This is a genomic window from Kribbella catacumbae DSM 19601, from assembly GCF_000372465.1.
Lineage (GTDB): Bacteria > Actinomycetota > Actinomycetes > Propionibacteriales > Kribbellaceae > Kribbella > Kribbella catacumbae.
Genome location: NZ_AQUZ01000011.1, coordinates 115,344 through 173,014, shown reverse-complemented (window position 1 = coordinate 173,014; position 57,671 = coordinate 115,344). Strand labels below are relative to the sequence as shown.

Sequence of the window (57,671 nt, the reverse complement as noted above, 5' to 3'; positions counted from 1 at the left end):
CTGGGGCTACCACTCGCTCGGCTACACAGCGGGCGCCGACTTCCCCTACCTGGTCTACCGCGACCAGTTGGGGCTCCCGGTGACCGAGTGCCAGGCCCGTGCGGGTGTCCGCTGGCTCCGGCTGGCGACCGACCTGCCGAACGCAGTACTGGACATCAAGGCCGGGAAGCTGAAGGTCGGGCCGTACCTGAAGACCTTCCGCGGGGTGCAGGCGGAGGCGGTGTTCAGCCTCAAGGACCCGCTGCCTGGCCTGTACGAGGTGGCGCTGCTGCCCTACCTGTTCTTCAAGCGGGGGTTGTGATGTTCGAGTCGACGCATGCCTTCGCCTTCTTCGACTACTTCCGCGTTCCGTACGACCTCAGCGGCGATGCGCTGGAGACTCGGCTAGGGACGATCACGGCAGGCACCTCCGGCCGCCAGCTCACTTGGGTCCGAGCTGCCGGCGGACGACCGGCGCGCAGCGACTACAGGGCCGGTCGCTACCAACTGGCCGGCTTCTCGATCGTCTGCCACCTCTACACCGGTACTGCGTTGTCCCCGGTCGACGACAGCTGGCGCAAGGTCGAGCCCATCCTCGACAGCCACGGCACCGAGGTCGGGGCCGTGTGGGAAGACCAGCAGGGCAACGTGTTCCTGCCGCTCGACCCCGGCGAGGCGATGACCTTCCTCTGGTCAGAGCGCTACAAGACAGTCGGTAGTGCCAACATCAAGCGCCTGCTCCGCAAGGGCATGGTCCAGGGGTACTACGTCGTCCGCCCGCTGCTCCCCCGGCCACTGCAGCTACGGATGCGCCGGACGCTCGCAAGGCACCAGAACACACCGTCCTTCCCAGCCTGGCCGATCGAACACAGCCTGCACACGTTCTATGACTGGCTGTTCGACCTGACCACCCGCCTGGCCGGTACGCCGGTGCCGTGGATCGACCTGTGGCCGGACGGGCGGTCCTGGGCGATGGTGCTCACCCATGACGTCGAGACGGCCTTCGGGCGCGACGAAATGGAGCTGCTGCGGGCACCGGAGCGCGATAGGGGCTACCGGTCTTCCTGGAACTTCGTGGCCGAGCGGTATGAGGTCTCGGACGAGACGGTCGCCAAGGTGACCGCCGACGGGTGCGAGGTCGGAGTACACGGCCTGCGGCATGACGGGCGGGACGTGGCGTCCAAGCGGCTGCTGGGCCAGCGGCTGCCGGCGATGCGCAAGCATGCGGACAGGTGGGGTGCGGTCGGGTTCCGCTCCCCCGCGACCCAGCGGTCCTGGGAGCTGATGCCGACGATGGGCTTCGACTACGACTCGTCGTACACGGACACGGACCCCTATGAGCCACAGCCCGGTGGCTGCTGCACCTACCTGCCGTTCTTCAACGAGGACCTGGTCGAGCTGCCGATCACGCTGCCGCAGGACCACACGCTATTCGAGATCCTGCAGCATGAGGACGGTGAGTTGTGGGTCAGCAAGGCTCGCGAGATCCGGGACCGGCGCGGGATGGTGCTGGTGCTCGCGCATCCGGACTACGCCGTCGACCCGCGACTGGCCAAAGGGTGGCAGCAACTGCTGGACGAGTTCCAGGGCGATGAGACGGCCTGGCAGGCACTGCCGCGAGAGGTGGCGTCGTGGTGGCGTGACCGAGCCTCCACTGAGCTACGGCAGAGCCCTGACGGTTGGACGTTAACGGGACCCGCTGCGGGCCGCGGTCAGGTTAAACACGCAGTACTTGCCGACCAGGAGGCCTAGGTATGCACGTTGCGGTCATTGTTGAGAACGTCGCGCTGGGAGTCGACACCCGGCTGCGCAAGCAGGTGGACGACCTCCTGGCTGCCGGTGTAGAGCTGTCGGTCATCACCATGCGCGACGACGACAACGACCGCTACCGCGACGTACCGGGACTGACGATCTACGAGTACCCCGCGCCCAAGCAGCCGTCAGGGCCGGTGGGGTATGTCGGCGAGTATCTGCAGTCCTTCGCCTGGGCCAGCTGGTACCTGTTGCGGTTGCGGCTGCGCGGACGGATCGACGTACTGCAGATCTGCCAGCCACCGGACATCTACTTCCCGCTGGCCTGGGTACTGCGCTGGGCCGGTACCCGGATCCTGGTCGACCAGCGGGACCTGATGCCCGAACTGCTCGGCAACCGGTACGACGAACCGCCCAAGCTCATGCTCAAGGCGCTGCACTGGCTCGAACGGCGTAGTCAGCGAGTCGCCCACCACAGCCTCACGGTGAACTCCTACCTGAAGAACCGGATGGTGGAAGCCGGAGCACCTCCCCGTTCATTCGCCCCCTTTTCACCCTCCCGGCTTGTTCGCCGTCGACCGGGGAGGTCCAAAGAGGGTGAAAAGGGGGCGAATGAACGGGGAGGTGCCGTCTCCCTTGTCTACAACGGCCCAGTGCTAGCCCGTACTTCGCTCGCGGTGCCCGAGCCGAGCCTGCACGGCGAGCACCGCTACCTGGTCGCGTGGTGCGGCAAGATGGGCCGCCAGGACCGGGTCGACCTGGTGGTGAAGGTGGCGGAGTACGTGGTCCGCGACCTCGGCCGGGAGGACTGTGGCTTCGTCATCCTCGGCGACGGCGAGTGCCTCGACGAGCTCCGCCAGCTGACGATCGAGCTGGGACTGGAGCGCTGGATCACCTTCCCTGGCTGGATTCCCGAGAAGGAGCTGTTCAGCTACCTGGCGACGGCGGACCTCGGCATCGACTGCAGCCTCCAGGTGGAGGTGTCGCCGGTGAAGGTGATGGAGTACATGGCTCAGGGGCTTCCGGTGGTCTGTTTCGACCTGCAGGAGAGCAGGCTGCTCGCCGACGGCGCCGGGGTGTTCACGCCCGCCGGCGACGTCCCCACGATCGCCTCCGAGGTGGTCGCCCTGCTGGACGACCCGACCACCCGCAAGCAGCTCGGCGACACCGGCCGGCGGTTGATCACCGAGCAGCTGGCCTGGGAGCGGCAGACGCCCATCTACCTGAAGGCGATCGGCTGCGACCCGTCAGCCGTTGCCGCCGCAACCGCGGAGCCAGGAGCAAACGGCTGACGGTGAGGCCCAGGTCCTGTTCAGCCAGGGCCGCTCCCGCATCGTCTTCTGCACCAGGGCGATGTAGTCGTCGGCAGGCTTCGTACGCCAGGCGCCCGCGAACCAGGCACCGATACAACCGTCCAGCCGCTTGGCGGGATCGACCGGGTTGTCCTTGCCGGTCAGCCACCAGGCCCAGCCCTCGAGGCAGCCACGGATGTAGGCGCCGTAGTAGTCGAGCGCGAAGGCCGTCGAGTCGCGGTTGAACGGGAAGGTCCCGTTCTGGTTGCCGGACATCCGGCCCCAGGCCGGATCGTGCCACGACATCACGCCGATGATCGAGAACGTCTTCGGGCACAGGTCCTGGCCGTAGTCGCGCTGGTAGTCGTAGCCGGCGAGCTTGATCTCGTTGCAGTACACGCGCGAGGCCGCAGTCGGCCCTGGGAACAGGTCACCGCAGCCGCGCTTCTCCACGCAGGCGCCGGACGGGTAGAGGTCCTTCTGGTACCAGGTGGACTCGGTCAGCGCGACGGCCCGGACCAGGTTGTCGGCGAGACCCCACTTGCAGGCTGCCCACTGGATGTTCTCGTCCGTAGTACCGGTGTGGTGTCCGGTGACCCGGGCCAGCAGCAGGCTGTCCCAGCGAGCGTCGTACGCTTCCGCGGGGGTTGCCCGCGGCCGGGCTGCCAGCGAGGTGCGCACTGCTTCTACGGCCGGCATCGTCTCGTTGGGCGTGCGGTTGCCCGGGCGCGGCTCCCACTTCGACCGGTGCACCCGGTCCTTGCACTCGGCCTCGCTCGGTAGCTGGGCCCAGGACCCTGTCGGCATGGTCTGCCAGTAGCCCTCGGCCGGCGGCGGATTGTCCCCCGGGCTGTGCAACCCCGGCAACGCGACGTAGACACCCGCCAGGGTCGTCAGTGCAACCAGGCCCCGCAGTACGCGCCTATGCAACCGGCTCTGCAGACGCATCCGGTCAGTGTCCGACATGCGAGGACTTGGCAACCGGGCCGTCACCGACCGGGTCGCCGTCGGCCCGCTCCTCCTCCTGACGGCTTCGTGGCTCGAAGGACGCCGGCACTGTCTTGCGCTTGAACCGCCGCGACCGCGGGCTGTTCGTCACGCAGCCGATGAGATTTCCACCGACCCCGTTGAGTGCCGAGACTGCCTCCGCGGCTGTCGCACGTGAGCCCCGCTGGCCGTCCACGACCAGCAGGGTGAAGTCGGTCCGCCCGGCCAGCACGGCCGATTCGGTCGCGCCGATCGCGGTCGGCGCGTCGACGATGACGAACGAGTGCTTGGAGAGTGCCTGCAGCAACAGTTCGAGGTCCTCGACGTTGAACCAGGCGCCCATCCGCGGCGTACCGCCCGGCAGCACCCGCAGGTTGACGAACTCGGTCGACTGCACCGACCGCTCCAGCTTGCTCGAGTCAGCCAGTACGTCGGTCAGCCCCGGCGTCAGCGGGAGCCCAAACAGTAGGTGCAGATCGGGGTGCCTCAGGTCGCCTCCGATCAGCACGACCTCCTTGCCGGTGGCAGCCATCGCGATCGCCAGGTGCGCGGCGACAGTGGTCTTGCCGGCCACCGGCGACGGGCTGGTGACCAGCAGCGAGGCGCCCTTGCCCCTCGTCGTCAGGGTGGTCAGATGCGCCGCCAGGTAGCCGAAGACCTCGCGTGAAGGTGTCGACGGTCCGACCTGTGGCGCCAGCGGGAAGTACTGCTTGATGGCTGGGACCTGGGCGAGCACGGGCAGTCCGGTCTGCCGGGTGACGTCGGCGGCTCCTCTGAGCCGGCCGCGGACGCGGTCCCAGACGAAGGCGAAACCGATGCCGAGCATCACGCCGAGCACCAGGCCGAGGCCGATGATCAGCGGGAGGTTCGCCTCCTTCGGGTCGGTCGGCACGGTCGCCGGGGAGATCACCTCGGCGAGTTTCGTCGTCCGGCCCTTGTTGCGGTAGTCGATGTAGGCCTCGGTGAACGCGGCCGCACCGGCCAGCGCCTGCGAGCGGTTCGCCGAGGTGTACTTGAACTGCAGCACGTGGGCGTCGACCGGCACGGAGACCGAGAGCGCCTCGGTCGCCTCGGTGACGCCGATGCCCATCGCCTTGGCCGCTGCGACCGAGACGAGACCGGAGTTCGCCACCTCGCGCTCGGTGCCCATGTCGGGCGCCACCGAGCCACCACCACGAGCGGCGTCCGGGTAGACGACCACCTGGGCGGCACCGACGTACACCTTCGGACGGGCCATCACAGTGGCTCCGGCGGCGGCCGCCGTCAGCAGCGTGACCAGGATTATCACCCACAGATAGCTGCGAACGATCCCCCGTGATGTCGCGCTGCCATGACTGAACCGGCTCATCTGGGCACTCCCGTAGTGTCTTCTGACCTCATCATCGCCCCCCGTTGACGCTCTCCGACAGTCTTCTGTAGTACTTGTCGCTCAGCTGTGTCCGGCGGATCCTTACCGACGGCAGCCAGCGCGAGCAGCGCGAAGAGCAGGTCCGCGGTGCCCCGATAGGTCAGATGCGGGTCGAAGTTCATCAGGACGACGATGACCACGACCGCGGTGAAAGCGGCGACGGCCGCTACGGCGCTCCAGTCCACCAGGTTCTGGCAGCGGGCCCACAACTCCTTCAGGGAGACCCTGACGAACCAGCAGAACGCTGCGAAAAGGGGGATCCCACCACCCCACAGCAACCAGGTGTAACCGCTCTCGATCCAGACGTAGCCAGTGCCCTGGGTCAGTACCTCCACCCGGGCTGACGGCCGGACGCCGAAAAGAATGTTCGACCCCTGGAACAGGTCCGGCCAGAAGTAGGTCTCCAGGTTGTACCAGCGCACGATCCAGCTGTTCGGCAGACCGCTGGCCGACTGGAAACCCTCCAGCCGGTGGGTGACCGCGGGCCAGGCGGCGATCACCGCGATGGACAGCCCGACCGGCGCGTAGCTCAGCAGGTCGAGCCGGCGCAGCGCCAGCGCGATGCAGACCACCGCGACTATCAGGCCGAGCACGCTGGAGAACTCACCCGCGGCGAAGGTGCCGATCACGCAGACCAGGCAGGCCGTCACCAGGATCGCGATCTGCCGGCGACCCTTCCACAGCATCGCCACCGCGATCGCCAGGTTGAAGATCAGCACGTCAGCAGTTGCTGCTGGCAACGAAAGCGTCGAGCTGCCGCGCGGGATCTCCAGCTGCTCCTCGAACCCGAACGGCGTCCAGTACGTCATCAGCAGCGGGCGGATACCGGGCACGTCGAGGGTCTGCAGGATGCCGAGCCCGCCGAGGATGAAGGCCGAGCCGATCGACGCCCACAGGCAGCACCAGACCTGCCGCTGGGTGTGCACGGTCGCGCGGACGATGCCGTAGACGCCGAGGAACTTCCAGAGCACCAGCGCATAGGAGATGTCGTCGGCCGAGATCTCCTTGGCCTGCAGGAACATCCAGGCCAGCGGCAGGATCGAGCTGCTGATCGCGATGGCGACCAGCGACGCCTCGATCCGGCCGATCCGCAACCGCAACGGAGTACCGGGGCGGTACTGGACGAAGAACCTCAGCGCCAGGATGCCGGCCAGGAAGACGGCCAGCGCCTCGTTCGGACGCAGTACGGGCACTAGGCGGCCGCGGTCGATGCCGGCCACCAGCGGAGTCAGCGCGATGATCAAGTACGCCGCCACGACGGGCTTGCGCCAGACCAGTACGGACAGTGCGATCACTGCGGCCACCGCGAGCGCCAGCGTCGCCGACACTGCCACCAAAGCGCCGGTCAGAACCGGGAGACAGACACCGGCCACCACTAGGGCGGCCAGGTCCAAGCGCAGCCGACGAGGCCGCTCAGTCGCCTGACCGGTTCCGAACACCGCACTTGGAGCAGCGACCGTCATCCGGTCTCCTGACTGGCAGTACGCCGACCCCGGAGTCCCGCGGTCAACCAGGCGAGCTCCGGCGAGCGCAGTACCAGCTGGGTGACGCCGAACGTGAGCACACCGACGGCGGCGCCGGCAACCAACGCTAGCGCCTGCCCCGGCCTGCCGCCGAGGTTCGAGCTGATCAGGTGCGCACTGAAGTACGCCGGTACCGCCATCACGACCGAGCCGACCGCGATCCGGCCGAGGGAGGCCCACAGCTCCCGCCGCGGCCAGCCCCGGCTCATCTGCAGGAACAGGTGCGCCCCGCCGATGACCGCGGCCACGGCGTACGCGGCACCGATTGCCGGGAGCAACAAGCTCGGCCGGGCGAAGGCCGCCAAGCCGCACAGGGTGAGGCAGATGCCCGCCTGCAGGGCCATCGACACCAGTGGCGTCCTGGTGTCACCGCGCGCGTACGCCGCCTGGGTGGTCACGTAGAACGTCGTCTCACCGACCAGACCGAGCGCTAGCGCGGCAAGCCCGGCAGCGATCATCCGCACGCCGTCGGGCGAAGCCATCTGCCCGGCCGCGATGGTGTGCGCGATCGGATCGGCCAGTACGACGAAGCCGACCGCCGCGGGGATCGCCATGAACAAGGCCAGCCCCAACCCCTGGATGAACGTGCCCGTGAATTCGTCCGTCGAGTCACTCTGGTGTAGTCGCGACAGCCTCGGCAGCAGCGCCAAGGCCACTGGGGTCGCAGCCAGCGCGATCGGCAGATAGTAGAAGTTCAACGCCATCTGTATGGCGACAGTACCGCCTGCGACCCGGTTCGAGACCAGCAACAACGCCAGGAGCTGTAGGGCGAGCAGACCCGCCTGGCTGACCGAGCGCAGCGCCTTCCGGATCGTTACGAGCACTTCGGGATCGCGCCAGCCGGCCCGTGGACGCAGGAGGATGCCTGACCGGCGGGCTCCCCACCACTGGATCGCTGCGTGCAAGGCGACCGCACCTGTCGACCCGAGGCCGAGCAGGAGTACCTCCCCGGTCGACTGCGAGCCCAGCTCTTTGCCGGTTCCGTAGGTCATGCCGACGAGAACCAGGACGAGGATGATGCCCAGGTTCTCGACCAGCGGGGCGGCGGCAGCTAGGGCGAAGCGGCGATGCGCGTACATGACGGCGGTCGCCGAGCCCACTACGGCGTACAGGAAGACCTGCGGGATGGTCAGCAGGATCAACAGCCTGGTGACGCCGATCTGGCCGCTGTCCTGGAGTTCCGAGCCGCTGAGGCCGACACCGCCGAGGGAGGTCACGCGCAGAAGCTCAGGAAGCAGTACTACGGCCACGGGCGCGAGCATGGCCAGCAGCACGAGAGCGATGCCGAGGAATCCCCCGCTGACTCTCGCAACGTCCTTCGGGCGGTGCTTGTCGATGTGCTGGACGAGTGCTGGGACTAGCAACGACACGAACAACGAACCGGCCAGGAACCCGTAGTAGATGAGGTTCGGCAGTGAGTTGGTCAGCTGGTAGGTGTTGCCGAGAAAGGTCGGGCCGAGGACGGCCCCGATCACGACCACCCGGACCACGCCGGTACCACGGCTCAGAGCCGTCCATGCACCGACAGTGACCGAGTCGCGTGCAGTACCGCTGCCGCTGGTCAGATCACGCAGCAGTTCGTCGTCGGAACCGGCCACCGGCTCCGACGACGCAAGCTGCTTGCTTTGATCGGCTGTGGTCAACGCGCTCCCCCGAGAACGGCCGGAATGGTCTTCAGGATGATCAGCAGGTCCATCCGGACACTTCGGTTGGCGACGTACTCGAGGTCGTAGCGCAGGCCCTCGGTCATCGTCAGCCTGTTGCGGCCACTCACCTGCCACAGACCGGTCAGGCCGGGCTTGACCTCGAACCGGTCCGCCGCCCAGTCCGGGAAGAGTTCGGCCTCGAACGGCAGGACCGGCCGCGGCCCGACCAGCGACATCTCGCCGCGCAGTACGTTCAGCAGCTGTGGCAACTCGTCGATGCTGGTCTTGCGGAGGAACCTGCCCGCGCTGGTGATCCGCGGATCCCGGTGCAGCTTGTAGAGGCCGTCGACCTTCTCGACCTGGCCAGCCGCCATCCTCGCGATGTACTCCTGGTGCACCGCCGGATCGGCGTCGGTCCGCATGGTGCGGAACTTGAACATGACGAACTCACGCTGATCGGCACCGAGCCGCACCTGGCGGAACAGGCCGGGACCTGGGCTGGTCAGCCGGATCCACAGATAGATGGCCAGCAGCACCGGCGCAGCCAGCACCATCCCGGTGAGGGCAAGCATCAGGTCGAGTGACCTTTTCGCCAGCCCCACCGGAATGATGCGGCTCACTCCGCGGACGGGAATAGGCCGGGTTACGGGGGTTGCCCGGCTACCGCGGAGGAGACTCATCCCGCTACCTCCATCGTGACACCCGCCCCAAGCTCCGGGTAGTTGCTCATCGGTCCAGCTCCGTCAGTACGGCGTTCAGGGCCTCGGCGGCCCGGCGCGCGTCGTCCTGCCTCAGATGCGGGAACATCGGCAGCGACAGTTGACGGTGGGCAGCTGTCTCGGTCACCGGCAGTGGCCCATCGGCGTACTGCGCGTAGGGCCCCATCAGGTGGCAGGGAACCGGGTAGTGGATCCCGGTGCCGATTCCCCGCTCTTTGAGCAGCTCACGGACTCGATCGCGCTGGTCGACCTGGACGACGGCCAGGTGATGGACTCCGACGCCGTCGGCCAGTTCCTCGACCAGCTTGGCCCGCTCCGGGTCGATCAGTTCCCGGTACGTCGCCATCAGCTCGCGCCGCTTCTTGTTCCACTCGTCGAGGTGCCGCAGCTTCGCGGACAGCACCACCGCCTGGACCCCGTCCAGCCGGCTGTTCATCCCCAGTACTCCGTGCGAGTGGTGGCCGTCGGCGCTCTGCATCCGGCCGTGGTCGCGGATCGACAGCATCAGCTTGTTGAGCGCGGCATCCGAGGTGACCACCGCGCCCGCGTCACCGAAGGCGCCGAGGTTCTTGCCCGGGTAGAAGCTGAAGCAGCCGACCGCGCCGAAGGATCCGGCCCGGCGACCCGCCCAGGTCGCGCCCTGGGCCTGCGCGGCGTCCTCGATCAGGATCAGGCCGAGGCTCTCGCACATCTGCGAGATCGCCGTCATGTCCGGTAGCTGACCGTAGAGATGAACCACGGCGACTGCCTTGGTGGCCGGGGTGACCGCGGCCTTGAGCGTCTCGGGTGTGAGCAGCAAGGTGCTGTCATCGACATCGGCGAACCGCGGTACCGCGCCGGCCAGGACAACGGCCTCGGCCGTGGCGACGAAGGTGTTCGCGGGCACGATCACCTCGTCGCCGGGACCGATGCCCAGGGCACGCATCGCCAGGTGCAGCGCATCGGTGCCGTTGGCAACACCGACGGCGAAGTCCGTACCGCAGTACTCCGCCCACTCCTGCTCGAAGCGAGTGACCGCCGTACCGCCGACGTACTGGCCGTTGCGCAGCAGCTCGTCCCAGCCGAGGCGCACCTCGGCCGCGACGTCCTCGGTCGCGCCTGAGATGTCCAGGAAGGGTACGGGTTCGGAAGGCCGCACCGGAACGTCCCGGCCGGCCGTGACACTGGTGCTCACCGCAGGTCACCTACCGGGTTCTGGTGGGTGATGCTCTCCAGCACGATCTTGGGCTGCTCGGATCCGCGGATCTCCTCGATCAGCACCTCGCGACCCTCGATGGCCGACAGCTGCGCGGCCTCGAGTACCTCGACCACGGCCAGCCCGTTCGCCCCACCCGTCAGTGGGGTCATCCCGCTGATCACGCAGTCGGTGAAGTGCTCGTCCTCGACCAGCAGCGGCTCGTTCATCACCAGGTGCGGAGACACCACATCGCCGTACCGGTAGGACATCGGCGGCTGGGTCAGGTCCTCGCCGAGCTGGGGCGCCTGCGAGACACCCTTGTCGTGGATCTTGATCCGCTCCTCCGACGCGAGGTCGTTGAAGATCACCATCTTCTGGCTGCCGACCATGGTGACCCGGCGGACCTTGCACGGGTCGAGCCAGCTGACGTGGACGTTGGCGGTCACGTCCGGGTCCTTGTAGTGCAGCCGCAGGTAGCCGACGTCCTCGAGCCTGGAGTTCGCGTGGTGCGACGACCAGCACTGAACGCTGACCGGCGTCGCGCCGAGCACGTAGTTCAGGATCGACACGTCGTGCGGTGCCAGGTCGAACAACACGTTGCAGTCGTGCTGATACAGACCGAGGTTGAGCCGGGCGGTGTCCAGGTAGTAGAGGTCGCCGAGTTCCTTCTTCTGGACCATCTCGCGCAGCTGCCAGACCGCCGAGTGGTACTCGAAGGTGTGGCCGACCATCAGGACGACGTCCTTCGCCTTCGCCGCCTCGATCATGTCCCGGGCGTCCGCGGCGGTGGTCGCCAGTGGCTTCTCCACCATCACGTGCCGGCCGGCCGCGATCGCCTTCAGTGCCAGCGGTTTGTGCGTGCTCGGCGGCGTCGCGATGATCACCGCGTCGACGTGCGGCAGCGCCTCGTCCAGATCCTTGTACGCCTCCAGCGCCGGGTAGTTGCGGGACAACTGCAACGCACGGTCCGGATTCGGGTCGATCACCGCAATCGTGGCGACCGACTCCAGCGAGTGCAGAACCCTGATGTGTTTCGATCCCCAATAACCGCAGCCAACCACGCCGACGCGCAGACCAGTAGCATTCGTCATTGCCGGAAAACCCCCATAGTGAGACCACCCCTGACCCTGACAATCAGCGGTGACCTCAGCCCCCGCTGACCCCCTGACCGACCCCCCGGTCAGCAAATGTCGATTGAACCGACAACGAAACAATAGGCCGACTTTTAGACCACGTACAGGTCTACGTCGGCTCACCTGATGTGAACTCGTTGGGTAACCGGACGACTCCAGAAAATCACAGTTAGGCGGGCAGCCGCAAGGGCCAACGGGCCTTCCCTTTGGGTGGGATTCGAACTGTTCACCACGACTTCGGCCAGTTCGCCTTTACCTACCGGGCGTTTCTCATCGGCAACCCTGGGCGGCTAGGAGTCACAGGCCGGTCACGAAATATTCGACACGCCGGCGTCTCGTTGCCGATCGAACCTGGGCAATTGTTGCGCAGGTGGTATTTCCCGGGACAATTCCAACGGAATTGCGAGCGGAATTAGCCGGTTTATTGGCGGGGTGCGTCAGCGCTTCCGGAGGATCTCGCGGATCTTGGTCAGCGCCTCGGCGTACGCCGTCTCGCCGCCGCGCCGGGTCGGCTGGTAGTAGTCGACCTTGTCGACGACGTCCGGCGCGTACTGCTGAGCCACCACGCCGCGCGGGTCGTTGTGCGAGTACTGGTACGACGAGCCGTGGCCGATCTTCTTCGCGCCCGCATAGTGCGCGTCGCGCAGATGCGGCGGGACCGGTCCGACCTTGCCGGCTCTGACATCGGCGATCGCGGCGTCGATCGCCATGATCACCGCGTTGGACTTCGGCGCGAGCGCGAGCGCGACGACGGCCTGGGCGAGGTTGATCCTGGCCTCGGGCATGCCGATCAGTTGCACCGCGTCGGCGGCCGCGACGGCGACGCCCAGCGCGGCCGGGTCCCCCATCCCGACGTCCTCGCTGGCCGAGATGACCAGCCGGCGGGCGATGAAGCGCGGATCCTCACCGGCCTCGATCATCCGGGCCAGATAATGCATCGCGGCGTCGACGTCCGACCCGCGAATCGACTTGATCAGCGCGGACGCGACATCGTAGTGCTGGTCGCCGGCCCGGTCGTACCGAACGGCCGCCCGGTCGACAGCGGTCTCCAGCGTCTTGAGGTCGATCACGGCGAGCTCGGCGGAAGGATCCTTGGCCCGCGCGCCACCCGCGGCGGCCTCGAGGTACGTGAGGGCCCGGCGGGCGTCGCCACCGGCCATCCGGAGCAGATGGTCCTTCGCATCGTCGTCGAGCCGGTACTGGTCGTTCAGCCCGCGCTCGTCGGTCAGTGCCCGCTCGAGCAGTACGGCGATGTCGTCGTCGGTCAGCGACTCGAGGGTGAGCAGCAGCGAGCGGGACAGGAGCGGCGAGATCACGGAGAAGAACGGGTTCTCGGTGGTCGCCGCGACGAGGGTCACCCAGCGGTTCTCCACGCCGGGCAGGAGCGCGTCCTGCTGAGCTTTGGTGAAGCGGTGCACCTCGTCGATGAAGAGGACGGTCTCGACGGTGTTCCCGGGGCGGGCGAGGTCGCGGCGGGCGCCGTCGATGACCTGCCGGACGTCTTTCACGCCCGCGGTGACAGCGGACAGCTCGACGAACCTGCGATTGGTCGCATGCGACACGACAGCCGCGATCGTCGTCTTCCCGGTGCCCGGCGGGCCCCAGAGCAGGAGCGACATCGGCTGGTCCCCCTCGACCAGCCGCCGCAACGGCGACCCAGGAGCCAGCAGATGCTGCTGCCCGACCAGCTCATCCAGACTCCGCGGCCGCATCCGCACCGCCAACGGCGCCGAAGCATGCCCGGCATCAGCCAAACTCCCACCCCCACGACTGGGAACAGGACCACCCGGCAGCTCAAACAACCCATCACTCACACGACGACCCTAACCGCCCCCACCGACACCCCACCTCCCCGCGCCCTCTCCCCGCTCAGCCCGGACCGGGCGCAGCCCGAGAACGGGCTACCTCGGCGCACGAAGCGCGGGCTCAACCTCGCCTCGCGGGGTTAACCCCCTGCTGGACCAGCGGGCGAACCCCACTACGAGGGGTCCACCCCTCCCCGCGGGGTTCGCCCCTCCCCACGGGGTTCGCCCCTCCCCGCGGGGTTCGCCCCTCCCCACGGGGTCCACCCCTCCCCACGGGGTTCGCCCCTCCCCAGGGGGTTCGCTCCCTGTTAGACCAGGGGGCCAACCCCGTTTAGAGGGGTTAAGCCCGCCAAGGCGGGGCTTAGTCCTTGGGGTTTGGGGTCGTGGGGTCGTCGGGGTCGGGCTCGCGGAGTTCCTCGGGGAGGTTGTCCTCGTCGAGGTCGCGGAGTTCTTCGGGGAGGTCGTCCTGGTCGAAGGTTTCGGTGGGGATTTCTTCGGACTGGGCGACTGACTCGGGCTTGATGGCGTTGCGGAGGCGGCCGAGGATTCGGTCGGCTTCGGTGCCGAAGGGGTTGTCGTTGACCAGGTACGTCCAGGTCGCCGTCGGGCGCGGTACGCCGGAGGCCTCCTCGTCCAGGCCGTCGGCCGTGATCTCGGCTTCCGTGAACGTCTCGGCCGCTGCCTTCCACGCGTCCGCGATCAGCGTGTCGAAGGACGCGATCGCCGACTTGTTGAACTCGTCGATCGGCTTCAGGTGCACGATCCCGCCGGCCAGCGAGCGCAGGTGGATGCCCTCGCGCAGGTCGGCCAGGTAGGCGAGGTGATCGGTCCACTTGCGGTCCAGGTGGTGCAGCGCGATCTTCCGTGCCGCCGTCTTGACCGTGTCCTCGTCGAGCTCCTCGACCAGTTCGTCGTACCGCTCCTTGGCCCGCTCGGCCAGTTCCCCGGCGGCCAGGTCCTCGGTCAGGACCTTCTCGCGGGTGTCGAGCAGGATGGCCCGCTGCTGCCCGGTCAGCCGGTGGTAGGACCAGGTCGTCCGGTGCAGCTCGGCGTTGGCGCCGTCGGCCACCCGCTGGGCGTGCTCCAGCATCGCGATCGCCTTGCGGTCGGTCAGCCGCCCCTCCGAGTCCGGCGACGGCCGCAGGCCCGACGTCACGGAGTACCGGGTGACCAGCTCGTCCGCGAGGCTTGCGAAGAACAGTGTGCCGCCCGGGTCGCCCTGGCGCCCGGCGCGGCCGCGCAGCTGGTCGTCCAGCCGCCGGGACGCGTGCAGACCGGTACCGATGACGTACAGCCCGCCCAGCTCGACCGCGCGGTCCTTGTCGTGTGACTCGTCCCGCCCACCGAGCCGGATGTCGGTACCACGGCCGGCCATCTGCGTGGACACGGTCACCGTTTCCGGCACACCCGCCTCGGCCACGATGGCGGCTTCCTCGGCGTCGTTCTTGGCGTTCAGTACGACGTGTGGCACCTCGGCCGCCTCGAGCAGGTCGCTCAGCTGCTCGGACTCCTCCACGCTGTGCGTGCCGATCAGGATCGGCCGCCCGGTCTCGTGGACTTCGCCGATGTGCTCGACCAGCGCCTTGTTCTTCTGCTCCACGGTCAGGTAGAGCCGGTCCTGCTCGTCGACGCGGATGTTCGGCGTGTTCGGCGGGACGACCGCCACCTCGACGTCGTAGAACTCCTGGAGCTGCTCGCCGACGACGACCGCAGTACCGGTCATGCCGCACAGTGTCGGGTAGCTGCTGACCAGCGCCTGCACGGTGATGCTGTCCAGCACCTCACCGGAGTCGCTGACCGGGACGGCCTCCTTGGCCTCGACCGCGGCCTGCAGACCGTCGGGCCAGCGCTGCAGCTTGGCGATCCGGCCGCGGTTGTTGTTGATCAGGCTGACCTTGCCGTCGCGGACCAGGTAGTCGACGTCCTTGCGCAGCAGTACTTCGGCGTGCAGCGCGACGTTGATCTGGGTCAGCCGGTCGAGGTTCTCGTCCTCGTACAGGTTGATGCCGCCGAGGTGCTCCTCGACCTTGTCCGTGCCCTTGTCGGTCAGGGCGACCGTCCGGCCGTCACCGTCGATCTCGTAGTCGAGCCCGGCGCGCAGCGTGCGGGTCAGCGCGACCACGTCGTCGTCGAGCTCCTCGGTCCGGGTCGCGCCGGCCAGGACCAGCGGCACCCGGGCCTCGTCGATGAGCACCGAGTCGGCCTCGTCGACGAGCGCCACGTCGGGCTTGACGGTGACTCGGTCGGCGGGGTCGTCGACCAGCCGGTCACGCAGTACGTCGAAGCCGAGCTCGCTGACCGGGGCGTAGCAGACGTCGGCCTGGTACGCCTCGCGGCGCTCCTCCGGCGTCGACGCCTGGCCGATGTGGCTGACGGTGACGCCGAGCAGCTTGTAGACCGGGCCCATCCACTCCGAGTCGCGCTGGGCCAGGTAGTCGTTGACGGCCATCACCTGGACGCGCCGGCCGCCGATCGCGTACCCGGCGGCGGCGAAGGCACCGGCCAGCGTCTTGCCCTCACCGGTCGCCATCTCGACGATCCGGCCCTGCAGCAGCGCGAGGGCACCGACGATCTGGCCGTCGAAGGCCCGCTCGCCGATCGCCCGCAGACCGGCCTCCCGGGCCAGTGCGAGGAACTCGATCTGGTCGCCCTCGTCGAGCCCACCGGTCGTCCGCATCTCGGTGACGACGTCGGTGAGTTCGGGGTCGGTGAGTTCCTTGAGCGACTCCTCGGCCTCGCCGACCGCAGTGGTCAGCTTCTCGTACGGGCCGAGGTCGATCGAGCCGGGGCGCTGCAGCAGCCGGCGAAAGCGCGAGGTCAGTTTCATGGCCATGATCTCCGCAACGTACAGCGTGCGGAGGTCGTTCCGCTCATCGGGTTGGGCGTGTCAGGGCTTCCACTCGTACCCGGTGGTGATGGCGGCCGCATGGAGGCCGACCTTCTGGAGGATGGGGCGGGAGTCCTCGGAGGCGTCGACGCGGAGGAACTCGTAGCCGCGGTCCTTCGCGATCTTCGCCCGATGGACCAGGATCGCGCTGTACAGCCCCTGTCGCCGCCACTCCGGCAGTGTGCCGCCGCCCCACAGGCTGGCGAACCCGGTCTCCGGGTGGAACCGGATCCACGCCGCCGTCAGCGCCGGCCCGTCCGGCCCCTTCGAAGCGTCCTCGATCAGCGTGACCACCAGCCTGTCCGGGAACATCCGGTGCTCGGCAGCGAGCCGCTCCTCGATCCGCTCCAGCCCGTTGTGCCACAGCGAGTCCATCAGGACCGCGATCCGATGGAAGTCGGCCGGATCCTCCACGTCCCGCATCCGCACCTTCGACGGCAGCGCACCCGGCCGGGCCAGGATCGCGTCCACCTCGCCGAGGATCAGCGTCTCCGGCTTCTGCGCGACGAACCCGGCCCGGATCAGCCGCTCGCCGAGGTCCGCCGGTTCGTCGTACGCATAGGTCTTCCACTCGAACTCCAGCCCGCGTTCGCGGAAGAACTCGACCTGCCCGGCGATCACCGCGTCCGGGTCGTCGCCGAGCCCGCGCGGCGTCTCGACGAACCCGCCGCCACCCTCGCCTTCGAAGTACGAGCGGTGCACGAGCCCGTCCAGCTCCTGCTTCCAGCCCGGGATGGTGTCGGCATCCGGCAACCGGATCCGGCGGTGAAACACGTCGAGAAGCTCATCAGGTGTCATCACCGGCCATCTTCTCCCGATCGGCGCCAACCGTCATCACCTTTTGTGCGTCTAACAAACAGAGCCCCCCAACAGTCACGGAAAGGGAAGAGCGTCATGAGTAGGTTCAGCGTCATCGTTCGTCATCCCGTCCGCGGCACGCTCGCTGCCGTGGCGGTCGCAACCCTTGCAACCGGCGCCGCGGTCGCCGTACCGGCACAGGCGCGGCCCCAGGCCGCCGAGCGGACCACCAGCTGCGCGACAGCGTGGGGCTCGTTGCCCGAGGCAAGCAATAGGTGGAGCGTGGCCGCGGTCAAGAACGTCCGCACCGGCCGGCACGGCTGCTACGACCGCCTCGTCGTCGACCTGGCAGGCAAGCGAACGACCGGCTACAAGATCAGCTACGTCAAGGTCGCCACCATGGACGGCTCCGGCGCGCCGATCCGTACCCGTGGCGGCGCAGTCATCCAGATCATCGTCCACGCACCGGCGTACGACGCGGCCGGGCGGCCGACGTACCGGATGAAGAACCAGCGGGAGCTGTCCAGCGTCGCCGGCTACGACACCTTCCGTCAGGTGGCCTGGGGCGGCAGCTTCGAAGGCCAGACGACTCTGGCGCTCGGCGTCCGGGCTCGGCTGCCGTTCCGGGCCTTCACCCTGACCGGCCCGGGCACCAACACCACCCGACTCGTCGTCGACGTGGCGCACCACTGGTAGTAGAGCCTCAGCTGGACCTGTCGCCGGTCGGCGCCAGGTCCAGCTGAATGTCTACTGTCCAAGTAGTAATACAAGCTCTCGCGGTGGGGTTCGGCGTGCCATCATCTTTCGCATGAGCGCAGAGACCAGACTGGTGGCTCGACGCCACGTCGACCTCATGCGCATCGCCAGCGCCTGCTGTTGATCTTCCGGCTGTCACGCCCTTCCCCTTCCGCGTAAGGCTTTCTGCCTGCGCTTCATCCTTGCGTTCTCCGAGGAGTCTCATGCGTCAACGATCAATCCGTCGTGCCCTCGCCTTTGCGGTCACCCCCGCGCTCGCCTTCTCCGCCGTCCTCGCCGTGCCGAGTGCGTCAGCAACCCGGCAACCCGTCGACGTCGCGCTGGAGTGGTACGACGTCACCGCGAACACCATCACCGCTGCCGGTGCGCCGACCCAGGTGACCAACAACCGCACCTGGGCGATCGGCTGGATTGCCGCCACTCGCGCCCTGCTTCGCACACCGGCCATCCCGCGACCGCAGGACTATCGCGAGGCCGCGGTCGCCGGTGCGGTCCACGAAACCCTGACCACACTCGTACCGGCCCGGAAGACGGAGGTCGACCAGGCACTGACCACGACCCTCGCCAGGATCACTGACGGACCGGCCGAAGCCGCAGGCGTCGCTGCGGGACGACAGCAGGCCAAGGCAGTACTGGCAGCCCGTGCCGACGACGGGTTGGAGCCGACCTCGGTCAATGCACCATTCACCCCGCCCGCGGCAAGTCCCGGGGTCTGGCAGCCGACTCCACCAGCCTTCAGCCCGGCGACGCAGTACGGGAATCGCCTGGCCAAGCCGTTCCTGCTGCGCAGTGCCGACGAGTTCCGCCTCGGACCGCCGCCTGCTCTCGGCTCGGACCGCTACCAACGCGATCTGGCCGAGGTGCGCGCAGACGGCGCGGTCGACAGCACGACCAGGACGCACGCTCAGACCGATACGGCGACCTTCTGGCTCGGTTCGTCGTACGTGCTCTACACGGCTCCGCTGCGGTTGGCGCTGGCGGAGTCCGCACGGAAGCCGCTCGCCGACCGAGTGAAGCTGGTCGCTTTGTTCCATGTTGCTTCAGTGGACACGCAGATCGCGACGTCGGACGCGAAGTACGCCTACCTGCTCTGGCGCCCGGTCACCGCCATCCGCACGACTAGCGACGCGAAGTGGACGCCTCTGCACACCACACCTGCGCACCCGGACTACCCGAGCGGCCACACCACGTACGCCGGTTCGGCCGAGCAGGTGCTGACCTCACTCGTCGGAGCGCACACAAGCAGGCCGTACACGATCCCCAGCCCGACCGCGCCAGGCGTCACCCGCACCTACACGAACTGGCACCAACTCACCGCGGAGAACGTCGACGCCCGGGTCTGGTCCGGCATCCACACGCGCACTGCCGACACAGCCGGGGTCACCCTCGGCCGTCAGGTAGCCGCCAACGCTCTCCGCGACGCGGATCGCTTGTTCCGCTGATCCTCTAGAGCACGCGGTTCAGTAGGTCGAAGAAGGCGTTGCCCAGCAGGAGTTCGTAAGGCGCCGTGAGGAGCTTTGCGAGCTGGGCAACGTCTGTCGGCGTCCATGACCAGGCGTTGATGCCGCCGGCGATGAACAGTGGGGCTTTGCCGTCCCAGGTGGCGATGTGGGCGTCGAGGGCGGCCTTGTACTCCGCGGCCTTGCCGGGTGGTGAGAAGTTGCCGATGACGGGGATGCCGCCCCGGCGTACCAGGAGGTCGCCTGCCTCCCAGGACTGGATGATGCCGCGGACGGGAGTGTGGTCGGCGTACCCGCGGCCGATCTCCTCCGGGAACGGGACCCACTTGTCGTTCTCGCGATGGTTGTACGCGTAGACGAGATCCATCCCCGTACTGCGCATGTAGCGGCCGGACAGCTTTAGGTAGGCGTCGACCTGGTCGGCCGGCCAGGCTCCGGGGTAGGTGTAACCCGCTCCGGACGGTCCGCAGATCAGTAGGTCGTTCTTGGTCGCTGTGCGTTGGTAGTGGCTCAGCAGGGCCGGACCGACATCGGCGAGCAGCGGGCTGACGGTCCAGTTGACCGGCGCCTCGCCGCGTCGCGGGTCGTCCCACAGGTCGCGCATGTGCCGCTGGCAGTACTGCACGTTGTCGCCCTCGCCGAAGGTCAGGGTGAGATAGACCTTGTTCTTCGGCTGGACCTTCGTGAACCTCGGCACCCGGTCGGAGATCGGCGCCGTCACTCCGGAGTGCACGGTGCCGTTCATGTAGAAGTCGGCCGGCAGTACTTCGGAACCGCCCTGCGCGGCAAGGTCGACGCCGCTCCACTCCCCCGCGACGTCGTTCGAGAACCAGCCCGCGTACGGCGTCGTCGGTCCCACCTGGTCGAAGTGTTCCCTGAGCAGCTCACCAGTCGGCCCGTTGGGCGGCAGCCAGCTCACCAGCGCCTTGGTCGCGACCACGTAGTCGCGAAAGTACGGGAACGGCTCCACCCGGGTCGGCGCGGTGTCGGTGACCGTGACGAGGTACTGGTTCCACATCTCCACCGTCACGACGAGCGAGGTGGTCCCGGCCGGCGGCGTGATCTTGTAGATGAAGTAGCCGCCCCCGTCGCTGAAGCGGTTCCCTTCACCTCCGATCGAGGAGTTCAGCCCGTCGAACAGGTACGGCTCCTCGGCCGGTGTCCCGGGGAGGAAGTTCGCGATCTCGACTCCGTTGGCCTTGACCGACACCGAGGCCACCGACGGACCCCAGCCGTCGTCACCGAAGGAGTCCTGGAAGCGGACGTACACCGCCTCCTTGCCGAGTCCCGGCGAGACATCGAGCGGGTAGCTGGCGCGGTTCGACGAGTCGCGGATCTGCCGGGTCTCGCGCGCGATCTCCTTCCAGGTAAGCCCTTCCGCCTGCACCACCATCGTCGGCGGCAGGCCGGCCAGCAGTTGCCGGGTGCAACGCGGGAAGAGATTCTCCAGCTGCCAGCGGTAGGTCTTCACCCGGTCGTCGTCGAACTTGCCGCGCAGGTCCTGGACGATGCGCAGCCCGTGCGCTTTGGCCTGTGCGGCGTCCGCCACCACCGCGTTCTCCAGCCCGGCCAACGTGGTGGCGACGTTGAGCGAGTCGGGCACCGCTGGGTCGTGGATGATCGCGCCGCGGATCCGATGCCGGTACTTCGCCAGCAGCGCCAGCGGATCGGCGTACCGGGTGGTTGGCAGGTGGGTGTCGGCGAGCCAGCGGGCGTCGACGCCTTGCGGGCCGCCATCGGCGTACAGGAAGTAGAGCTCGGGGCGACTGCGATTGACGATGCCCTGCAACGTGGTGAGCAGGGTCTGGTCGCCGCCGCTGAGTTTGCTGACATCGCCGTAGTGCAGGTGGTTCGGTCTTCCGAAGGCAGGCAGCAGCCTGCCTGTCGCCTTGTCTGTCGCGGCCGCGGGCAGTCCGGGTAGCAACCCGAAACCACCCGCCGTCAGTACGCCGCTGCCTGCCAGGAACGTCCGTCTCGACACCATCGTGACCACTCTCCAGTCGCTGACATCGCTGTCAAGTCACGGGGAGATTAACCAGCATCGCGCTGCGTGTCGATACCTCGGACAACGTTGTCCGGAAATTGCTTGGAATCGTTTCCGTTCACCAGGCTTCGGAGAGCACCCGGCTGGCCTCGGCCAAGCTCAGCCCGGCCCGGCGCGCTGCCCGGGCAAGCATCGTCGCGGCCGCCCGGGTCTCCTCGTCGTCCACCTGGCTACGGGAAGCGAGCACGAAGGTGCCGTTCCGCCCGCGGGTCTCGACCAGCCGGTCGGCTTCGAGTTCCTTGTACGCCCGGGCAACAGTGTTGACCGCCAGGCCGAGATCGCCGGCCAGCTGGCGCACGGTCGGCAACCGCGTCCCCTGCGCCAGCTCGCCACGGCGGATCAACTGCTCCACCTGCTGTTTCACCTGCTCGTACGGCGGCCGGGATGCGGCCGGATCCACCGAGATGATCATCCAGCGAGGCTAGGGCATGTCGAAGTCGGATTGGGTGTAGCCCTTCTGCTCGACCAGGACGAGCCAGTTGCCGGAGTTGTCCCTCAGCACCGCCTCAACGCCGTACGGGCGGTCGGCCGGCTCCTGGATGTACTCGACGCCCTTGGCAACCAGCTCGGCGAAGGTCTTGTGGCAGTCGTCGGTGTTGATGCCGAAGCCGTGCATCGCCCCCTTCGCCATGATCCGCCGGATCGCTTCGGCCGACTCCGGGTCCAGCGGCGGGCCGGGCAGCATCAGCGCCAGCTGGAGTTCGGGGTGGTCGGCCTGGTGCACGGTGCACCAGCGGAACTCCGGGCTCAGGGTGAGGTCCTCACCGAGGACGAAGCCCAGCTTGTCGGTGTAGAAGGCTTTTGCCTCGTCGATGTCGTTCACGTAGACGGTCACCAGGCTGACGTTCTTGATCACGATTCCTCCTCGTCGAAACTGTCGGTACGACGGTAAGGCGGGCCCGGCTGTGGCGGCTTCGCCGGAATTGCGGAGTTCAGGCCGAGCATGAAGACGAAGCAGCCGGGGATGCGCGCGCCGGTCTGGGTTCGCTGGTACTCCGACGGGCTCATCCCGACCAGCTCGGTGAACCGCCGGGAGAACGACCCCAGACTGCTGTAACCAACCAGTTGGCAGACCTCGGTGACCGTCAGGTTGGTCGCGCGCAGCAGATCGGTGGCCCGCTCGATCCGGCGCCGGGCGACGTACTGCATCGGCGTCTCGCCGTACTCCGCGGCGAAACAGCGCAGGAAGTGGTACTTCGAAACGCCGGCCGCCGCGGCCAACGCGGTCAGGTCGAGCTGCTCCGCAAAGGTGCGGTCAGCAAGGTCTCGCGCTCGCCGCAGATGCGGCAGCAGGTCGATCGCGACGCGGCCTCCGACTTCACCCACGGCTACACCCTACGAGCTTTCTGGCTTTCGGCAGGAGCCAAATCTCTGGCCAGCTCGGAGACTGTTCGGCGACAGCAGCAGGCGCACGACTGGTGGAGGTACGGATTCGGTGGACCGGCGGCGCGTCGCCCTGGTACGGCGTACCGGTGGCTGATCGGACTGGGTATGTGACGGCATCGCAGCCGGGGGCGGTCCACAAGCCTCGGGCTCTGGAGGTGGACTACCGGGCCTTCGATCGCGACGGCCGGGAGGTCTTCAGCGATATCGAGTACGGCTAGACTCAAGAGCCGTCCGGACACCTGAGTGGTGTCCGGCCGGCTTTGTCGTTGGGTCAGCCGAGGCCGCCGCCCACCTTGGTGAGGGCGTCGAACTGGGTCCGGGTGAGCTTGCTGGTGTCACCGCTGAGCATCTTCGAGCGGGTGCAGATGATGCCGCCCGGGACGGAGCCGGTCAGGTACCGGATCGCGTTCTTGAACGAGTCGCAACGGCGACCGTCCTCGGCACCGGCCGGGTAGCCGATCGCGGCGTTCACCTTGCCCATGTTGAGCTGGTCAGCGAACGGGTTGATGTTGCGGGCAACCGTCCAGTACCAGCGGGCGATCGGTGCGCTCCACTGCAGAGACCGGGCCAGTTCGGGGTTGCCGAGCAGGTCGATACCGAAGTACCGGCCGGCTGGTCCGTAGTTGAAGTCGCCGGTCAATTGGATGTAGCCGCGGCCGCCGTACGGTCGCGTGTCGCCGATCTCGCGGATGTTGTACTCCAGCCGCGACTCGTGCACCAGCGTGGCCAGGAAGGCGGCTTTGCGGTACGGCGTATTGATGTTGGCGTCTCGCATTGCCTGGTTGAGCGACGGGAGCCCGGTCTGGACGAGTGACGGGTTGGCGATCCGGCTGCCGAACATCGCCTGGACGTCGGCCAGAGTGATGTCGGGGCCTGGCGGGTTGACGCCGCATTCGGCGACACCGGGGAGCTTGTCTTCGGGGATCGCGACGTACGCGACGGTGACGTAGCCGCCGAGGGCCGGGACGTGCGCCCACCATCTGCTGGAGCCGCCGTCGACGGTGACGAGGTCGCCGTACTTCTGGCAGTCCACGTCGATGGAGGCCGGACCGGGCAGGGTCCGGACGACGGGTGAGGACAGGAAGGCGTCGGCGCGGACGTTCACGCCGGTGCCGTAGGTCTGGAACACGGCGGCGTGCGCCGGGGTGGCGGCCACCAGGCCGCCGCCGATCAGCGCGGCCAGAGCTAGGAAGGCGGTGAGGAATCTTCGCTTGAGCATGACAACTCCCGGGGCGGGGCAGCGGAGCATTGGGCACGGTGCCGTGTATAAGGCGTGAAAAGTTCACGATCGCTTGTCACGACGATGTCACTTTCCACCCAAAGGCTGCGGGACTCAAGCCTTTCCATCCAGCTCGCAGTGCCGTGGTAGTTAGCTGCCACGGCACTGCTGCTAGCGCTGCCCGGTTATCGGCTCAGGTCAGCCGACCGTGCCGGGAGCCCGGTCGAGTGCCTCGAACTGGGCCTTGGTGAGCCTGCTGGTGTCACCGCTGAGCGCCGCCGGCCGGGTGCAGATGATGCCGGACGGGACCGAGCCGGTGAGGTAGCGCAGGGCGTTCTTGAACGAGTCGCAGCGACGCTGGTCCTCGGCGCCGGCCGGGTAGCCGATCGCGGCGTTGACCTTGCCCATGTTGAGGGCGTCGGCCATCGGGTTGATGTTGCGGGCAACCGTCCAGTACCAGCGGGCGATCGGGGCGCTCCACTGGAGTGAGCGAGCTAGCTCTGGGTTGCCGAGCAGGTCGATACCGAAGTACCGGCCGGCTGGTCCGTAGTTGAAATCGCCGGTGAGCTGGATGTAGCCGCGGCCGCCGTACAGTCGCGTGTCGCCGATCTCGCGGATGTTGTACTCCAGGCGCGATTCGTGCACGAGGGTGGCGAGGAAGGCGGCCTTGCGGCGGGCGGTGGTGATGTTCGCGTCGCGCATCGCCTGGTTGAGCGACGGCAGGCCGGTGTTGACGAGCGACGGGTTGGCGATCCGGCTGCCGAACATCGCCTGGACGTCGGCGAGGGTGACATCAGCGGCCGGCGGGTCCGGATTCGGCGGACAGTCCGGTACGCCGGGGAGCTTGGTGGCGGTCGTGTCGATGTAGCCGACCGTCGCGTAGCCGCCGTGAGCGGGCAGATGAGCCCACCAGGTGGTCGCGGCCCGGCCAGGCACGGTGACCGAGTCGCCGGAACGCTGACAGTCGACCTCGACCGACGTCGGCCCGGCGAGCACCTTGATCACGGAGGCGGACAGGTAGGCGTCCGAGCGGATGTTGAGGTTGGTGGCGGTGGTCCGGAAAGTGGCGGCATGAGCCGGAGTGGCGGCAACCAAGCTCACCGCGGCGACACCGGCCAAAGCCAGCGCAGCACTGAGAACACGCTTGAACATGAGAACTCCCGGGGCGGAGGAGGAGCAGAAGGTGCGTGACCAATTACCTACAAGCGGTCACTACCTCGTCACTTTCCCACCAGCAGGCAGTCGTTGCTCAAGTACACAACCCACCCACCGCGTTCATTCGCCCCCTTTTCACCCTGTGGCGGCAGTCAGGCGACAAATCCGCGGTCAGGAAGGGTGAAAAGGGGGCGAATGAACGGAGGGTTCCTTGGCTATGCCTTGGGCTCCGGCTTGGCGTCTACGCCGGCTTCCTTGCGTTGGGCCGGGGTGATCGGGGCCGGGGCCGCGGTCAGCGGGTCGAAGCCGCCGCCGGACTTCGGGAAGGCGATCACGTCGCGGATCGACTCCGTGCCGGCCAGCAGCGCGGTGATCCGGTCCCAGCCGAACGCGATCCCGCCGTGCGGCGGCGCGCCGAACTTGAACGCGTCGAGCAGGAAGCCGAACTTCTCGGTCGCCTCCTCGTCGCTCAGCCCCATCACCTTGAACACGCGCTTCTGCACGTCCTCGCGGTGGATACGGATCGACCCACCACCGATCTCGTTGCCGTTGCAGACGATGTCGTACGCGTAGGCCAGCGCCGACCCCGGATCCGTGTCGAATGTCTCCAGCGAGTCCGGCTTCGGCGACGTGAACGCGTGGTGCACCGCGGTCCACGCACCCGACCCGACCGCGACATCACCAGCAGCAGTGGCTTCATCAGCCGGCTCGAACAGCGGCGCGTCGACCACCCACACGAACGACCAGGTCGACTCGTCGATCAGCCCACCGCGCCGGCCGATCTCCAGCCGCGCCGCACCCAGCAGCGCCCGCGACGACTTCACCGCGCCGGCCGCGAAGAAGATGCAGTCGCCCGGCTTCGCACCGACGTGGTCGGCCAGCCCGGCGCGCTCCTCCTCGGACAGGTTCTTGGCGACCGGACCGCCGAGCTCGCCGTCCTGCCCGACCAGCACGTACGCCAGCCCACGCGCACCACGCTGCTTGGCCCAGTCCTGCCACGCGTCCAGCTGCTTGCGCGGCTGGTCAGCGCCACCCGGCATCACGACGGCGCCGACGTACTGCGCCTGGAACACCCGGAACGGCGTGCTCTTGAAGTACTCCGTGCACTCCACCAGCTCTAGGCCCATCCGCAGATCGGGCTTGTCGCTGCCGAACCGCGCCATCGCCTCGGCGTACGTCATCCGCTGGATCGGCGTCTGCACCTCATGCCCGGCGAGCTTCCACAGCTCGGCCAGGATCTCCTCGGACAGCGCGATGATGTCGTCCTGGTCGACGAAGCTCATCTCGATGTCGAGCTGGGTGAACTCCGGCTGCCGATCGGCGCGGAAGTCCTCGTCGCGGTAGCAACGGGCGATCTGGAAGTACCGCTCCATCCCGGCGACCATCAGCAACTGCTTGAACAGCTGCGGCGACTGCGGCAGCGCGTACCACGATCCCGGCTGCAGGCGAGCCGGTACCAGGAAGTCGCGAGCACCTTCCGGCGTCGACTTGGTCAGCGTCGGCGTCTCGATCTCCACGAAGTCGTGCTTGTCCAGCACGTTGCGAGCGGCCTTGTTGACCCTGCTGCGCAGGCGAAGCGCCGACCCCGGGCCCTGACGACGCAGGTCGAGGTACCGGTACTTGAGCCGGACCTCCTCGTTCACCGGCGTCGCGTGGTGCTCCTCAACCGGGAACGGCAGCGGCGCGGCCTCGCTGAGGACCTCGATCTCCTCGGTGATGATCTCGACCTCACCGGTCGGCAGATCTGCGTTCGCGTTGCCCTCGGGGCGTGCCGCGACGGTGCCGACGATCTTCAGGCAGTACTCCGAGCGCAGCCCGTGCGCGGCGTCCTCGTCCCGGATGACGACCTGGACGGTGCCGCTGGAGTCGCGCAGGTCGATGAACGCCACGCCGCCGTGATCGCGCCGCCGCGCCACCCAGCCCGCCAACGTGACGGTCTGTCCGGTGTGCTCGGCCCGCAACGAGCCGGCGGAATGGGTACGGATCACGAGTTCTCCTGAGGGGTTTCGATGCTTGGTCGTACGTCCTGCGCGGGCGGTGCCCAGGTGGCCGGATCGGCCGGGACCTGCTCGCCGCTCCTGATGTCCTTCACTGTGTCTCCGGAGGCACCGTCCGCTGTGCCGCTGAACCACACGAACGGAATGCCACGCCGATCGGCGAACTTGATCTGCTTGCCGAACTTCGCCGCCGCCGGAGCCACCTCGACCGGGATCCCCCGGCCCCGCAGCGCGGCCGCCGTCCGCATCGCATCGGCGCGCTCGTCTTCGTTGTTCAAGGCAACCAGTACGGCGGTCGGCGTACTGCGGGAGCCCTTGACCAGCCCTTGGCTGAACAACCGGGTGATCAACCGCGACACCCCGATGGAGATGCCGACGCCCGGGTACGTCGTCTTGCCGTCGCTGGCCAGCGAGTCGTAGCGGCCGCCCGAGCAGATCGAGCCGTAGGACTCGTGGCCGATCAGCTGCGTCTCGTAAACGGTGCCGGTGTAATAGTCCAGGCCGCGAGCGATCTTCAGATCCGCGACCAGCAGGCCGGGGGCGTGCTCGTTGGCGGCGTTCATGATCTCGGCCAGTCGCTCAAGGCCCTGGTCGAGGACCTCGTGCTGGACGCCGAGCGCCCGCACCTGCTCGACGAACGACGCGTCGGTGCTGGAGATCTCCGCCAGCCGCAGTACCTGCTTGGCTGTCTCGGCCGACAGCGCCGGGCCGTCCTCAGCGGTCAGCAGCTGGGTGACCTTGTCCGGGCCGATCTTGTCCAGCTTGTCGACGATCCGCAGTACGGAGGCGACGTCCTCGATGCCGAGACCGCGGTAGAACCCCTCGGGGATCTGCCGGTTGTTGACCTGGATCCGGAACGGCGGAATCGGCAGCTTGCTGAACGCGTCGGCGATGACCAGTGGCAGCTCGACCTCGTAGTGGAACGGCAGCGTGCCGTCGCCGACGATGTCGATGTCGGCCTGGGCGAACTCGCGGTACCGGCCCTCCTGCGGACGCTCGCCCCGCCAGACCTTCTGGATCTGGTAGCGGCGGAACGGGAACGCGAGCTTGCCGGCGTTCTCCAGTACGTAGCGCGCGAACGGCACGGTCAGGTCGAAGTGCAGACCGAGGTCCGACTTCTCGTCCGCCGCGGCGCCCAGCCGGCGTACGGCGTAGATCTCCTTGTCCGCGTCCTCGCCCTGGTTCGACAGCCGCTCGATCGGCTCGACGGCGCGCGTCTCGATCGAGGCGAAGCCGTGCAGCTCGAACGTCTCCCGGATCACGTCGAGGAAGTGCTGCTCGACGATCCGGTCCGACGGGAGGAACTCGGGGAACCCACTGATAGGGCTGATTCTGCTCATAGGGCCTTGCTCATTTTTCTATGTCTCCAGGTCCTGCAAGTAAGGGTTGGTCGCCTTTTCCCGGCCGATCGTGGTCTGGCCACCATGACCCGGCAGGACGACGATCTCGTCGCGCATCGGCAGGATCTTGGTGGCCAACGTATGCAGCATGGCCGGATGGTCGCCGCCGGGCAGATCCGTCCGGCCGATCGACCCGGCGAACAACACGTCACCGGAGAACAGCACAGCGGGCACGTCCTCCGGCCCGAGGTACGGCGTGGTGAAGGTGACCGAGCCGCGGGTGTGCCCCGGCGTGTGGTCGACGCTGAACTGCAGGCCCGCTAGCTCGAGCCGCTGGCCGTCCTTCAGCTCCTGGACGTCGTCCGGCTCCGCGAACGAGTGGTCACCGCCGAGCAGCATCCGCGCACTCTCCGCGCTGATACCGGCCATCGGGTCGGCCAGCAGGTGCCGGTCGTCGGGGTGGATCCAGGCGGTGCTGTCATACGTGCCGCAGACCGGCAGGACGGAGAACATGTGGTCGATGTGTCCGTGCGTGAGCAGGACGGCGACGGGCTTCAGTTTGTTCTCCCGGACCACCTGCTCGACCCCGCCGGTGGCGTCCATTCCGGGGTCGATGACGATGCATTCCGCGCCCTGGCCGGTGGCGACGACGTAGCAGTTCGTACCCCACGGACCCGCAGGGAACCCGGCGATGAGCACGGCAGACCTTCCTGGAACGGTTCGGGACCAGTCAAGGCTACCGGGCACGCAGTACGAGGAACTAACTGGATTGTCCCCGCTCGATTGTTCTCTGCCCGATTGTGATGGCAACCCCGTTGCGTAGCGGCCGGGAGTTTGTGATTGTTCAGTGATACGCGTGGGGACAGTTCCCGACGCGCCCAGGTAGGCCCTGTTTGCCCAGATGAACCGGGGACTGACCAGAATGGGCACGAGCGCAGTACATACCGCCGGAAGGGGCGAGTTGTGGCCGAGGAAAGCTGGGGCCGGGTAGCCGACGACGGAACGGTCTTCGTACGGACCAAGGACGGGGAGAGAGCGGTCGGTCAGTGGCCGGACGCCAACCCTGAGGAGGCGCTCGCCTTCTACACCCGCCGGTACGACGCCCTGGCGTTCGAGGTGGATCTGCTGGAGAAGCGGGTCCAGGCGGGCACCGTCTCGCCCGACGACGCCCGGGCCGCGGTGAAGAAGGTGACCAGCGCGATCGACGAGGCGCAGGCCGTCGGCGATCTGGAAGGGTTGCGGACCCGGCTGGAGGCGCTGACTCCGCTGGTCGCTCAGCAGCGCGAGAAGAAGAAGGCCGAGCGCGCCGCGAAGGTCGAGGAAGCCCGCGAGGCGAAGACCAAGATCGCGACCGAGGCCGAGACGATCGCCGCCGGCACCGACTGGCGGCACGGCGTCACCCGGCTCCGCGAGCTGCTGGACGAGTGGAAGGCACTCCCCCGGCTCGACAAGTCCAGCGACGACGAGCTGTGGCATCGCTTCTCCTCCGCCCGTACGACGTACACCCGGCATCGCAAGCAGCACTTCGCCGAGCTGTCCTCCAAGCGTGACGAGGCCGCTGTCGTGAAGGAGCGGCTCGCGGCCGAGGCCGAAGGGCTGTCGGCGAACACGGATTGGGGCCCGACGTCCGGCCGCTTCCGCGACCTGATGCGGCAGTGGAAGGCGGCCGGCCCGGCGCCGCGCGAGGTCGACGACAAGCTGTGGGCGCGATTCCGGAGTGCCCAGGACGCGTTCTTCGGCGCGCGCGACGCAGTACAGGCCGAGGAGAACGAGGAGCAGGTCACCAACCTGGCCGCCAAGGAAGCGTTGCTGGTCGAGATCGAAGCGATCCTGCCGGTCAACGACGCCAAGGCCGCCCGCGACCAGCTCCGCGACCTGCTGGACCGCTGGGACGCGATCGGCAAGGTCCCGCGCGACTCGATGCGCACCATCGACGGCCGCCTGCGCGCCGTCGAGCAAGCGGTCAAGTCGGCGGAGGACGAGGTCTGGAACCGCAGCAACCCCGAGGCCCGCGCCCGCGCCGAAGCCACGGTCAAGCAGCTCCAGTCCCTGATCGCCGACCTCGAAAAGCAAGCCGCCAAACACGAGGCCCAAGGCAACACCCGCAAGGCCACCGAAGCCCGAGAAGCCATCGCCGCCCGCCGAGAATGGCTAACCCAGGCCCAAAACGCCCTAACCGACTTCAGCTAACCGCGAGCCGTCGAGACGCCCTTCCAGCCACCACCGGAAGGGCGTCTCCCTTTGCCCCCGCGGATGGCCTGGGCTGCGTCGGCGCTGGGTGGTGGATCGGCTGGTGATCTGGAGCTGCCGGTGGGTTGCCTGTGGACAACGCAAAGCACAGGCTGAGGGCTTTCGGACATCCTGTGCCGATGTCCTTCCCACCGTTCTCCTGCGGGCTACCCTTCACCGGCCGCCAAGCGGGCAACAAACTCAAGTGGCTACTTGCTTCCGGCGAGATCCGCCAGTTGCTGAACGGCGTGTATGTCGCCGTCGAGACGCCTGACACGCTTGAACTCCGAGCGTCCGCCGCTGCCCTCGTGATCCCGGCCGGTGCTGTTGCGTGTGGTGAAACTGCTGCCTGGCTCCATGGCATCGACACGACTGCGCTCGGCCCGAGCACCGTCCGTGTGCAGTGGACGCGGGAGGCGACCGAGGTCGTGGAGCTTTGCGGTCTGCGGGTGATCAGCCCGATCGCCACCGGCGTGGAGTTGGCGATGCAACTACCTCGCCCCTTCGCGCTGTCGGCCGTCGACGCGTTGCTGCGGTCAGGCAAGGCCGACCGCTGGGCGATCCGAGCAGCATCCGCAGAGCACGAAGGTCGTCCCGGTATTCGCCAGGCCAGCGAGATCCTCCAGTATGCCGATCGGCGGGCCGAGTCTCCCGGGGAGTCGTGGCTTCGGCTTCGGCTGATCGACGCGGGGTTTGGTCAGCCCCAGTTGCAGTTCCGCGTGAAGGGTCCGAGTCGCGACTACCGCATCGATGCCGCCTACCCCACCCCGATCGACGATCGCCGCCTAGGCCTGGAGTACGACTCCGATCTTTGGCATACCCGCGACCGCGACCAAGCGCGCGACGAAACCCGCCGTACCGAACTAGCCGCTCTCGGCTGGCACATCATCCCCGTACGCCGTACAGACCTCTGGGGCTCCTACCCCGCCCTAGAGCTAGCGGTAGGCGCCTTCCTCTGCATCTGGCCCAGCCTCCCCCGTCGTTGGTGACCCATCCCTGTGATCATTCGCCTGCTTTTGACCACCTGTGGATAACGTTCAGCGCTGATGCGGCCTTATCGTCAATGCTGCGGGGATGCTTCCCACGACATGCCCGCTGTACTACGACGGCCGGCCGTTCACGCGCAAGTTCGCCAACGACCACGGCTGGTCCGACAGGAAACTCGCTAGCCTGGTCCGCGACGGCCAGATCCGCCGCCTGGTCAAGAGCGTGTACGTCGATGCCCTGGTCCCGGACACCATCGAGCTTCGAGCCGCGGCGGTGGCTCTGATCGCGCCGTGCGACGTGGTCGTCTGCCGGGAGACGGCCGCCTGGATCTACGGCGTCGACGCGTTGGCACTGCGGGATCGCGAAAGGCTGCCTGCCATCGACTGCGTACAACCCCCGAAACGCAGGGCGTCTCGCCTGACTATTTCCTCCGGACACAGTCAGAACCTGTTGCCTGGCGACATCGTCGAGATCGCGAGCCTACGGATCACGAGTCCGGTAGCCACAGCAATCCACCTGGCCCGGCATCTTGCTCGCCCGTTCGCGTTGTCAGCAATCGATTCGATGCTCCACACCCAGTTCGTGGATGTCCTGGATCTGCGGGCCGCCACAACCAGATATCCGCACCATCCGGGAATCGTGCAGGCACGCGAGGTCCTCCGGTACGCCGAGCCGCTGACCGAGTCGCCGGGTGAGTCATGGCTACGACTACGGCTGCTGGACGCGGGGTTCGGCAGACCGGTTGCACAGATTCCTGTCAAGGGACGACACCGCGACTTCAGGATCGATATGGGGTACCCGGATCCGATGGAGGACGGACGTCGGCTGGGCCTGGAGTACGACAGCGACCAGTGGCACTCGCGTCCGGGCGATGAGGACCGCGATGAGGACCGGCGAAAGGAGCTGGCCGAGGTCGGCTGGCACATCCTGTCGGTCAGACGACCGGATGTGTGGGGCCGCTATCCCGCTCTGGAGCTGGCCGTCGGTGAACTCCTCGGGACGCAGCCACGGCTCCCTCGCCGATGGTGAGCGCGCCCCATCCGTTGTGTTCATTCGCCCCCTTTTCACCCTCGATGGCCGCCAACGGTCACCAGGTCGCTGCACAGGAGGGTGAAAACGGGGCGAATGAACGGAGGGAGGTGGGGCTAGGTGCGGTAGCCGGCGTGGATGTGGTCGTGGTGGGTGCGGTCGGAGAAGTAGGTGGGGCCGGGGAGTTGGTAGGGGCCGCCTACGTTGTGGGAGCCGGAGGTGGCGGTGGCTCGCATGTAGTTGGTGATGAGGCTGCGAGGGGTGGCGGGGTCGACTACGGCGCGGCCGTTGATCTGCCAGGTGTCGAAGGCTCGGCCTAGTGGGTGGTCGCTGGGGCGGGAGGTGCCGAATACGTTCAGGGGGTGGCCGGAGCGGATGACGCTGATGCCGAGTTGGTAGTCCTCGGCGAGGGTCAGCATCGCGGTCAGGACAGTGTCTTGGATGGTTCCTGAGCGGATATCGGCTGCTGAGGCGGGCGGGAGGATGATGCGGTCGCTGGCGAGCACCTGACTGGCCGCGGCGGAGAGCCGTGTGGTCGCTACGCCAGGTCGTGCGGGGTGCATGGATGTCACGCGCCACGCCTGGCCGGATCTTGAGAGTCGTACGTCGACCGTGGTGCCGCCGGTCACCACCTTGCCGTCGACGATGGAGTGCTGACGACAAGGCACTAGAACGCTCGCCGTGTCGGCCAGCAGTCCGCCGTACTGCGCGTCGATCACCTCGACCACCGTGTTAGGGCGACGCAGCAACTTCTCGACAGCTTCGACGGCCGCGAGTTTTGCGCGCGGCTCGATCTCACCGCGTCCCGGTCTCCACGAATGGAGCGTCGGCAAAACCGTTCGCGGCGGAGTGGAAGCCGGCGGAGTGGAAGCGGGCGGCCTGGAAGCGGGCGGCCTGGAAGCCGACGGCACGGGCTTCGATGGCATGGGCGTCGGCCCGACCGAGGTGGGAGTACTAGGCGCAGGGTTGCTGCTGCATCCCGTCAGGACGCCCGCGCCGAGGACCAGCAGGCCGCGGCGGGTGAGCTGCGGCCTGCTGGGTCTGGGCCCGCTACTGGGTGACTCGGTAGACGTCGAAGACGCCCTCTACGGATCGGACGGCCTTGAGTACGTGGCCGAGGTGTGTCGGATCGCCCATCTCGAAGGTGAAGCGGGACTTGGCGATCCGGTCGCGGGTCGTCGTCAGCGCGGCCGACAGGATGTTCACGTGGTAGTCCGAGAGGACCCGCGTGATGTCGGAGAGCAGACGGGCCCGGTCCAGCGCCTCGACCTGGATCGCGACCAGGAAGACGGACTGCGCGGTGGGCGCCCACTCGACCTCGACGATGCGTTCCGGCTGGGTCTGCAGGTTCTCCACGTTGGCGCAGTCGGCCCGGTGCACCGAGACACCCGCACCGCGGGTCACCCAGCCGATGATCTCGTCGCCCGGCACCGGCGTACAGCAGCGGGCCAGCTTCGAGAGCACGTCGGTCGTGCCCTTGACGATGACACCGGCGTCACCACGAGCGGCCCGCTTGCGACGCTCGCGAGTGGCCGGCAACCGCAGGCCCTCGGCGAGATCCTCCGCCGCACCCTCTTCGCCGCCATACGTCTCGATCAGCCGCCGTACTACGGCTTGCGCGCTCACGTGGCTTTCGCCGACCGCGGCGTACAGGCCGGTCACGTCGGGGTAGCGCAGCGAGTTGGCGACCGCGGTCAGCGTCTCGTGCGAGAGCAGGCGCTGCAGTGGCAGGCCTTCCTTGCGGAACTGTTTGGCGATCGCGTCCTTGCCGTGCTCGATCGCCTCGTCGCGGCGCTCCTTGGAGAACCAGTGCTTGATCTTGTTGCGCGCTCGGGGGCTCTTGACGAACATCAGCCAGTCGCGCGACGGCCCCGCACCCTGCGCCTTCGACGTGAAGACCTCGACCACGTCGCCGTTCTCGAGTGTGCTCTCCAGGGGCACCAGCCGCCCGTTCACCCGGGCGCCGATACATCGGTGCCCGACCTCGGTGTGGATGGCATAGGCGAAGTCGACCGGCGACGACCCGGTCGGCAGCGACATCACGTCACCGCGCGGGGTGAAGACGTAGACCTCGGAGTTGTTGATCTCGAACCGCAGCGAGTCGAGGAACTCCGACGGGTCGGAGGTCTCCCGCTGCCAGTCGACCAACTGCCGGACCCAGGGCATCTCGTTCGGTGCGCCGATCTCGGTGGTCGGCGGCGCGCCCACCTCGGGAGCCGGCGCGTTCGGGTCCTCCTTGTACTTCCAGTGCGCGGCGATGCCGTACTCCGCGCGCCGGTGCATCGAGAAGGATCGGATCTGCAGCTCGACCGGCTTGCCCTGCGGGCCGATCACCGTGGTGTGCAGCGACTGGTACATGTTGAACTTCGGCATCGCGATGTAGTCCTTGAACCGGCCGGGCACCGGGTTCCAGCGTGCGTGAAGGACTCCAAGAGCGGCGTAACAGTCGCGGACCGACTCGACCAGCACGCGGATGCCGACCAGGTCGTAGATGTCGCCGAACTCGCGGCCGCGGACGATCATCTTCTGGTAGATCGAGTAGTAGTGCTTGGGCCGGCCGGTGACGGTCGCCTTCACCTTGGCGGCGCGCAGGTCCTCGTGCACCTGGTCGATCACCGAGGCGAGGTACTCGTCGCGGGACGGCGCGCGCTCGGCGACCAGCCGGACGATCTCGTCGTACACCTTCGGGTGCAGGGTCGAGAAGGACAGGTCCTCGAGCTCCCACTTGATCGTGTTCATACCCAGCCGGTGCGCCAGCGGGGCGTAGATCTCGAGCGTCTCGCGGGCGATCCGTTCCTGCTTCTCCTGTCGCAGGAAGCCCAGTGTGCGCATGTTGTGCAGCCGGTCGGCGAGCTTGATCACCAGCACCCGGATGTCCTTGGCCATCGCGACGACCATCTTGCGGATCGTCTCGGCCTGCGCGGACTCGCCGTACTTGACCTTGTCCAGCTTGGTGACGCCGTCGACCAGCATCGCGATCTCTTCGCTGAAGTCCTTGGTCAGCTCGTCGATCGTGTAGTCGGTGTCCTCGACGGTGTCGTGCAGCAGCGCCGCACACAGCGTCGGTGCGGTCATGCCGAGCTCGGCCAGGATCGTCGCCACCGCGAGCGGGTGGGTGATGTAGGCGTCACCGCTCTTGCGCAGCTGGCCGGTGTGGTGCTTCTCGGCCGTCCGGTAGGCGCGCTCGATGATCGCCAGGTCGGCCTTGGGGTGAGTCGCGCGGACCACCCGGAAGAGCGGCTCGAGCATCGGCGCCCGGTTCGGGTGCCGGGTGCCGCCGAGGCGGGCCAGCCGGGCACGAACCCGGGCCGGCGCGATCCTGGGCGGTTGCGCCGAGGGTGGCGCGACAGGGGCTGGAGACGGCGAAGGACTGGCCGCCGGGCGGCCCGCAGGCGCGCGCGGAGGCTGCGGCGGTACCACATCCGGCACCGCTGAAGTCATCGCCGGGTCTTCGCCCACGTCGTGTCCCTCCGCCGACAGACCTCCAGTCTAGGGGGAAGGGGCCAACGCGGTGGACACGGGCTGTGGACAACACGCCGGGAGCATGTAGCCGGTTGACTTCAGACAGTGACGAGAGCGTCGACGCGCTCCCCCGCCAGCCGCTCCCGGCCGGGCAGGAACGACAGCTCGAGCAGCACCGTGGTACCGACCACCTCGGCACCGCAGCGGCGTACCAGGCGCAGGCAGGCCTCGACCGTGCCGCCGGTGGCGAGTACGTCGTCGATCACCAGCACCCGGTCCCCCGGCTCGAAGGCGTCCTGGTGGACCTCGATGGTCGCCTCGCCGTACTCCAGCGCGTAGGACTCCTCGTACGTCGCCGCCGGCAGCTTGCCCTTCTTGCGGACCGGGACGAATCCCGCGCCCAGGGCGAGGGCGACCGGAGCGGCCAGGATGAAGCCACGGGCTTCGATCCCGACCACCTTGTCGACGGATGTGTTGCCGTCGGCATCCCGGCCGGAGGCGGCCAGCGCCTCGACCACCTGAGCGAAGCCGCCGTGGTCCGCCAGCAGCGGGGTGATGTCCTTGAACATCACCCCCGCCTGCGGGTAGTCCGGGATGTCGCGGATGCCGTCCTTCAGTACGTCTTCCAGCGAACGCATCAGCAACCTTCCGCCGGAGTTGTCACTTGCCGCGCTTCGAGCGTGGCTTGCGAGCCGGCTGCGGCCGCCCAGCACCGCTCGTCGACTTGACTGGCCGGTTGGACGCTACCGGCGTACCGGCGGTGGCGCTGCCGGCCTTGGGGCGATCCTGCTTGCGAGCCGGCTGAGCCCCGCCACCAGCGGCGCCGGCAGTCGCGGCGGCCGGGACCGGCACACCGGCCGAGGCTGCCTGGCTGCGCTTGGCCAGCACCCGGCGGCGCAGTGCCTGCATACCGGGCTCGCGCTCCTTGAACATGGCCAGCAGCGCCGGGGCGATGAAGACCGAGGAGTACGCGCCGACGGCGATACCGACGAACAGTGCCAGCGACAGGTCCTTCAGCGGGCCGGTGCCCAGGACGACGGTGCCGACGACCAGGATCGAGCCGACCGGCATCAGGGCGATCAGCGTGGTGTTGACCGACCGGACGATGGTCTGGTTCACGGCCAGGTTGGTCGCGTCGCTGTAGGTGTAGCGGTTCGAGCCGGTGATGCCGCGGGTGTTCTCCCGGATCTTGTCGAACACCACGACCGTGTCGTAGAGCGAGTAACCGAGGATGGTCAGTACCCCGATGACGGTGGCCGGAGTGACGTCGAAGCCGATCAGCGCGTAGATACCGACCGTGATCAGGACGTCGTGGACCAGCGCGATGATCGCGGCCATGGAGGCCTTGGGCTCTCGGAAGTAGGCCCAGATCACGCCGAACACGGCGACCAGGAAGACGATCAGCGCGAGGATCGCCTTGTTTGCGATCTGGGAGCCCCAGGAGGCGCCGATCTGCGAGTTGCTCACCTGGGCCGGCGCGACGCCGACCTCCTTGGCGATCGCCTCGCGCACCTTGGCGATGTCGTCCTGGCCCAGCGGCTTGGTCTGGACCCGGACCTGGTCCTGGCCGATCGTGGTGACGACCGGGTCACCGAGATCCTTGGCGTTGGTCGCCTTCACGGCCTCGGTGACGTCGGTGACCGTGTTGTCGGTGACCCGGACCTTCGCCTGGTACTCGACGCCACCCTTGAACTCGATACCGAGCGCCAGTCCCTTGACGAACAGCGCGCCGAGCGAGATGACCACCAGCACGATCGAGACGGCGAACCAGATCTTGCGCTTACCGATGAAGTCGTAGGAGACCTCGCCGCGGTGCAGCTGCGCACCGATGTTTCCGAGCTTCGACATCAGGCCTCGCCTCCCACGGGCTTGCGGGTCGACTTCGCCGCCGGGCGGGCCGACGGTTTCATCTGGCCGGGCAGCCGTTCGACGCCGAGATGCTCGGGATCGAGGCCGGACAGCTTGTGGCCGTGACCGAAGAAGTCGGTCCGGGCCAGCAGCGTCACCAGCGGCTTGGTGAACACGAAGACGACCAGCAGGTCGATCAGCGTGGTCAGGCCGAGGGTGAACGCGAAGCCCTTCACACTGCCGACCGCGAGGACGTACAGCACCAAGGCGGCGAGCAGCGAGATCGAGTCGGCCGCGATGATGGTGTGCTTGGCGCGGGCCCAGCCGGTCTCCACCGAGGAGCGCAGGCTGCGGCCCTCGCGGACCTCGTCCCGCAGCCGCTCGAAGTAGATGACGAACGAGTCCGCGGTGATACCGATCGCGACGATCAGGCCCGCTATACCGGCCAATGTCAGCGTGAAGCCCATTGTCTTGCCGAGCAGGACGACGGCGGCGTAGGTGAGCGCCCCGGCGACTGCCAGCGACATCACCACGACCAGGCCGAGGCCGCGGTAGTACAGGAACGAGAAGATGATCACCAGGCCGAGGCCGATCAGGCCCGCGGTGATCCCGGCCGACAGCTGGTCACCACCGAGCTGCGGGGAGATCGTGTTGACCTCGGAGACGTCGAACGAGACCGGCAGCGCGCCGTACTTCAGCACGTTGGCCAGGTCGCGCGCCTCGCTCTCGCTGAACGAACCGGTGATCTCGGCCTGGCCACCCGGGATGGGCTGGCTCACGCTCGGGCTCGAGATGGTCTCGCCGTCCAGCACGATCGCGAACAGGTTCGAGCCCTGCGGGCGCTGCGAGATCGCCGTGGTGGCCTTGAGGAACTTGTCGCCACCCTCGCCGGTGAACTTCAGGTTGACCTGCCACTGGAAGCCGCCCTGCGGGATGCCCGCGGTGGCGTCGGACAGATCGGTGCCCAAGAGGATCGCGGGACCGAGCAGGTACTTCGTGGCCTTGTCGCGGCTGCAGGAGAACAGCGGCTTGCCCGGATCGTCGGTCGAGGCGGGCTTGTCGCAGGTGAAGGCCGCGAACTGCGCCTGGATGGCCGCGTCCGGCTGGTAGCTCAGCGGGTCGCCGTTGGTGGCCGGCGGCGTGGACGGCGTCGTCCCCGGGGTCGACGGCACGGGAGTGCTCGGCTTGAGCGTCGGGGTCGGGGTCGGGGTCGGGGTCGGGGTCGGGGCGACGGCGGTACCGAGCACGCTGGACCAGGCCCGGCCCTTCGGCGTGGCCGACGTAGACGGCTTGATCGTGGAGCTGGGCTTCGGCGTCGTGCTCGGCTTCGGCGTGGTCGACGGCTTGCCGGTCGGGGTCGCAGACGGCGGCGTGGTCGGCACCGGGGCGCCGGCCTGCATGTCGTACACCACCCGGAAGTACAGCAGGGCGGTCTGACCGACCTGCTTGACCAGGGCGTCCTGGTTGGCGCCCGGCACGGCCACGGTGATGTGATCGGAACCGGAGGTGGCGATCTCCGCCTCACCGACACCGGCGCCGTTCACCCGCTGGGAGATGATGTTCTTCGCCTCGGACAACTGCTCCGCGGTCACATTGCCGCCGCCGGCCAGGGACTTGGCCGTCAGCGTGATGGTGGTGCCACCGCGCAGGTCCAGGCCGAGCTTGGGCCCCCAGGTCTTGGCCAGCGCCATGATCCCGAACAGCAGGACCAGGACGACTCCCAAGACGATCAGGTTCCTCCCGGGGCGGGATGTCGTCGTCGTTGCCACGTCAGATTCTTCCTTGCGCTACTGGGCGCGCGCGAGCATCACTGGGATGCTCGCGCGCCGCACGCCGTCGGGACGGTTGATCAGTTCTCGGTGTGCGTGGGGGGGAGCTTGGACTTGTCCTGCACCTTGTCCTTGTCGGCACCGGCGTCCGGCACCTCCACAGCGTCCTTCTCGTCCTTGACGTCGGCATCGGCCGGCTCCTCGACGGTCTCGTCGACGGCCTCATCCGCCGGCTCGTCGACGGCGTCCTCGGTCTCCTCCGGGACGACCCGGCCGATCGCGGCCTTCACGAACTGGACCAGTACGCCGTCGGAGATCTCCAGCGTCACGTACTCGTCGTCGACCTCTTCGACGATGCCGACCACGCCGCTGGTGGTGATCACCTTCGTACCAGGCTGCAGCGCGGCGACCGTGTCGGCCTGCTTCTGACGCTGCTTGCGCTGGGTGCGGCTCATGAACCAGATCATCCCGACGATCAGGATCAGCGGGAGCAGAAGGGTGATGCCCCCTCCGCCGGAGGAAGCCATCGGTGCGGCGATCAAAACCATCGGGACTCAGAATCCTTCGTCGAGAGTACGGGGTGCCCGGCACGCTCTGCTCAAGCGCGCAGGTCGCAGCGGGATGGTCCGAGGTCGGACCACCGGGGAGTCTAACCCTGGGCGGCAACAAGTACCGCATGACACGGGGTCACGTTTGCGTTACTCGTTCCCTTATTCGTCGTCGGTGTCGAAAAGCGTGTCCGCGAAGGTCGCGCCCTTCGGGACCGCCAGGCCGAGATGCCGCCAGGCCGCCGGAGTGGCGACGCGGCCACGCGGCGTCCGGGCCAGGTAGCCCGACCGGACCAGGAACGGTTCGGCCACTTCCTCCACCGTCTCACGTTCCTCGCCGACCGCAACCGCCAGCGTCGAAAGTCCCACCGGTCCGCCACCGAACCGGCGGCAGAGCGCGTCCAGTACCGACCGGTCCAGCCGGTCGAGGCCCATCCGGTCCACCTCGTACAGCTCGAGGGCGGCCTTCGACAGCGCGATCGTGACGATTCCGTCGGCTCGTACCTCTGCGTAGTCGCGGACCCGGCGCAGCAGCCGGTTCGCGATTCGGGGTGTGCCGCGGGACCGGGAGGCTATCTCGGCGGCTGCCTCTGGGGTGATGTCGACCTCCAGCAACGCGGCCGATCGGTTGACGATCTTCTCCAGCTCGGCGGCGTCGTAGAACTCCAGGTGCCCGGTGAAGCCGAACCTGTCTCGCAGCGGGCCGGGCAGCAGGCCGGCCCGGGTGGTCGCGCCGACCAGGGTGAACGGCGGGATCTCCAGCGGGATCGCGGTCGCACCAGGGCCCTTGCCGACGATCACGTCGACCCGGAAGTCCTCCATCGCCATGTAGAGCAGCTCTTCGGCCGGCCTGGACATCCGGTGGATCTCGTCGAGGAACAGTACTTCGCCCTCGTTCAGCCCGGACAAGATCGCGGCCAGGTCGCCGGCGTGCTGGATCGCCGGGCCGCTGGTGATGCGCAGCGGCGCCGACAGCTCGGCGGCGATGATCATCGCCAGCGTGGTCTTGCCCAGCCCGGGCGGACCGGACAGCAGCACGTGGTCGGGCGCCCGGTTGCGGCCGCGCGCGGCATGGAGGACCAGCTCCAGCTGCTCGCTGACCCGGCGCTGGCCGCCGAACTCGGCGAGCGTTCGAGGCCGCAGCGCGGACTCGATCTTGCGCTCGTCGAGATCCATCGAATCCGCGGAGACCAATGGCCTGACGTTGTCTTCCATCGCCGGTTACGCCTTCGAGAGCGCGCGGAGCGCGGCCCTGAGCAGATCGGGCACCGACGGCTCGGCGTCGTCCGCGGCCAGGGGTGACACGGCGATCACCGCGTCGTCGGCGTCGCGCGCCGACCAGCCGAGGCCGACCAGACCGGCGTGCACCTGCTCGCGCCAGGCGCCGCTCGCGCTCAACGGGCGTCCGGCGACCGTTCGCGACGGTGCACCGATCTTGTCCTTGAGCTCCAGCACCAGCCGCTGCGCAACCTTCTTGCCGACGCCGGGGATCTTCACCAGCATCACAAGGTCCTCTGCGGCAACGGCCTGCCTGAGCTGATCCGGGCTCAGTACTGCGAGCGCTGCCTGCGCCAGCTTCGGGCCAACGCCGGAGGCGGTCTGCAGCAGCTCGAACAGTTCCTTCTCGTCCGCGTCGGTGAACCCGTACAGCGTCAGCGAGTCTTCGCGCACCACCATCGACGTGGCCAGCTTGAACTCCTGCCCGGGGCGCAGCGTCGCGAGCGTGCCTGGATGGCAGTAGAGCTGCAGCCCGACTCCGCCGACCTCGATCACGCAACTGTCCAGCCCGATCGCAGCCACCGGGCCACGCACAAACGCGATCATCGCTTCCCTCCCGTAGTCATCGCCGGCCCTTCGGAGCAGTGACCTCCTGGGCGGCGACCGCGGCTTTCAGTCTTGCTACCTGTAGGCGGGACTGCGCCTTGGCGAGGGCCTCCAGGTTGGCCCGGCTCTCGGACGCCTCTTGCAGCCGGCTTGCCACGCCGCCTCGCCAGATGTGGCAGATCGCCAGCGCCAGCGCGTCCGCGGCATCGGCCGGTGTCGGCCGCTCGTCCAGCTTCAGGATCCGGGTGACCATCGTGGTCACCTGCTCCTTGCCCGCCCGGCCGGAGCCGGTGACGGCGGCTTTCACCTCGCTCGGCGTGTGCAGCGCAACCGGCAACCCACGCCGGGCCGCGACCACCATGGCCACCCCGGACGCCTGCGCCGTGCCCATCACCGTCCGAACGTTCTGCTGGGCGAACACCCGCTCCACTGCGACCGCGTCGGGCCGGTGCTCGATGATCCACTCCTCGAGCTCCGCCTCGATCCGGACCAGCCGTCTCGCGACGTCCAGATCGGCCGGCGTCCGGATCACCCCGACCGCGACCAGCGCCGGCGGCCGGCCGGCGGTGCCCTCGACGACGCCGAGGCCACACCGGGTCAGTCCCGGGTCGACACCGAGCACGCGCACTGGATCACCTCCGAACGTTTGTTCGACAACCCTAGACGCCCAGCCGGAGGCCGCGAAATCGACTCGCCGGGGCCTGTGGATGACCTCAGAAGTAGTCGAGCATGTACGGCGTCGCGCCCCCGAAGGCCGTCTCGATCGCCCCGTCGGCGTCGGCGGAACCCCACGCCAGCCCGGCCTTGCGCAGCGAAGCAAGCGGCGTACCGGCGTACAGGGCGGAGAGGGCGCGGGAGCCGAGGCGTAGCGAGTCGCGGGTGGCAGTGGAGGGAGTCAGCGAGCCGGAGCCGTTGGAGACGGACAGGTGCCAGCGCCCGGTGTTGGTGGCGAGCTCAGAGTCGTCGAGTTCCAGGTCGACCTCCAGGGAGGCCCCCGGCGCGAAACCCCGGGCAGCGATGGCTGCTGGCGCGTCCAGGACTCGGAGCATCCAGCGCTCGATCTCTGCGTGCTTACCGGCTTCCTTGGCGACCAGAAGGTGCGCGGGGTCGTCGGGAGACATGTAGGCGTCCACATCCGTCGCGATGGACGACCCGGAGCCGACGACCGACCAGAGAGCACGCGCGGTGGCCTCGGAGCCCGCCACCAGTTCCTCGACGCGCAGCCTGCCGCTCGCCCAGCCGTAGACGACGAAGCCGTCCTCAGCCAGGTAGCAGAAGCTGTTGTCCTCCCCCAGCCACTCGGCCACCTTGGCCTCCGGCCACACCAGCGGCCCACTGATCCGCCCGGCCGCGTGCAACTGCTCCACAACCTCAAGGAACCGGCCCGCGTCAGCAGCACCTGCACGGCGGACCTCAACCTCCTTGCCACCCAGCGATCGCAGCTCGGCGGCAGGGAAGGTGTACCGGTAGCGGCCGCCACCGAACTCGTACCCCAGATGCCGGTAGATCACAGTCGTCGCCGGATAGAGACCCGACAACGGATACCCCTGCTCGACGCTCCGGGCGAGCACACCGCGCATCAGCTTGCTGCCGACGCCCCGCCCCCTGTACTCCGGTGCGACGACAACCCCGGCGACCCCGGACATGGCCACCTTGCGACCACCCCACCACTGCTGAAACGGCCAGAACCGTGCAGCGGCGACCAACTCGTCACCATCCGCCACCCCGACCATCCGGCCGTCGGCGATAAAGACCTCCGCGTCCGCAACCCACCCCTCCCGACTGCCGGCATCCAGCAACCCGAAAGACCTGGACCGCACCCGCAACACGTCATCCAGGTGCTCACTCCGGACATCTACCAACCGCAAGTCATCAGCCACGCCCAGACCCTACGACGCCGCCTCAGACACCAGCGGTTCGCCCATTGGTCTGCCAGTGGGCGAACCCGCACTGGAGGGGCGAAGACCACCGATCGGCCGCATTTTCCCCACCCGACCAGGGGCGATCGACCTTGGGCACGGGCAGGTGTCGTTCGTCAGGACAGCGTTGTCCGGCGGGATTGGGTGGCTGGCCGGTGCACATGGTGGCCGAGGGTGGTGGTCAAAAGAGGGCGAATGATCAGGTGGGTGTCGGCCACCCGCCCTCGGGCGCCTACCGACTAACCACTCCCGGGTCAAAGCCGACCCCATGGATCGGTCAGGAGAGCCGCATTACTTCTTGTCGGTGACCCAGAGGTTGATGGTTCCTTGTACGACGACTGTGCCGTCGGTGCGGGTTGCCTTGACGTGAACCGGTACGTCGGGGCCGGTGGTCCAGGCGGCTGGGTCGGTTTCGGCTGAGCAGGTGAGGTCGGAGGTGGACTTGGCCAGGTAGGCGACCTCCATCCCCTTCGGCAACCAGCGCTTGCCACTGGGGACAGTCGCCTCGGCAAGTGCGCCCATTGCGGCTTCCAGGCCGTTGCAGACCGCGATGGCATGCACGGTGCCGATGTGGTTCTGTACCGCGCGCCGCTTCGGCAGTACGAGGGACGCGAAGTTCGGGCTCACCTGGACGAACCGCGGCCGGACCGAGCGGAAGTACGGCGCCTTCCAGGCGAAGGCCACCGAGAACATCCGCGAGCCGCCCGGTACGCCGCGCAGCTTCTCCCACATCCCGAGCACCTGATTCGTCATGAGGAGGATGTTACTCGGGAGTCACTTAGCCGTCGAGTGGGCCGCCGCGCGACGATTTAGACGATTCAATTCAGCCCGGTTAAACTGCGGGCAACAACCTGGCAGGTTCACCGCGGACGCTTCACGAGGGGCGATGGCTACTCCCAGCATCAAGGAGGTCGCGCACCGCGCCGGAGTCTCGGTCGGTACGGTCAGCAACGTTCTCAACCGGCCGTCGATCGTCGCGCCCGCCACCCGCAAGCGGGTGCAGGACAGCATCAAGGCGCTCGGCTTCGTCCGCAACGAGGCGGCCCGCCATCTGCGCGCCGGCCGCAGCCGGACTGTCGGCCTGGTGGTGCTCGACGTCGCCAACCCGTTCTTCACCGACCTCGCCGAGGGCGCCGAAGCGCTCGCCTACGAGAACGACACCGTGGTGATGGTCTGCAACAGCAAGACCGATCCGGTCCGGGAAGGCCATCACCTCGACCAGCTCGAGCAGCAACGCGTGTACGGCGTACTGATCACCCCGTTCGACAGCGCCGACCCACAACTGCGCGCACTCGTGGCTCGCGGTACGCCGGTCGTCCTGGTCGACCGGGCCGCGGACCGCGGGATGTGCTCGGTCTCGGTGGACGACCAGCTCGGTGGACGGCTGGCGGGAACGCATCTGATCGAGTCCGGCCATCGGCGGATCGCCTTCATCGGCGGGCCGCTCAGCATGCAGCAGGTCGCGGATCGCCAGGCCGGCATCACGACCGTCGTGGAGGCCGCGGACCATGTCCACCTGCAGATCTTCGAGGTCGACGTGATGGGTGTCCAGCACGGGCGCGCGGTCGGCGAGCAGATCGCCGCCTTGCCACGGGCCACCCGGCCCACGGCGGCGTTCTGCGCGAACGACCTGCTGGCGTTGGGATTCCTGCAGGCCATGGCCGCGACCCGGCTACGAGTTCCCCAGGACATGGCGATCGTCGGGTACGACGACATCGGGTTCGCCGCGGCGGCCGCAGTACCGCTGTCGTCGGTGCGGCAGCCGGCCGGACTGCTTGGCCGGACCGCGATGGAGCTCCTCCAGGAGGAGGTCGAGGCCGGCGATCGGCACAGACACCGGCAGGTCATCTTCCAGCCGGATCTGATGGTCCGCCAGTCCAGCGACCTCACCCGCCGCTGACACCCGCCACCAGGAAGGCCTCCCGCGCATGCTCTACGAGAACGCCCTGGCGTCCGCCGCCGACCTGGACGGTTTCCGGCTGGAGGGCGACGGCGCCGTCTCCTTCCCGCTCGGCCGGCTGCGACTGGAGAGCAAGCCGCAGGACGATCCGGAGAAGGATCCCAACGTAGTGCTGTGGTGCCCCGAGGATTTCGGGCCGAACATCGCCGTCGAGTGGGACTTCTGGCCGATCCGCGAACCAGGCCTGTGCATCCTGTTCTTCCACGCCAAAGGACGCGAGGGCGAAGACCTGTTCGACCTCGCACCCCGCACCGGGGCGTACGAGCAGTACCACCACGGCGACCTGGACGCCTACCACGTCTCGTACTTCCGCCGCCGGTGGCCGACCGAGCGCGCCCTGCACACCTGCAACCTGCGCAAGAGCTACGGCTTCCATCTCGTCGCCCAAGGACCGGACCCGCTGCCCGCCGTACTCGACGCGCAAGGCCCGTACTCGTTGCGGCTGTCGATCCAGGACGGTGAGATCACCTTCGCGATCGACGGCCTGGTCTCGTTCAGCTGGCGTGACGAGCAGCCGCTCGGCGGCGGCAAGCTCGGCTTCCGGCAGATGGCGCCGATGATCGGCGACTACGCGAACCTGCGCGTTTCGCGACTTTGAGGCCGGCTCGTCCGCGGCGCGAAGCTGCGGATTTCGCGCCGTTGAGCGCGCTTTCGGGCAACCGCTTGCCGGGTCGGCCCGCCGGCTCCCCGTCTGCCGCCTGACCGAACCCTGACCGAACCCTGACAAACGCTTTCCACAGCGTTGACATTGAGACGATTCAACCATATGGTCACATCACTTTTCACCCGTAACACCTCCGGAACAAGGCAGGGACTCTCGTGAAACACTGCCCCACCATCTCGCCGCACCGCCCAGCCGAGGGCCGGCGATGAGTACGCCCGGCTGGTCGATCCGCCTGTACGACGCGGCCGACGAGGTGCTCTGGGCGATCAAGCTGAACGCCCTATGGATTCTCTTCACGCTCCTGGGCGGCGTCGCTCTCGGTATCGGCCCGGCCACGCTGACGGCGTACAAACTGGCTAGACGCAGGTCTTTCGGTGAATCGTTTCACGCTCTGCCCGCCTTCCGGGCCGGCTTCCGCCGCGAATTCGCCCGCGGAACGCTCCTGGTGCTGCCGATGCTGGCGGCGGCCGTCGTCCTGGCCGGCAACTACCTGTACTTCGCTTCGCTCGGAGCGAAAGCGTCGATCCCCCGGCTGGCCTGTTTCGCGGCAGTCGCCGTGCTGGCCGTGATCGCCGCGTATCTACTGCCGATGGCCGTGCACTACGACCTCCGGCCGCGCGATTTGTTGCCCAAGGCATCGCTGGTCGCGATCTCCCGACCCGCTTCGTCCGTCGTCCTGCTGTTCGTCCTCGTCACGATCGCCTACCTGTCCAGCACCTTCCCGGTCTTCGGGCTGGTGCTGGCGGTCGGCGGCTGGATCCAACTCAACACATGGCTCTGCCTGCGCTTCTTCGAAGAGAACGAGGCGCGCCTGCACCTGAAAGGGAACTCATGACCATCTTCTCCCGCCGGCGTCTTGCCGTCGCCGTCGTCCTGTCGACCGCGATGCTCGCCGCTGCCTGTTCCAGCGGCGACGAAAAGCCAGCAGCGAGCAATGAACTGACGGTGATGGCGCCGCTGTTCGGTACCGCACCGGATCCGGGCGGTGAGATGCAGCAGGCCGTCGAGAAGGTGGTCGGCAAGAAGCTCAAGATCACCTGGGTACCGAACGCGGAGTACGGCGACAAGACCAACGTCACCCTGGCCTCGGACAAGATCCCGGACCTGATGGTGGTCAACGAGAAGAGCCCGGCGTTCATCAAGGCCGCCGAGGCGGGCGCCTTCTGGGATCTGACCGGCAAGCTCGACAAGTACGAGAACCTCAAGCCGGCCAACGAGCAGACCGGTAAGAACACCCTGGTCAACGGCAAGACCTACGGCATCTACCGGGTCCGGCCGCTGCTGCGCTCCGGCATCGTGATCCGCAAGGACTGGCTGGCCAAGCTCGGGCTCAAGGAGCCGAAGACGGTCGAGGATCTCTACACCGTCGCCAAGGCGTTCACCGAGCAGGACCCGGACGGCAACGGCAAGAAGGACACCTACGGCCTGATCATCCCCAAGTGGCCCGGTGGCTACAGCAGCGCCAGCCCCTACGACGTGATGGAGACCTGGTTCGGCGCGCCGAACGGCTGGGGTGAGCGCGACGGCAAGCTGGTCCCCGGCTTCGACACCCCGGAGTTCCTCGGCGCCAACCGCTGGCTGCGCAAGTGGGTCACCGAAGGCCTGATCAACCCTGACTTCGCCACCCTGGACACCGCCAACTGGAACGACCCGTTCGTGCAGGGCAAGGGCGGCATGATCATCGACGTCAACGTCCGGGCGACCCAGTTGCTCGACCTGTTCAAGGAGAAGACGCCGAAGGACATCGACAAGGTCACCCTGGTCGGGAACCTGGCGCGGGCCGACGGCAAGAAGTTCTCCTACCCGTTCACCGGCTACAACATGGTCATCGCCGTGTCCAAGCAGAACGTCCGCACCGATGAGCAACTGGACCAGGCGTTGCAGTCGCTGGACAAGCTGGCCTCCAAGGAAGGCTCGGTGCTGGTCACCAACGGCATCGAGGGCCGCAACTTCAAGGTCGACGGCAAGTACGCCGTACCGATCGCGCAGGACGACCCGAAGGTGAAGGCGATCCAGAACGACGTGGACAAGGCCTTCATCCAGCTCGGCACCCGGGCCAGCGTCGGCATGGGCGCCTACCAGCTGCGGCCGAACGACGCGCCGAGCCGGGCGATGCGGGAGAAGTTCGACGTACTGATGAACGAGGACCTGAAGACCGCGGTGTTCAACCCGGTCCTCGGCGTGATCGCGCCGACCTCCATCTCGAAGGGCCAGACGCTGCAGAACATCATTCCCGACGCCCGGATCAAGTACCTGTCCGGCGCGATCACCGAGGACCAGCTGAAGGCCGAGATCAAGCGCTGGTACGACAGCGGCGGCACTCAGATCGCCCAGGAGACCAACGATCTGGCCGCCAAGGTCGGCGGCTGATCCGCTCGGTCCATGCATGGGGCCCGGGTACGTCCCGGGCCCCTTCTAGCGAAGGGAGGGCGCCATGGCCACCGAGCTGGCGCCGAACCAGGTGGTGCCCCCCGCCGTGCCGATGACGGGACCAGCCCCGCGGCGCAAGCGGGGTGGCCGGCAACGACCGCTGTGGCGGGATCTGCTGCGCTACCGCTGGCTGTATCTGTTGCTGCTGCCGGGTCTGGTCTACTTCATCGTCTTCAAGTACCTGCCGATGTACGGCCTGACCATCGCGTTCAAGGACTACGTACCCTTCCTCGGGTACTCCGGCAGCCAGTGGGTCGGGCTCGAGCACTTCCAGGCACTCTTCACCGGGCCGGACTTCGGCCGGCTGATGATCAACACGCTGATCCTGGCTCTGCTCACGATCGTGTTCGTCTTCCCGGCCCCGATCGTGGTCGCGCTGATGCTGAACGAGCTGCGCATCCGGGTGCTGAAGCGGTCGGTCCAGTCGCTGATCTACATCCCGCACTTCCTGTCCTGGACGATCGTCGCGTCGCTGACCTACCTGCTGTTCTCGGTGGACTTCGGCGTGATCGCCGGCTGGCTGCACGACGTTGTCGGCGGGCAGAAGGTCGACTATGTCGCCCAGGCCGACTGGTTCCGCCCGCTGATCGTCCTGCAGTTGCTGTGGAAGCAGACCGGCTGGGGCACGATCATCTACCTGGCCGCGCTGGCCAGCGTCGACACCCAGCTCTACGAGGCGGCCCGGGTGGATGGCGCCGGCCGCTGGCGGCAGTTCTGGCACATCACGCTGCCCTCGATCCAGCCGACCATCGTCGTGATGGCGATCCTCACCTCCGGCAACCTGATGGACTCCGGCTTCGAGCAGATCTGGCTGATGACGACCTCGCTCAACCGTGACGTCGCCGATGTCTTCGACACGTTCGTCTACTACGTCGGGATCACCCAGGGCTCGTTCAGTTATGCCACCGCCGTCGGCCTGTTCAAGGGCGTCATCGGGGTCGTGCTGATCTTCGGCTCCAACCTGCTGGCCAAGCGCCTCGGCCAGCGCGGACTGTTCTGAAAGGAGTTGTGACCATGGCAAGAAGTCGATCCGTCCGGTACTTCGACTCCCCCGGCAGCCGTGCCTTCGACGCACTCAACCTGCTGCTACTGATCGGCCTGGCCGTCGTCACGGTGCTGCCGCTGCTCTACGTCGTGGCCGGATCGTTCGCGACCGAGTCCGAGATCAGCTCCCGGCCGTTCTTCCTGTGGCCGGAGAAGTTCGTCACCGACACCTACAAGTACATCTTCTCCACCGACACCTTCGTCCGTGCGCTGCTGACGACGATCGCCGTGACCGCCGTCGGCACCGTGGTCCAGCTGTTCCTCACCCTGACCATGGCGTACCCGCTCGCCAAGCGGCAGCTGCCGGGTCGCGCCCTGGTGCTGAACCTGGTCCTGTTCACGCTGGTGTTCAGCGGCGGCATGATCCCGACGTACCTGGTGGTGCGTGACCTGGGTCTGCTGGACAGCTACTGGGCGCTGATCCTGCCGCTGGCGATCAACCCGTTCTACCTGATCGTCGTGAAGAGCTTCTTCCAGGAACTCCCCGAGGCCCTGGAAGAGGCCGCCCGGATCGACGGCTGCAACGAGCTGAACGTGTTCCTGCGGATCGTGCTGCCGTTGTCGAAGCCGATCATCGCGACCTTCTCGCTGTTCTACGCGGTGGCGATCTGGAACGACTACATGTCGCCGCTGCTCTACATCGACGACAGCAGGAAGTGGACGCTGCAGATGATCGTTCGCCAGCTCACCGCCGCGAACGCCGACTCCGCGAACGTCCTGCAGCAACTGGAGACCGTCTCGTTCCCCGAGCAGGGCCTGAAGTTCGCGGTCGTCGTGGTCGCGACGTTGCCGATCCTGCTCTTCTACCCCTTCCTGCAGAAGCATTTCGCCAAGGGCGTCATGATCGGATCGGTGAAGGAATGACGGCTCTGCACTGGCTCGAAACCCCTGGCCGGCAAGGCGTGACGTGGGGTGTGCCCTGGTCCCGTGGCACGGTCGCCGGCGACAGCGCCTTCGCACTCGCCGATGGGACGCCGGTGCAGAGCTGGATCACGGCGACCTGGCCGGACAGTTCGGTCAAGTGGTCCGCCCACGCGATCGGACCCGCTGAACAACCGGCGTCGTCGTACGACCTCGTCCCCGGACAGGAGCCCGACGTACCGGCCGAGCCGTTGGTCGTCACGCAAGCCGACGGCGAGGTCCGAGTGCGAACCGGCGAGGTCAGCTGGGTGCTCACTCGGCAGCAGCTGATCGAGTCGATCCGGTACGGCCATCCTGAGAAAGCACAGCGCGAGGCGGCTCGAAACGTCCGGCTGGTCAGTCTTCGGCAGGACGAACCCGACGAAGACGGCAGCCGCAATCGGCAGGAGACGACCGCGACCGTCGAGCGGATCGTGGTCGAGCAGGACGGGCCGGTGCGTGCCGTGATCAGGGTGGAGGGCAAGCACGGCGACTGGCTGCCCTTCCTGGTCCGGCTGTACTTCTACGCGGGCGCGACCGACGTACGGATCGTGCACACCTTCGTCTGGGACGGTGACCCCGACCGGGACTTCCTGGCCGGGCTGGGGCTCAGCGCGGACGTGCTCATGCGCGACGAACCGCACGACCGGCACGTCCGGTTGGCCGGACCGGATGGGTTCCTGACCGAGGCCGTCCGCGGCCTGACGGGTTTGCGCCGCGACCCAGGCGAGGAGGTACGCCGGGCGCAGGTGGCCGGCCGTCCCGTCGGCGACATCCCGAATCCGGAAGTGTCGGAGCGACTGCAGCTGATCCCGCAGTGGAACGACTACACACTCGACCAGAGCAGCGCCGACGGATTCACCCTGCGCAAACGGACCGGACCGGGACAAGCCTGGGTGACGATCCCGGCCGGGACCAGGGCGCCGGGCTACGGGTACGTCGGTGGAGCCGGTGGTGGCCTTGGATTCGGTCTTCGGGACTTCTGGAAGCTGCACCCCACTCGCCTCGACATCCGGGCCGCAGCAAGCGAGCTGGCCACTGCGACCGTATGGATGTGGTCGCCCAGCGCGCCCGCGATGGACCTGCGCTACTGGCACGACGGGATGGATCAGGACAGCTACGCCGAACAGCTCGAAGGCCTCGAGATCACCTACGAGGACTACGAACCAGGCTTCGGCAACGCCCACGGCATCGCCCGGACGCACGAACTCACCCTGCGGGTCCACGACGCGACACCGACCGCGGACGAGCTGGCCGAGCACGTCGACCTCCTCAACTCCCCTCGGCTGCTGACGGTTTCGCCGGCCCGGCTCCTCGAGGCCGGCGTCTTCGGCAGCTGGGCACTGCCCGACTCCGACCATCAGGACATCGAAGGCCGACTGAACTTCCTCTTCCAGTACTACGTGAGCCAACGCGAGCAACGCCGCTGGTACGGGTTCTGGGACTACGGCGACGTCATGCACTCCTACGACGCGGACCGGCACACCTGGCGGTACGACGTGGGCGGCTATGCCTGGGACAACTCCGAGCTCTCGCCAGACCTCTGGCTCTGGTATCAGTACCTGCGGACGGGTCGGGCCGATGTCTTCCGGTTCGCCGAGGCCATGACCCGCCATACCGGAGAGGTCGATGTCCATCACCTCGGCCGCTGGAAGGGTCTCGGCTCCCGTCACAACGTGCAGCACTGGGGTTGCAGCTGCAAGCAGCTCCGGATCTCTGGTGCGATCTACCGCCGCTTCTTCTACTACCTGACCGCCGACGAGCGCACCGGCGACCTGCTGGACGAGCTGGCGACTGCCGAGGAGACCTTCCTGGCCGGGGACCCTCTGCGCAAGGTCCGTACGGACGTCTACTCCCCCGACCCTCACGCGCTGTCCGTCGGCCTGGGTGTCGACTGGGGTGCCCTGGCCGCTGCCTGGCTCACCCGCTGGGAGCGGTATGGCGACGAGCGGGCGCGGGCGCGACTGGTGGGAACGATGGCCGACATCGCCGCCTTGCCGTACGGCTTCCTCACTGGGCAGGCGCTGTTCGACCTGTCCACCGGGCGGTTCGACTCCAGCCGCTCCGGCGTCTCGGTCTCACACCTGTCGGCCGTCTTCGGCCTACCGGAGATCTGTTCTGAGCTGCTTGACCTCGACCTCGACATACCGGGGTTCGAGAAGGCATGGCTGGACTACTGCCGGCTCTACCTCGCTCCTGCCGACCAGCAGGCGACAGAGGTCGGCCAAGCGCTCCAGGGCATCTCGCTGGTCCAGGCACACAGCCGACTCGCCGCGTACGCCGCCGCACGGACAGGTGATGTCGGACTGGCCCGGCTGGCCTGGCGGAAGTTCTTCCTCGACGAAGGCGATCAGCTCAACCGCAACGCCCTGCAACGTGAACCCGTCTGGCGAACCACTCCCATCCACGGCGCCCTGATGCCCGTCGACGAGGCGACCTTCGTGAGCACCAACGACGCGGCGCAATACGGGCTGGCCGCCATCCAGAACCTCGCCCTCATCCCCGAACACCGAACCAGCAAAGGTGAAACGGCATGGAGATCACCCGACGCCAAGTCCTAGCCGGACTGGCCGCCGCCCCGGTGGCGTCACTGCTCGATACCTCTACCGCGGTCGCCCGACCGGCCGCAGTACCCGACGTGAAGCTGAGCTGGCTGGAAGGCCGGCCGAACACCGCGGCCGTGGCGACCTGGGGAACGCCATGGCCTAAGGGCTCGGTGACTGCCGACCAGACGTTCGCGCTCACCGCAGCCGACGGCAGCGCAGTACCGGTGCAGAGCTGGCCGACGGCGTACTGGCCCGACGGTTCGCTCAAGTGGAGTGCTCATGCGATCGCCGCGGATGCACCGGCCCACTCCTACACCCTGACAGCCGGTACTGCGGCCGCTCCCGCAACGGCGGTGACGGTCAAGAACGAGAAGCAGTACCTCGACGTCGACACCGGCGTGATCAAGGCCCGGATCCGCAAGGACGGCACGGACCTGATCAGCCAGGTCTGGCGTGGTGGCGTCGAGATCGCCCGGAAGGGACGGCTGGTCAACCTCAAGCAGGACAAGATCGCCGAGGACGAGGAGGCCACCATCGGCCGGGACCGGTTCGAGAGTGACATCACCTCGGTCAAGGTCGAGCAGGCCGGGCCGGTGCGGGCGGTCATCCGGATCGATGGGAAGCACACCAACGCCGAGGGCAAGTCGTGGCTGCCGTTCACCGTGCGGTTGTACTTCTACGCCGGTGCGGAGAACTTCCGGATGGTGCACACGTTCGTCTACGACCGGGACGGGCAGCGCGACTACATCGCGGGGCTCGGGGTCCGGTTCCGCGTGCCGTTGCGCGATGCGGCGTACGACCGGCACGTCCGGTTCGTCGGTGCTGACCACGGCATGCTCGCCGAGGCGGTCAAGGGCATCACCGGGTTGCGGCGCGATCCGGGGGCCGCAGTACGGGCGGCGCAGGTCGCCGGGACGAAGCTGCCAGATCCGGCGACCTGGGACCAGCGGGTGACTACTCGGCTGCAGTACATCCCCGACTGGGGCGACTACAGCCTGAGCCAGTTGTCGGCGGACGGCTTCACAGTGAAGAAGCGGACCAAGAAGGGCTACGGCTGGATCCCGGTCGACCAGGGCGAGCGCGCCTCAGGGCTCGGGTACGTCGGCGGGGTCAGCGGCGGTCTCGCGTTCGGGCTGCGCGACTTCTGGCAGCGGCACCCGACGCAGCTCGACATCCGCGGCGCACACACCGCGGAGGCCGAGGTCACCGTGTGGCTCTGGTCGCCGGAGGCAGAGCCGATGGACATGCGCTTCTACCACGACGGCATGGGCCAGGACACGTATCCGAAGCAGATCGAAGGCCTCAACATCACCTATGAGGACTACGAGCCGGCCTTCGGTACGCCGTACGGGATCGCCAGGACCAGTGAGCTGACGTTCTGGGCACTGGCCGCAACCCCCACGGCGGAACGGCTCGGCGCGATGGCCGACCAGGTGCGCACTCCCCCGCAGCTGATCAACCCGGTGGAGCACCTGGTCAGCACGAAGGTGTTCGGCGGGCTGGTCACGCCGGTGGACCGGTCGCATCCGGCGAAGAAGGCGATCGAGGATCACCTGGACCTCCTCTTCGACTTCTACCGCGGCCAGGTGGAACAGCGGCACTGGTACGGGTTCTGGGACTACGGCGACATCATGCACACGTTCGACGAGGATCGCCTGGTCTGGCGGTACGACGTGGGCGGGTACGCGTGGGACAACTCCGAGCTGTCCCCCGATCTTTGGCTCTGGTACGCGTTCTTGCGATCGGGGCGCGCCGACATCTTCCGCTTCGCCGAGGCGATGACCCGGCACACCGGCGAGGTCGACGTCTACCACCTCGGGCAATGGGCCGGGCTCGGCACCAGGCACGGCGTACAGCACTGGGCGGACAGCGCCAAGCAGCAGCGCATCAGTACTGCGATCTATCGGCGGTTCTACTACTACCTCACGGCCGACGAGCGGACCGGCGACCTGCTGTCCGAGCTGGTCGACTCCGACCGGACCTTCCTGGTCCTCGACCCGCTGCGGAAGATCCGCACCGAGCCGTACACGCCAGATCCGCACGCCCTGGCGATCGGCCTCGGTACCGACTGGAGTGGGCTGGCGGCCGCGTGGCTCACCGAGTGGGAACGGAACGGGCCCAAGGCAACGATCGCGAAGACCAAGTTGCTCGCGACGATGGAGACGATCGGGGCGATGCCGAACGGCTTCGTCACCGGCGGCGGTCTCTACGACCTCGACACCGGCCGATTCGCGCCGGTCACCACGAAGACGGTGGGTGTCTCCCATCTGAGCGCGATGTTCGGGCAGGTGGAGATCTGCGCCGAGCTGATCGACCTGGTCGACGTACCGGCCTTCGAGCAGGCCTGGTTGCAGTACTGCCGGCTCTACAACGCCAGCCGGGCCGAGCAGACAGCGGAATGCGGCGCGCACTTCGGCAACCTCATCCTCCGCCAGGGTCACTCCCGGCTCACCGCCTACGCGGCGACCCGGCTGGATCGAGACGATCTGGCTGCCCGGGCGTGGAAGGAGTTCTACACCGGCGACGGCTACGCACCGAACCTGCCCTGGACCTCGCAGCCGGTCACCAAGACTCTCAATCCCACCGAGGCGGCCACCTGGGTCTCCACCAACACCACGGCGCTCTACGGCCTGGCCGCGATCCAGACCCTCGCACTCGTCGGCGACCAGATCGTGAACCCGTGAGCTCAGCCTGATCCAACCGCTTACGTCCGAAGAACCGGAGGTGACGTACCTCGTCCCGCCGCTTCTTCGGACGTAAGCGCGAGCGAGCGGGTCAGCCGACCTCGGCCATGACCTCGTCGGAGACGTCGAAGTTGGCGTAGACGTTCTGTACGTCGTCGCTGTCCTCGAGCGCGTCGATCAGCCGGAAGATCTTGCCGGCGCCCTCGGCGTCGAGCTCGACCGTCATCGACGGCACGAACGAGGCGTCGGCCGACTCGTAGTCGATCCCGGCGTCCTGCAGCGCGGTCCGGACCTTGACCAGGTCGCTGGCCTCGCTGATCACCTCGAAGGACTCGCCCAGGTCGTTCACCTCGTCGGCGCCGGCCTCGAGCACGGCCTCCATCACGTCGTCCTCGGAGTAGGACTTGCCGTCCTGCTCCTTGGCGACCACGATGACGCCCTTGCGGTTGAACAGGTAGGCCACGCTGTTCGGGTCCGCGAGCGAGCCGCCGTTGCGGGTCATCGCGGTCCGGACGTCGGCCGCGGCCCGGTTGCGGTTGTCGGTCAGGCACTCGATCAGCATCGCGACGCCGTTCGGTCCGTAGCCCTCATAGGTGATCGACTGCCAGTCCGCGCCACCCGCCTCGGCGCCGGATCCGCGCTTGACCGCGCGGTCGATGTTGTCGTTCGGGACCGACGACTTCTTCGCCTTCTGGACCGCGTCGTAAAGGGTCGGGTTGCCCGCGAGGTCACCGCCGCCCGTCCGGGCGGCCACCTCGATATTCTTGATCAGCTTCGCGAAGAGCTTGGCGCGCCTCGAGTCGATGACCGCTTTCTTGTGCTTGGTGGTGGCCCATTTGGAGTGGCCTGACATCGCGAACCCAACCCTTCTACCGCCTGCAACTGATCTAGAGGTCGCGCACCAGATCGGCGAAGTACCCGTGCAACCGAGCGTCCCCGGTCATCTCCGGGTGGAACGACGTGGCCAGCAGCCGATCGTGGCGAACCGCGACGATCCTACCCGTGGCGGGGCCCGACCTCACCGTCGACAGTACCTCCACCTCGCGGCCGACCCGGTCCACCCACGGTGCCCGGATGAACACGGCGTGGTACGGCGTGTCGAACGCGGCGAAGTCGAGGTCCGCCTCGAACGAGTCCACCTGCCGCCCGAAAGCGTTCCGCCGGACCGTCACGTCCAGCCCGCCGAGCGTCTCCTGGCCCTCGATCCCGCCGGTGATCTCGTTCGCCAGCATGATCATCCCGGCACACGTCCCGAACGTCGGCATCCCGTCCGCGATCCGCTTCTGCAGCGGCTCGAACAGCTCGAACGACCGGGCCAGCTTGTCCATCGTGGTCGACTCGCCACCGGGCAGCACCAGCCCGTCC

General features: G+C 67.7%; 50 protein-coding genes (2 of these 50 cut by a window edge). 18 read left to right on the top strand and 32 right to left on the bottom strand.

The window, feature by feature from the left end; translation table 11 throughout:
- The 3 genes in view from A3ES_RS0114380 to A3ES_RS0114370 are tightly spaced (at most 2 nt apart) and all read left to right on the top strand, a layout consistent with a single transcriptional unit that may run on beyond the window.
- Positions 1–301 carry the final stretch of a carboxylate--amine ligase gene (locus A3ES_RS0114380; RefSeq protein ID WP_020387529.1) on the top strand. It extends 902 nt beyond the left edge of the window, so only the last 301 of its 1,203 coding nucleotides appear in the window; its start codon lies beyond the left edge, outside the window; its stop codon occupies positions 299–301.
- On the top strand, positions 301–1,731 hold the full coding sequence (locus tag A3ES_RS0114375; protein WP_020387528.1) for a polysaccharide deacetylase family protein: 1,431 nt from the start codon (positions 301–303) through the stop codon (positions 1,729–1,731). Before A3ES_RS0114380 ends, A3ES_RS0114375 begins: the two co-directional genes overlap by 1 nt.
- A 2-nt stretch (positions 1,732–1,733) precedes the next feature.
- Complete coding sequence (locus A3ES_RS0114370) at positions 1,734–3,023, top strand: glycosyltransferase (RefSeq protein WP_020387527.1); 1,290 nt, start codon at positions 1,734–1,736, stop codon at positions 3,021–3,023.
- Here the strand turns inward: A3ES_RS0114370 and A3ES_RS0114365 are convergent.
- From A3ES_RS0114365 to A3ES_RS0114320, 10 genes are all read right to left on the bottom strand, one after another.
- Complete coding sequence (locus A3ES_RS0114365) at positions 2,979–3,971, bottom strand: hypothetical protein (RefSeq protein WP_157630504.1); 993 nt, start codon at positions 3,969–3,971, stop codon at positions 2,979–2,981. The two genes, A3ES_RS0114370 and A3ES_RS0114365, sit on opposite strands and share 45 nt — an antisense overlap.
- Positions 3,972–3,975: 4 nt before the next feature.
- On the bottom strand, positions 3,976–5,358 hold the full coding sequence (locus tag A3ES_RS0114360; RefSeq protein WP_020387525.1) for a tyrosine-protein kinase domain-containing protein: 1,383 nt from the start codon (positions 5,356–5,358) through the stop codon (positions 3,976–3,978).
- Positions 5,355–6,881, bottom strand: coding sequence for a hypothetical protein (locus A3ES_RS0114355; protein ID WP_020387524.1), 1,527 nt, complete (start codon positions 6,879–6,881; stop codon positions 5,355–5,357). Before A3ES_RS0114355 ends, A3ES_RS0114360 begins: the two co-directional genes overlap by 4 nt.
- On the bottom strand, positions 6,878–8,584 hold the full coding sequence (gene murJ, locus A3ES_RS0114350) for a murein biosynthesis integral membrane protein MurJ (RefSeq protein WP_020387523.1): 1,707 nt from the start codon (positions 8,582–8,584) through the stop codon (positions 6,878–6,880). The genes A3ES_RS0114355 and murJ overlap by 4 nt, the downstream gene beginning before the upstream one ends.
- The gene (locus A3ES_RS0114345; RefSeq protein WP_026162862.1) at positions 8,581–9,207 is read right to left on the bottom strand and encodes a sugar transferase; all 627 of its coding nucleotides are present in this window, start codon (positions 9,205–9,207) and stop codon (positions 8,581–8,583) included. Before A3ES_RS0114345 ends, murJ begins: the two co-directional genes overlap by 4 nt.
- A gap of 106 nt (positions 9,208–9,313) precedes the next feature.
- The gene (locus tag A3ES_RS0114340; RefSeq protein WP_020387521.1) at positions 9,314–10,480 is read right to left on the bottom strand and encodes a DegT/DnrJ/EryC1/StrS family aminotransferase; all 1,167 of its coding nucleotides are present in this window, start codon (positions 10,478–10,480) and stop codon (positions 9,314–9,316) included.
- On the bottom strand, positions 10,477–11,574 hold the full coding sequence (locus A3ES_RS47185; protein ID WP_040454674.1) for a Gfo/Idh/MocA family protein: 1,098 nt from the start codon (positions 11,572–11,574) through the stop codon (positions 10,477–10,479). The genes A3ES_RS0114340 and A3ES_RS47185 overlap by 4 nt, the downstream gene beginning before the upstream one ends.
- A 479-nt stretch (positions 11,575–12,053) precedes the next feature.
- Complete coding sequence (locus A3ES_RS0114330; protein ID WP_026162861.1) at positions 12,054–13,430, bottom strand: replication-associated recombination protein A; 1,377 nt, start codon at positions 13,428–13,430, stop codon at positions 12,054–12,056.
- 352 nt (positions 13,431–13,782) lie between these two features.
- The gene (gene secA2, locus A3ES_RS0114325) at positions 13,783–16,248 is read right to left on the bottom strand and encodes an accessory Sec system translocase SecA2 (protein ID WP_020387518.1); all 2,466 of its coding nucleotides are present in this window, start codon (positions 16,246–16,248) and stop codon (positions 13,783–13,785) included.
- Positions 16,249–16,308: 60 nt separating this feature from the next.
- Positions 16,309–17,106, bottom strand: coding sequence for a GNAT family N-acetyltransferase (locus tag A3ES_RS0114320; protein ID WP_020387517.1), 798 nt, complete (start codon positions 17,104–17,106; stop codon positions 16,309–16,311).
- A 96-nt stretch (positions 17,107–17,202) separates the two neighbouring features.
- On the opposite strand from A3ES_RS0114320, the gene A3ES_RS0114315 reads away from it, so the two are divergent.
- From A3ES_RS0114315 to A3ES_RS0114310, 3 genes are all read left to right on the top strand, one after another.
- Positions 17,203–17,802, top strand: a complete 600-nt coding sequence (locus tag A3ES_RS0114315; protein ID WP_020387516.1) for an AMIN-like domain-containing (lipo)protein — start codon at positions 17,203–17,205, stop codon at positions 17,800–17,802.
- Positions 17,803–17,914: 112 nt separating this feature from the next.
- Positions 17,915–17,986 carry a putative leader peptide gene (locus tag A3ES_RS57045; protein WP_420323140.1) on the top strand — a complete coding sequence of 24 codons (72 nt, stop codon included), beginning with the start codon at positions 17,915–17,917 and terminating at the stop codon, positions 17,984–17,986.
- 79 nt (positions 17,987–18,065) lie between these two features.
- Entirely contained in the window at positions 18,066–19,304 is a 1,239-nt protein-coding gene (locus tag A3ES_RS0114310) for a vanadium-dependent haloperoxidase (protein WP_020387515.1), read from the top strand.
- A 4-nt stretch (positions 19,305–19,308) separates the two neighbouring features.
- Here A3ES_RS0114310 and A3ES_RS0114305 read toward each other — a convergent pair whose 3' ends face one another.
- From A3ES_RS0114305 to A3ES_RS0114290, 4 genes are all read right to left on the bottom strand, one after another.
- Positions 19,309–21,306: a GxGYxYP domain-containing protein gene (locus tag A3ES_RS0114305; protein ID WP_020387514.1), complete on the bottom strand. Its 1,998-nt coding sequence runs from the start codon at positions 21,304–21,306 to the stop codon at positions 19,309–19,311.
- Positions 21,307–21,424: 118 nt separating this feature from the next.
- Positions 21,425–21,778 (bottom strand): GntR family transcriptional regulator, encoded by a 354-nt coding sequence (locus tag A3ES_RS0114300; RefSeq protein WP_026162858.1) that lies wholly within the window; start codon positions 21,776–21,778, stop codon positions 21,425–21,427.
- Between the two features lie 9 nt (positions 21,779–21,787).
- Positions 21,788–22,222 (bottom strand): VOC family protein, encoded by a 435-nt coding sequence (locus A3ES_RS0114295; RefSeq protein WP_020387512.1) that lies wholly within the window; start codon positions 22,220–22,222, stop codon positions 21,788–21,790.
- On the bottom strand, positions 22,219–22,692 hold the full coding sequence (locus A3ES_RS0114290; protein ID WP_020387511.1) for a helix-turn-helix transcriptional regulator: 474 nt from the start codon (positions 22,690–22,692) through the stop codon (positions 22,219–22,221). Before A3ES_RS0114290 ends, A3ES_RS0114295 begins: the two co-directional genes overlap by 4 nt.
- Positions 22,693–22,784: 92 nt before the next feature.
- Between A3ES_RS0114290 and A3ES_RS55035 the strand changes: the two genes are divergently transcribed.
- Positions 22,785–22,970, top strand: coding sequence for a hypothetical protein (locus A3ES_RS55035; protein ID WP_020387510.1), 186 nt, complete (start codon positions 22,785–22,787; stop codon positions 22,968–22,970).
- 53 nt (positions 22,971–23,023) lie between these two features.
- On the opposite strand, the gene A3ES_RS0114280 is transcribed toward A3ES_RS55035, so the two are convergent.
- From A3ES_RS0114280 to A3ES_RS0114260, 5 genes are all read right to left on the bottom strand, one after another.
- Positions 23,024–23,971: a glycoside hydrolase family 19 protein gene (locus tag A3ES_RS0114280; RefSeq protein ID WP_020387509.1), complete on the bottom strand. Its 948-nt coding sequence runs from the start codon at positions 23,969–23,971 to the stop codon at positions 23,024–23,026.
- 198 nt (positions 23,972–24,169) lie between these two features.
- The gene (locus tag A3ES_RS0114275; RefSeq protein ID WP_020387508.1) at positions 24,170–25,123 is read right to left on the bottom strand and encodes a glycoside hydrolase family 19 protein; all 954 of its coding nucleotides are present in this window, start codon (positions 25,121–25,123) and stop codon (positions 24,170–24,172) included.
- A 218-nt stretch (positions 25,124–25,341) separates the two neighbouring features.
- The gene (gene aspS, locus A3ES_RS0114270; protein WP_020387507.1) at positions 25,342–27,114 is read right to left on the bottom strand and encodes an aspartate--tRNA ligase; all 1,773 of its coding nucleotides are present in this window, start codon (positions 27,112–27,114) and stop codon (positions 25,342–25,344) included.
- Positions 27,111–28,463, bottom strand: a complete 1,353-nt coding sequence (hisS, locus tag A3ES_RS0114265) for a histidine--tRNA ligase (protein ID WP_020387506.1) — start codon at positions 28,461–28,463, stop codon at positions 27,111–27,113. The genes aspS and hisS overlap by 4 nt, the downstream gene beginning before the upstream one ends.
- Positions 28,464–28,481: 18 nt before the next feature.
- Complete coding sequence (locus tag A3ES_RS0114260; RefSeq protein ID WP_020387505.1) at positions 28,482–29,162, bottom strand: MBL fold metallo-hydrolase; 681 nt, start codon at positions 29,160–29,162, stop codon at positions 28,482–28,484.
- Between the two features lie 264 nt (positions 29,163–29,426).
- On the opposite strand from A3ES_RS0114260, the gene A3ES_RS0114255 reads away from it, so the two are divergent.
- The 3 genes from A3ES_RS0114255 (at position 29,427) to A3ES_RS0114245 (ending at position 32,708) form a co-directional block, all read left to right on the top strand.
- Complete coding sequence (locus A3ES_RS0114255; protein ID WP_020387504.1) at positions 29,427–30,653, top strand: DUF349 domain-containing protein; 1,227 nt, start codon at positions 29,427–29,429, stop codon at positions 30,651–30,653.
- A 179-nt stretch (positions 30,654–30,832) separates the two neighbouring features.
- Positions 30,833–31,681 carry a hypothetical protein gene (locus A3ES_RS0114250; protein ID WP_020387503.1) on the top strand — a complete coding sequence of 283 codons (849 nt, stop codon included), beginning with the start codon at positions 30,833–30,835 and terminating at the stop codon, positions 31,679–31,681.
- Between the two features lie 85 nt (positions 31,682–31,766).
- Complete coding sequence (locus A3ES_RS0114245; RefSeq protein ID WP_020387502.1) at positions 31,767–32,708, top strand: hypothetical protein; 942 nt, start codon at positions 31,767–31,769, stop codon at positions 32,706–32,708.
- Between the two features lie 116 nt (positions 32,709–32,824).
- Here A3ES_RS0114245 and A3ES_RS51250 read toward each other — a convergent pair whose 3' ends face one another.
- The 11 genes from A3ES_RS51250 to A3ES_RS0114190 form a co-directional block, all read right to left on the bottom strand.
- Entirely contained in the window at positions 32,825–33,457 is a 633-nt protein-coding gene (locus A3ES_RS51250; protein WP_202806505.1) for a hypothetical protein, read from the bottom strand.
- A 301-nt stretch (positions 33,458–33,758) separates the two neighbouring features.
- Complete coding sequence (locus A3ES_RS0114235) at positions 33,759–36,149, bottom strand: RelA/SpoT family protein (protein WP_237744952.1); 2,391 nt, start codon at positions 36,147–36,149, stop codon at positions 33,759–33,761.
- Between the two features lie 119 nt (positions 36,150–36,268).
- On the bottom strand, positions 36,269–36,808 hold the full coding sequence (locus tag A3ES_RS0114230; protein WP_020387499.1) for an adenine phosphoribosyltransferase: 540 nt from the start codon (positions 36,806–36,808) through the stop codon (positions 36,269–36,271).
- Positions 36,809–36,830: 22 nt separating this feature from the next.
- Positions 36,831–38,018, bottom strand: coding sequence for a protein translocase subunit SecF (secF, locus tag A3ES_RS0114225; RefSeq protein WP_020387498.1), 1,188 nt, complete (start codon positions 38,016–38,018; stop codon positions 36,831–36,833).
- The gene (gene secD / locus A3ES_RS0114220; RefSeq protein WP_020387497.1) at positions 38,018–39,787 is read right to left on the bottom strand and encodes a protein translocase subunit SecD; all 1,770 of its coding nucleotides are present in this window, start codon (positions 39,785–39,787) and stop codon (positions 38,018–38,020) included. Before secD ends, secF begins: the two co-directional genes overlap by 1 nt.
- An 80-nt stretch (positions 39,788–39,867) precedes the next feature.
- The gene (gene yajC, locus A3ES_RS47175) at positions 39,868–40,335 is read right to left on the bottom strand and encodes a preprotein translocase subunit YajC (RefSeq protein WP_020387496.1); all 468 of its coding nucleotides are present in this window, start codon (positions 40,333–40,335) and stop codon (positions 39,868–39,870) included.
- A gap of 162 nt (positions 40,336–40,497) precedes the next feature.
- On the bottom strand, positions 40,498–41,550 hold the full coding sequence (ruvB, locus tag A3ES_RS0114210; RefSeq protein WP_026162856.1) for a Holliday junction branch migration DNA helicase RuvB: 1,053 nt from the start codon (positions 41,548–41,550) through the stop codon (positions 40,498–40,500).
- A gap of 6 nt (positions 41,551–41,556) precedes the next feature.
- Entirely contained in the window at positions 41,557–42,159 is a 603-nt protein-coding gene (gene ruvA / locus A3ES_RS0114205; protein ID WP_020387494.1) for a Holliday junction branch migration protein RuvA, read from the bottom strand.
- Between the two features lie 16 nt (positions 42,160–42,175).
- Positions 42,176–42,787: a crossover junction endodeoxyribonuclease RuvC gene (gene ruvC / locus A3ES_RS0114200; RefSeq protein ID WP_020387493.1), complete on the bottom strand. Its 612-nt coding sequence runs from the start codon at positions 42,785–42,787 to the stop codon at positions 42,176–42,178.
- Positions 42,788–42,872: 85 nt separating this feature from the next.
- Positions 42,873–44,039, bottom strand: coding sequence for a GNAT family N-acetyltransferase (locus A3ES_RS0114195; protein WP_083933446.1), 1,167 nt, complete (start codon positions 44,037–44,039; stop codon positions 42,873–42,875).
- 330 nt (positions 44,040–44,369) lie between these two features.
- Positions 44,370–44,831: a hotdog fold domain-containing protein gene (locus tag A3ES_RS0114190; RefSeq protein ID WP_020387491.1), complete on the bottom strand. Its 462-nt coding sequence runs from the start codon at positions 44,829–44,831 to the stop codon at positions 44,370–44,372.
- Positions 44,832–44,964: 133 nt separating this feature from the next.
- On the opposite strand from A3ES_RS0114190, the gene A3ES_RS0114185 reads away from it, so the two are divergent.
- From A3ES_RS0114185 to A3ES_RS0114150, 8 genes are all read left to right on the top strand, one after another.
- A complete protein-coding gene (locus A3ES_RS0114185) occupies positions 44,965–45,978 on the top strand; it encodes a LacI family DNA-binding transcriptional regulator (RefSeq protein WP_020387490.1) in 1,014 nt (337 codons plus the stop codon).
- Positions 45,979–46,006: 28 nt separating this feature from the next.
- The gene (locus A3ES_RS0114180) at positions 46,007–46,636 is read left to right on the top strand and encodes a DUF1961 family protein (RefSeq protein ID WP_020387489.1); all 630 of its coding nucleotides are present in this window, start codon (positions 46,007–46,009) and stop codon (positions 46,634–46,636) included.
- A gap of 271 nt (positions 46,637–46,907) precedes the next feature.
- The gene (locus A3ES_RS0114175) at positions 46,908–47,537 is read left to right on the top strand and encodes a YesL family protein (RefSeq protein WP_020387488.1); all 630 of its coding nucleotides are present in this window, start codon (positions 46,908–46,910) and stop codon (positions 47,535–47,537) included.
- Positions 47,534–49,072, top strand: coding sequence for an extracellular solute-binding protein (locus A3ES_RS0114170; RefSeq protein ID WP_020387487.1), 1,539 nt, complete (start codon positions 47,534–47,536; stop codon positions 49,070–49,072). Before A3ES_RS0114175 ends, A3ES_RS0114170 begins: the two co-directional genes overlap by 4 nt.
- 64 nt (positions 49,073–49,136) lie before the next feature.
- Entirely contained in the window at positions 49,137–50,132 is a 996-nt protein-coding gene (locus tag A3ES_RS0114165) for an ABC transporter permease (RefSeq protein ID WP_020387486.1), read from the top strand.
- A gap of 14 nt (positions 50,133–50,146) precedes the next feature.
- Positions 50,147–51,040, top strand: a complete 894-nt coding sequence (locus A3ES_RS0114160; protein WP_020387485.1) for a carbohydrate ABC transporter permease — start codon at positions 50,147–50,149, stop codon at positions 51,038–51,040.
- Positions 51,037–53,637, top strand: coding sequence for an exo-rhamnogalacturonan lyase family protein (locus A3ES_RS0114155; RefSeq protein WP_020387484.1), 2,601 nt, complete (start codon positions 51,037–51,039; stop codon positions 53,635–53,637). Before A3ES_RS0114160 ends, A3ES_RS0114155 begins: the two co-directional genes overlap by 4 nt.
- Positions 53,610–56,306, top strand: a complete 2,697-nt coding sequence (locus A3ES_RS0114150; protein WP_020387483.1) for an exo-rhamnogalacturonan lyase family protein — start codon at positions 53,610–53,612, stop codon at positions 56,304–56,306. The genes A3ES_RS0114155 and A3ES_RS0114150 overlap by 28 nt, the downstream gene beginning before the upstream one ends.
- Before the next feature lie 91 nt (positions 56,307–56,397).
- Here the strand turns inward: A3ES_RS0114150 and A3ES_RS0114145 are convergent, their stop codons facing one another.
- Both A3ES_RS0114145 and pdxT read right to left on the bottom strand, forming a co-directional pair.
- Entirely contained in the window at positions 56,398–57,159 is a 762-nt protein-coding gene (locus tag A3ES_RS0114145) for a YebC/PmpR family DNA-binding transcriptional regulator (protein ID WP_020387482.1), read from the bottom strand.
- A 34-nt stretch (positions 57,160–57,193) separates the two neighbouring features.
- Positions 57,194–57,671 carry the 3' portion of a pyridoxal 5'-phosphate synthase glutaminase subunit PdxT gene (gene pdxT / locus A3ES_RS0114140; protein ID WP_020387481.1) on the bottom strand. It continues 122 nt past the right edge of the window, so only the last 478 of its 600 coding nucleotides appear in the window; the start codon falls outside the window, past its right edge — the gene reads right to left on this strand; the stop codon is at positions 57,194–57,196.

Bases quoted from the DNA above. Each gene is read 5' to 3' on its own strand.
- A3ES_RS0114310 (WP_020387515.1), top strand. From the start codon at position 18,066: ATGCGTCAACGATCAATCCGTCGTGCCCTCGCCTTTGCGGTCACCCCC.
- A3ES_RS0114370 (WP_020387527.1), top strand. From the start codon at position 1,734: ATGCACGTTGCGGTCATTGTTGAGAACGTCGCGCTGGGAGTCGACACC.
- A3ES_RS0114230 (WP_020387499.1), bottom strand. From the start codon at position 36,808: ATGCGTTCGCTGGAAGACGTACTGAAGGACGGCATCCGCGACATCCCG.
- hisS (WP_020387506.1), bottom strand. From the start codon at position 28,463: ATGAGCAGAATCAGCCCTATCAGTGGGTTCCCCGAGTTCCTCCCGTCG.
- A3ES_RS0114185 (WP_020387490.1), top strand. From the start codon at position 44,965: ATGGCTACTCCCAGCATCAAGGAGGTCGCGCACCGCGCCGGAGTCTCG.
- A3ES_RS0114190 (WP_020387491.1), bottom strand. From the start codon at position 44,831: ATGACGAATCAGGTGCTCGGGATGTGGGAGAAGCTGCGCGGCGTACCG.
- secA2 (WP_020387518.1), bottom strand. From the start codon at position 16,248: ATGAAACTGACCTCGCGCTTTCGCCGGCTGCTGCAGCGCCCCGGCTCG.
- A3ES_RS0114170 (WP_020387487.1), top strand. From the start codon at position 47,534: ATGACCATCTTCTCCCGCCGGCGTCTTGCCGTCGCCGTCGTCCTGTCG.
- A3ES_RS0114165 (WP_020387486.1), top strand. From the start codon at position 49,137: ATGGCCACCGAGCTGGCGCCGAACCAGGTGGTGCCCCCCGCCGTGCCG.
- ruvB (WP_026162856.1), bottom strand. From the start codon at position 41,550: ATGGAAGACAACGTCAGGCCATTGGTCTCCGCGGATTCGATGGATCTC.
- A3ES_RS0114315 (WP_020387516.1), top strand. From the start codon at position 17,203: ATGAGTAGGTTCAGCGTCATCGTTCGTCATCCCGTCCGCGGCACGCTC.
- A3ES_RS0114150 (WP_020387483.1), top strand. From the start codon at position 53,610: ATGGAGATCACCCGACGCCAAGTCCTAGCCGGACTGGCCGCCGCCCCG.
- A3ES_RS0114360 (WP_020387525.1), bottom strand. From the start codon at position 5,358: ATGAGCCGGTTCAGTCATGGCAGCGCGACATCACGGGGGATCGTTCGC.
- A3ES_RS0114305 (WP_020387514.1), bottom strand. From the start codon at position 21,306: ATGGTGTCGAGACGGACGTTCCTGGCAGGCAGCGGCGTACTGACGGCG.
- A3ES_RS0114180 (WP_020387489.1), top strand. From the start codon at position 46,007: ATGCTCTACGAGAACGCCCTGGCGTCCGCCGCCGACCTGGACGGTTTC.
- A3ES_RS0114355 (WP_020387524.1), bottom strand. From the start codon at position 6,881: ATGACGGTCGCTGCTCCAAGTGCGGTGTTCGGAACCGGTCAGGCGACT.
- ruvA (WP_020387494.1), bottom strand. From the start codon at position 42,159: ATGATCGCGTTTGTGCGTGGCCCGGTGGCTGCGATCGGGCTGGACAGT.
- A3ES_RS0114280 (WP_020387509.1), bottom strand. From the start codon at position 23,971: ATGCTCAAGCGAAGATTCCTCACCGCCTTCCTAGCTCTGGCCGCGCTG.
- A3ES_RS0114155 (WP_020387484.1), top strand. From the start codon at position 51,037: ATGACGGCTCTGCACTGGCTCGAAACCCCTGGCCGGCAAGGCGTGACG.
- A3ES_RS0114235 (WP_237744952.1), bottom strand. From the start codon at position 36,149: ATGACTTCAGCGGTGCCGGATGTGGTACCGCCGCAGCCTCCGCGCGCG.
- A3ES_RS0114300 (WP_026162858.1), bottom strand. From the start codon at position 21,778: ATGATCATCTCGGTGGATCCGGCCGCATCCCGGCCGCCGTACGAGCAG.
- A3ES_RS0114250 (WP_020387503.1), top strand. From the start codon at position 30,833: ATGTCCTTCCCACCGTTCTCCTGCGGGCTACCCTTCACCGGCCGCCAA.
- A3ES_RS0114275 (WP_020387508.1), bottom strand. From the start codon at position 25,123: ATGTTCAAGCGTGTTCTCAGTGCTGCGCTGGCTTTGGCCGGTGTCGCC.
- A3ES_RS0114145 (WP_020387482.1), bottom strand. From the start codon at position 57,159: ATGTCAGGCCACTCCAAATGGGCCACCACCAAGCACAAGAAAGCGGTC.
- A3ES_RS0114245 (WP_020387502.1), top strand. From the start codon at position 31,767: ATGCTTCCCACGACATGCCCGCTGTACTACGACGGCCGGCCGTTCACG.
- A3ES_RS47185 (WP_040454674.1), bottom strand. From the start codon at position 11,574: ATGACGAATGCTACTGGTCTGCGCGTCGGCGTGGTTGGCTGCGGTTAT.
- A3ES_RS0114175 (WP_020387488.1), top strand. From the start codon at position 46,908: ATGAGTACGCCCGGCTGGTCGATCCGCCTGTACGACGCGGCCGACGAG.
- secF (WP_020387498.1), bottom strand. From the start codon at position 38,018: ATGTCGAAGCTCGGAAACATCGGTGCGCAGCTGCACCGCGGCGAGGTC.
- A3ES_RS0114365 (WP_157630504.1), bottom strand. From the start codon at position 3,971: ATGCGTCTGCAGAGCCGGTTGCATAGGCGCGTACTGCGGGGCCTGGTT.
- A3ES_RS0114160 (WP_020387485.1), top strand. From the start codon at position 50,147: ATGGCAAGAAGTCGATCCGTCCGGTACTTCGACTCCCCCGGCAGCCGT.
- A3ES_RS0114375 (WP_020387528.1), top strand. From the start codon at position 301: ATGTTCGAGTCGACGCATGCCTTCGCCTTCTTCGACTACTTCCGCGTT.
- A3ES_RS0114320 (WP_020387517.1), bottom strand. From the start codon at position 17,106: ATGACACCTGATGAGCTTCTCGACGTGTTTCACCGCCGGATCCGGTTG.
- yajC (WP_020387496.1), bottom strand. From the start codon at position 40,335: ATGGTTTTGATCGCCGCACCGATGGCTTCCTCCGGCGGAGGGGGCATC.